The organism is Actinomadura craniellae, from assembly GCF_003289645.1.
GTDB lineage: Bacteria > Actinomycetota > Actinomycetes > Streptosporangiales > Streptosporangiaceae > Actinomadura_D > Actinomadura_D craniellae.
In genome coordinates this window covers 113,035-169,611 of sequence record NZ_QLYX01000015.1, presented here as the reverse complement: position 1 = coordinate 169,611, position 56,577 = coordinate 113,035, and the positions used below count along the sequence as shown (strand labels likewise).

The 56,577-nt window shown below is 71.9% G+C and carries 54 protein-coding genes; 21 read left to right on the top strand and 33 right to left on the bottom strand.

The genetic code is table 11. The features are described 5' to 3' along the window. Positions 1-139 precede the first annotated feature (139 nt). Positions 140-1,567 carry an LVIVD repeat-containing protein gene (locus DPM19_RS27520; RefSeq protein WP_233510793.1) on the top strand — a complete coding sequence of 476 codons (1,428 nt, stop codon included), beginning with the start codon at positions 140-142 and terminating at the stop codon, positions 1,565-1,567. Positions 1,568-1,571: 4 nt separating this feature from the next. On the opposite strand, the gene DPM19_RS27515 is transcribed toward DPM19_RS27520, so the two are convergent. The 5 genes from DPM19_RS27515 to ppdK all read right to left on the bottom strand — a co-directional run bounded on the left by DPM19_RS27515 (position 1,572) and on the right by ppdK (position 8,023). Next, complete coding sequence (locus tag DPM19_RS27515; protein WP_233510791.1) at positions 1,572-2,078, bottom strand: GtrA family protein; 507 nt, start codon at positions 2,076-2,078, stop codon at positions 1,572-1,574. 53 nt (positions 2,079-2,131) lie between these two features. Further along, entirely contained in the window at positions 2,132-3,175 is a 1,044-nt protein-coding gene (locus DPM19_RS27510) for a PQQ-binding-like beta-propeller repeat protein (RefSeq protein WP_158566913.1), read from the bottom strand. Positions 3,176-3,257: 82 nt separating this feature from the next. Further along, the gene (locus DPM19_RS27505) at positions 3,258-4,481 is read right to left on the bottom strand and encodes a deoxyguanosinetriphosphate triphosphohydrolase (RefSeq protein ID WP_111871000.1); all 1,224 of its coding nucleotides are present in this window, start codon (positions 4,479-4,481) and stop codon (positions 3,258-3,260) included. A gap of 61 nt (positions 4,482-4,542) precedes the next feature. Then, on the bottom strand, positions 4,543-5,256 hold the full coding sequence (locus tag DPM19_RS27500; protein ID WP_111870951.1) for a YdcF family protein: 714 nt from the start codon (positions 5,254-5,256) through the stop codon (positions 4,543-4,545). A 103-nt stretch (positions 5,257-5,359) separates the two neighbouring features. After that, positions 5,360-8,023 (bottom strand): pyruvate, phosphate dikinase, encoded by a 2,664-nt coding sequence (gene ppdK / locus DPM19_RS27495; protein WP_111870950.1) that lies wholly within the window; start codon positions 8,021-8,023, stop codon positions 5,360-5,362. 235 nt (positions 8,024-8,258) lie between these two features. Between ppdK and DPM19_RS27490 the strand changes: the two genes are divergently transcribed. The 3 genes from DPM19_RS27490 to DPM19_RS27480 all read left to right on the top strand — a co-directional run bounded on the left by DPM19_RS27490 (position 8,259) and on the right by DPM19_RS27480 (position 12,619). After that, positions 8,259-10,136: a glycoside hydrolase family 15 protein gene (locus DPM19_RS27490; protein ID WP_111870949.1), complete on the top strand. Its 1,878-nt coding sequence runs from the start codon at positions 8,259-8,261 to the stop codon at positions 10,134-10,136. Positions 10,137-10,239: 103 nt separating this feature from the next. After that, positions 10,240-11,430, top strand: a complete 1,191-nt coding sequence (locus DPM19_RS27485; protein ID WP_111870948.1) for a DUF4190 domain-containing protein — start codon at positions 10,240-10,242, stop codon at positions 11,428-11,430. Between the two features lie 79 nt (positions 11,431-11,509). After that, positions 11,510-12,619, top strand: a complete 1,110-nt coding sequence (locus DPM19_RS27480) for a DUF4190 domain-containing protein (protein ID WP_111870947.1) — start codon at positions 11,510-11,512, stop codon at positions 12,617-12,619. A 49-nt stretch (positions 12,620-12,668) separates the two neighbouring features. Here the strand turns inward: DPM19_RS27480 and secD are convergent, their stop codons facing one another. From secD to DPM19_RS27460, 4 genes are all read right to left on the bottom strand, one after another. Beyond that, positions 12,669-14,933, bottom strand: coding sequence for a protein translocase subunit SecD (gene secD / locus DPM19_RS27475; RefSeq protein ID WP_111870946.1), 2,265 nt, complete (start codon positions 14,931-14,933; stop codon positions 12,669-12,671). Positions 14,934-15,020: 87 nt separating this feature from the next. Then, a complete protein-coding gene (locus tag DPM19_RS27470; RefSeq protein ID WP_111870945.1) occupies positions 15,021-15,437 on the bottom strand; it encodes a hypothetical protein in 417 nt (138 codons plus the stop codon). Between the two features lie 143 nt (positions 15,438-15,580). Beyond that, positions 15,581-16,969, bottom strand: coding sequence for a glycine--tRNA ligase (locus tag DPM19_RS27465; RefSeq protein WP_199485310.1), 1,389 nt, complete (start codon positions 16,967-16,969; stop codon positions 15,581-15,583). A gap of 424 nt (positions 16,970-17,393) precedes the next feature. Then, complete coding sequence (locus DPM19_RS27460) at positions 17,394-17,669, bottom strand: antibiotic biosynthesis monooxygenase family protein (protein WP_111870944.1); 276 nt, start codon at positions 17,667-17,669, stop codon at positions 17,394-17,396. A gap of 86 nt (positions 17,670-17,755) precedes the next feature. On the opposite strand from DPM19_RS27460, the gene DPM19_RS27455 reads away from it, so the two are divergent. The 6 genes from DPM19_RS27455 to DPM19_RS27430 are packed head-to-tail and all read left to right on the top strand — an operon-like array spanning position 17,756 to position 21,537. Further along, entirely contained in the window at positions 17,756-18,067 is a 312-nt protein-coding gene (locus DPM19_RS27455) for a DUF6703 family protein (RefSeq protein WP_111870943.1), read from the top strand. Between the two features lie 31 nt (positions 18,068-18,098). Next, complete coding sequence (locus DPM19_RS27450; RefSeq protein WP_233510789.1) at positions 18,099-19,061, top strand: metal ABC transporter substrate-binding protein; 963 nt, start codon at positions 18,099-18,101, stop codon at positions 19,059-19,061. Then, the gene (locus DPM19_RS27445) at positions 19,058-19,837 is read left to right on the top strand and encodes a metal ABC transporter ATP-binding protein (protein ID WP_233510788.1); all 780 of its coding nucleotides are present in this window, start codon (positions 19,058-19,060) and stop codon (positions 19,835-19,837) included. The genes DPM19_RS27450 and DPM19_RS27445 overlap by 4 nt, the downstream gene beginning before the upstream one ends. Next, the gene (locus tag DPM19_RS27440; protein ID WP_111870941.1) at positions 19,834-20,688 is read left to right on the top strand and encodes a metal ABC transporter permease; all 855 of its coding nucleotides are present in this window, start codon (positions 19,834-19,836) and stop codon (positions 20,686-20,688) included. The genes DPM19_RS27445 and DPM19_RS27440 overlap by 4 nt, the downstream gene beginning before the upstream one ends. Then, positions 20,685-21,062: a Fur family transcriptional regulator gene (locus tag DPM19_RS27435; protein ID WP_111870940.1), complete on the top strand. Its 378-nt coding sequence runs from the start codon at positions 20,685-20,687 to the stop codon at positions 21,060-21,062. Before DPM19_RS27440 ends, DPM19_RS27435 begins: the two co-directional genes overlap by 4 nt. Positions 21,063-21,111: 49 nt before the next feature. Further along, complete coding sequence (locus DPM19_RS27430) at positions 21,112-21,537, top strand: OsmC family protein (RefSeq protein WP_111870939.1); 426 nt, start codon at positions 21,112-21,114, stop codon at positions 21,535-21,537. A gap of 40 nt (positions 21,538-21,577) precedes the next feature. Here the strand turns inward: DPM19_RS27430 and DPM19_RS27425 are convergent, their stop codons facing one another. Beyond that, positions 21,578-22,372 (bottom strand): isoprenyl transferase, encoded by a 795-nt coding sequence (locus tag DPM19_RS27425; RefSeq protein WP_233510787.1) that lies wholly within the window; start codon positions 22,370-22,372, stop codon positions 21,578-21,580. After that, positions 22,369-23,169, bottom strand: coding sequence for a DNA repair protein RecO (recO, locus tag DPM19_RS27420; RefSeq protein WP_199485309.1), 801 nt, complete (start codon positions 23,167-23,169; stop codon positions 22,369-22,371). The genes DPM19_RS27425 and recO overlap by 4 nt, the downstream gene beginning before the upstream one ends. Before the next feature lie 98 nt (positions 23,170-23,267). Here recO and DPM19_RS27415 point away from each other — a divergent pair, with 98 nt between their 5' ends. Next, on the top strand, positions 23,268-24,296 hold the full coding sequence (locus DPM19_RS27415) for a M4 family metallopeptidase (protein WP_111870997.1): 1,029 nt from the start codon (positions 23,268-23,270) through the stop codon (positions 24,294-24,296). Between the two features lie 100 nt (positions 24,297-24,396). Here the strand turns inward: DPM19_RS27415 and leuA are convergent, their stop codons facing one another. The 8 genes from leuA to DPM19_RS27375 form a co-directional block, all read right to left on the bottom strand. Next, a complete protein-coding gene (gene leuA / locus DPM19_RS27410; RefSeq protein ID WP_233510786.1) occupies positions 24,397-26,121 on the bottom strand; it encodes a 2-isopropylmalate synthase in 1,725 nt (574 codons plus the stop codon). Positions 26,122-26,332: 211 nt separating this feature from the next. Next, entirely contained in the window at positions 26,333-27,028 is a 696-nt protein-coding gene (urtE, locus tag DPM19_RS27405) for an urea ABC transporter ATP-binding subunit UrtE (RefSeq protein ID WP_111870996.1), read from the bottom strand. Between the two features lie 5 nt (positions 27,029-27,033). Then, positions 27,034-27,780, bottom strand: a complete 747-nt coding sequence (urtD, locus tag DPM19_RS27400; RefSeq protein ID WP_233510785.1) for an urea ABC transporter ATP-binding protein UrtD — start codon at positions 27,778-27,780, stop codon at positions 27,034-27,036. Beyond that, entirely contained in the window at positions 27,777-28,871 is a 1,095-nt protein-coding gene (urtC, locus tag DPM19_RS27395) for an urea ABC transporter permease subunit UrtC (RefSeq protein WP_111870935.1), read from the bottom strand. The genes urtD and urtC overlap by 4 nt, the downstream gene beginning before the upstream one ends. Next, positions 28,868-29,746, bottom strand: coding sequence for an urea ABC transporter permease subunit UrtB (gene urtB / locus DPM19_RS27390; protein WP_111870934.1), 879 nt, complete (start codon positions 29,744-29,746; stop codon positions 28,868-28,870). The genes urtC and urtB overlap by 4 nt, the downstream gene beginning before the upstream one ends. 105 nt (positions 29,747-29,851) lie before the next feature. Next, positions 29,852-31,051 carry an urea ABC transporter substrate-binding protein gene (urtA, locus tag DPM19_RS27385; protein WP_111870933.1) on the bottom strand — a complete coding sequence of 400 codons (1,200 nt, stop codon included), beginning with the start codon at positions 31,049-31,051 and terminating at the stop codon, positions 29,852-29,854. Between the two features lie 185 nt (positions 31,052-31,236). Continuing rightward, positions 31,237-32,001 carry a dimethylargininase gene (gene ddaH / locus DPM19_RS27380; RefSeq protein WP_111870932.1) on the bottom strand — a complete coding sequence of 255 codons (765 nt, stop codon included), beginning with the start codon at positions 31,999-32,001 and terminating at the stop codon, positions 31,237-31,239. Beyond that, positions 31,998-32,609, bottom strand: coding sequence for a zinc-ribbon domain-containing protein (locus DPM19_RS27375; protein ID WP_158566912.1), 612 nt, complete (start codon positions 32,607-32,609; stop codon positions 31,998-32,000). The genes ddaH and DPM19_RS27375 overlap by 4 nt, the downstream gene beginning before the upstream one ends. Before the next feature lie 118 nt (positions 32,610-32,727). On the opposite strand from DPM19_RS27375, the gene DPM19_RS27370 reads away from it, so the two are divergent. Next, positions 32,728-33,327, top strand: coding sequence for a hypothetical protein (locus tag DPM19_RS27370; RefSeq protein ID WP_146779011.1), 600 nt, complete (start codon positions 32,728-32,730; stop codon positions 33,325-33,327). Here the strand turns inward: DPM19_RS27370 and era are convergent. After that, positions 33,318-34,250, bottom strand: coding sequence for a GTPase Era (gene era, locus DPM19_RS27365; RefSeq protein ID WP_111870929.1), 933 nt, complete (start codon positions 34,248-34,250; stop codon positions 33,318-33,320). The genes DPM19_RS27370 and era overlap by 10 nt on opposite strands. An 85-nt stretch (positions 34,251-34,335) precedes the next feature. Here era and DPM19_RS27360 point away from each other — a divergent pair, with 85 nt between their 5' ends. Beyond that, complete coding sequence (locus DPM19_RS27360) at positions 34,336-34,668, top strand: cytidine deaminase (RefSeq protein WP_111870928.1); 333 nt, start codon at positions 34,336-34,338, stop codon at positions 34,666-34,668. Between the two features lie 10 nt (positions 34,669-34,678). Here DPM19_RS27360 and DPM19_RS27355 read toward each other — a convergent pair whose 3' ends face one another. The 4 genes from DPM19_RS27355 to DPM19_RS27340 form a co-directional block, all read right to left on the bottom strand. Further along, complete coding sequence (locus DPM19_RS27355; RefSeq protein WP_111870927.1) at positions 34,679-36,004, bottom strand: hemolysin family protein; 1,326 nt, start codon at positions 36,002-36,004, stop codon at positions 34,679-34,681. Then, positions 36,001-36,480, bottom strand: coding sequence for an rRNA maturation RNase YbeY (gene ybeY / locus DPM19_RS27350; protein WP_111870926.1), 480 nt, complete (start codon positions 36,478-36,480; stop codon positions 36,001-36,003). Before ybeY ends, DPM19_RS27355 begins: the two co-directional genes overlap by 4 nt. A gap of 2 nt (positions 36,481-36,482) precedes the next feature. Further along, positions 36,483-37,553 (bottom strand): PhoH family protein, encoded by a 1,071-nt coding sequence (locus DPM19_RS27345; RefSeq protein ID WP_111870925.1) that lies wholly within the window; start codon positions 37,551-37,553, stop codon positions 36,483-36,485. Positions 37,554-37,645: 92 nt separating this feature from the next. After that, entirely contained in the window at positions 37,646-37,996 is a 351-nt protein-coding gene (locus tag DPM19_RS27340) for a histidine triad nucleotide-binding protein (RefSeq protein ID WP_111870994.1), read from the bottom strand. Between the two features lie 265 nt (positions 37,997-38,261). Here DPM19_RS27340 and DPM19_RS27335 point away from each other — a divergent pair, with 265 nt between their 5' ends. Both DPM19_RS27335 and DPM19_RS27330 read left to right on the top strand, forming a co-directional pair. Further along, positions 38,262-38,849 (top strand): SigE family RNA polymerase sigma factor, encoded by a 588-nt coding sequence (locus tag DPM19_RS27335; RefSeq protein ID WP_111870993.1) that lies wholly within the window; start codon positions 38,262-38,264, stop codon positions 38,847-38,849. Continuing rightward, a complete protein-coding gene (locus DPM19_RS27330) occupies positions 38,846-39,517 on the top strand; it encodes a hypothetical protein (RefSeq protein WP_111870924.1) in 672 nt (223 codons plus the stop codon). Before DPM19_RS27335 ends, DPM19_RS27330 begins: the two co-directional genes overlap by 4 nt. 8 nt (positions 39,518-39,525) lie before the next feature. Here the strand turns inward: DPM19_RS27330 and DPM19_RS27325 are convergent, their stop codons facing one another. The 3 genes from DPM19_RS27325 to hrcA are packed head-to-tail and all read right to left on the bottom strand — an operon-like array spanning position 39,526 to position 42,398. Continuing rightward, positions 39,526-40,257, bottom strand: a complete 732-nt coding sequence (locus tag DPM19_RS27325; protein WP_111870923.1) for a 16S rRNA (uracil(1498)-N(3))-methyltransferase — start codon at positions 40,255-40,257, stop codon at positions 39,526-39,528. Next, complete coding sequence (gene dnaJ / locus DPM19_RS27320) at positions 40,254-41,384, bottom strand: molecular chaperone DnaJ (protein ID WP_111870922.1); 1,131 nt, start codon at positions 41,382-41,384, stop codon at positions 40,254-40,256. The genes DPM19_RS27325 and dnaJ overlap by 4 nt, the downstream gene beginning before the upstream one ends. Beyond that, a complete protein-coding gene (gene hrcA, locus DPM19_RS27315; RefSeq protein WP_111870921.1) occupies positions 41,385-42,398 on the bottom strand; it encodes a heat-inducible transcriptional repressor HrcA in 1,014 nt (337 codons plus the stop codon). Between the two features lie 152 nt (positions 42,399-42,550). Between hrcA and DPM19_RS27310 the strand changes: the two genes are divergently transcribed. Beyond that, positions 42,551-43,378 carry a DUF3097 domain-containing protein gene (locus DPM19_RS27310; RefSeq protein WP_111870920.1) on the top strand — a complete coding sequence of 276 codons (828 nt, stop codon included), beginning with the start codon at positions 42,551-42,553 and terminating at the stop codon, positions 43,376-43,378. A 40-nt stretch (positions 43,379-43,418) separates the two neighbouring features. Then, positions 43,419-43,976: a DUF4870 domain-containing protein gene (locus DPM19_RS27305; RefSeq protein WP_111870919.1), complete on the top strand. Its 558-nt coding sequence runs from the start codon at positions 43,419-43,421 to the stop codon at positions 43,974-43,976. On the opposite strand, the gene hemW is transcribed toward DPM19_RS27305, so the two are convergent. Together hemW and lepA are read right to left on the bottom strand one after the other, a co-directional pair. Further along, a complete protein-coding gene (gene hemW, locus DPM19_RS27300; protein ID WP_111870918.1) occupies positions 43,973-45,193 on the bottom strand; it encodes a radical SAM family heme chaperone HemW in 1,221 nt (406 codons plus the stop codon). The genes DPM19_RS27305 and hemW overlap by 4 nt on opposite strands. Before the next feature lie 56 nt (positions 45,194-45,249). Next, the gene (gene lepA, locus DPM19_RS27295) at positions 45,250-47,094 is read right to left on the bottom strand and encodes a translation elongation factor 4 (RefSeq protein ID WP_111870917.1); all 1,845 of its coding nucleotides are present in this window, start codon (positions 47,092-47,094) and stop codon (positions 45,250-45,252) included. A 440-nt stretch (positions 47,095-47,534) separates the two neighbouring features. Here lepA and rpsT point away from each other — a divergent pair, with 440 nt between their 5' ends. Then, positions 47,535-47,804, top strand: a complete 270-nt coding sequence (gene rpsT, locus DPM19_RS27290; RefSeq protein WP_111870916.1) for a 30S ribosomal protein S20 — start codon at positions 47,535-47,537, stop codon at positions 47,802-47,804. 64 nt (positions 47,805-47,868) lie between these two features. Beyond that, positions 47,869-48,453, top strand: a complete 585-nt coding sequence (locus tag DPM19_RS27285) for an RNA 2'-phosphotransferase (protein WP_111870915.1) — start codon at positions 47,869-47,871, stop codon at positions 48,451-48,453. On the opposite strand, the gene DPM19_RS35870 is transcribed toward DPM19_RS27285, so the two are convergent. Next, the gene (locus DPM19_RS35870) at positions 48,353-48,943 is read right to left on the bottom strand and encodes a hypothetical protein (protein WP_199485308.1); all 591 of its coding nucleotides are present in this window, start codon (positions 48,941-48,943) and stop codon (positions 48,353-48,355) included. The genes DPM19_RS27285 and DPM19_RS35870 overlap by 101 nt on opposite strands. Positions 48,944-49,012: 69 nt before the next feature. On the opposite strand from DPM19_RS35870, the gene DPM19_RS27275 reads away from it, so the two are divergent. Continuing rightward, the gene (locus DPM19_RS27275; protein WP_111870914.1) at positions 49,013-49,894 is read left to right on the top strand and encodes a LysR family transcriptional regulator; all 882 of its coding nucleotides are present in this window, start codon (positions 49,013-49,015) and stop codon (positions 49,892-49,894) included. 40 nt (positions 49,895-49,934) lie between these two features. Here DPM19_RS27275 and holA read toward each other — a convergent pair whose 3' ends face one another. Continuing rightward, positions 49,935-50,882: a DNA polymerase III subunit delta gene (gene holA, locus DPM19_RS27270; RefSeq protein ID WP_111870913.1), complete on the bottom strand. Its 948-nt coding sequence runs from the start codon at positions 50,880-50,882 to the stop codon at positions 49,935-49,937. Between the two features lie 134 nt (positions 50,883-51,016). Between holA and DPM19_RS27265 the strand changes: the two genes are divergently transcribed. Then, complete coding sequence (locus tag DPM19_RS27265; protein ID WP_146779010.1) at positions 51,017-52,975, top strand: WD40 repeat domain-containing serine/threonine protein kinase; 1,959 nt, start codon at positions 51,017-51,019, stop codon at positions 52,973-52,975. Positions 52,976-53,160: 185 nt separating this feature from the next. Here the strand turns inward: DPM19_RS27265 and DPM19_RS27260 are convergent, their stop codons facing one another. Both DPM19_RS27260 and DPM19_RS27255 read right to left on the bottom strand, forming a co-directional pair. Further along, complete coding sequence (locus DPM19_RS27260) at positions 53,161-55,503, bottom strand: ComEC/Rec2 family competence protein (protein WP_233510782.1); 2,343 nt, start codon at positions 55,501-55,503, stop codon at positions 53,161-53,163. Between the two features lie 97 nt (positions 55,504-55,600). Then, positions 55,601-56,473, bottom strand: a complete 873-nt coding sequence (locus tag DPM19_RS27255) for a ComEA family DNA-binding protein (RefSeq protein ID WP_199485307.1) — start codon at positions 56,471-56,473, stop codon at positions 55,601-55,603. Positions 56,474-56,577 lie beyond the last annotated feature (104 nt).

Below are 56,577 nucleotides of genomic sequence, written 5' to 3'. Positions count from 1 at the left end.
CGATTTTGGCTACTGGACGAAAGGGTCTTTTATCTCAAGAGGCTTACAAATCAATGCAGACCTGGCACCTCACCCCGTAACCAGCGATACTCCCGGTGATCACTGTCCCATCACGGGTTAACTGGACAAAGGAGTCAGTGTGGCGCCAGCTCGCACCTACAGAACTCGACGCAGAACACTGCTCGGAACGCTCACCGCCCTGGTCGTGGCCTTCAGCACGATCCTCGCGGCGCCTCCGGCCGCGGCGGACATCCCGCCGGTCGACGGCCAGGTGAGCAGCAACAACATGACCCTGCTGGCCAACATCCCCAAGCAGGGCGACTTCGCCTCGACGGCGGCGCTCAACTCCGACCTGGCGTTCAAGGGCAAGTACGCCTACGCCGGAAACTACAACGGCTTCGTCATCTACGACATCAGCAAGCCCTCGAAGCCGACGATCGTCAGCCAGGTGCTCTGCCCCGGCTCGCAGAACGACATCTCCATCTCGGGGAACCTGCTGTTCCTGTCCACCGACTCCTCCCGCAGCGACAACTCCTGCCAGAGCGTCGCCAAGCCGGTCACCGACCCGACCGCCTGGGAGGGCATCAAGATCTTCGACATCAGCGACCCCGCCAACCCGCAGTACGTCAAGGCCGTCGAGACCGACTGCGGCTCGCACACCCACACCCTGGTGCCGGGCAAGGGCGTGGACCGCAACTCGGTGTACGTGTACGTCTCGTCGTACCTGCTGGGCGACACCTCGGTCGGGGCGGACTGCAAGTACCCCTTCGACCAGATCACGATCATCAAGGTGCCGACCAAGAACCCGACGGGCGCCGCGGTGGTGGCCGAGCCGGTGCTGTTCCCGGACGGTGGCAACCCGGGCGGTGGCTCCACCACCTACCCGACCACCGGCTGCCACGACCTGACGGTCTACCCCGACAAGGACCTGATGGCGGGCGCCTGCATGGGTGACGGCGCGCTGTTCGACGTGTCCAACCCGGCCAAGCCGAAGCTCATCGACGTCGTACGTGACACGGTGAACTTCGCGTTCTGGCACTCGGCCTCGTTCAACAACAAGGCCAACAAGATCGTGTTCACCGACGAGCTCGGCGGCGGCGGCGCGGCCACCTGCAACCCGACGATCGGCCCGAACCGCGGCGCCAACGCGATCTACGACATCGTGGGGCACGGCAAGAAGGCCGAGCTGAAGTTCCGCAGCTACTACAAGATCTCGCGGGCCAACGCCGACACCGAGAACTGCGTGGCGCACAACGGGTCGCTGATCCCGGTCAAGGGCAAGGACATCATGGTCCAGGCCTGGTACCAGGGCGGCATCTCCGTGTGGGACTTCACCAACTCCCGCAAGCCCTACGAGATCGGCTTCTTCGAGCGCGGGCCACTCTCGGACACCCAGATGATCACGGGTGGTTCGTGGTCGGCGTACTACTACAACGGCTACATCTACTCCAACGACATCCAGAAGGGCCTGGACGTCCTGCAGATCCGGGACAAGCGGACCGACCCGGCCCGCTGGATCAAGCTCAAGGAGCTGAACGTCCAGACCCAGCCGAACTACTTCGACTGATCGGCTAGCCGGACTGGCCGCTCACGACCAGGAGCCCCGGATCGCTCGCGGTCCGGGGCTCCGCCCGTTCCGGAACGGGCGGGGTGAACACCCACTTCTTGTACGACCAGTAGCGGAAGCCCGCGCCCAGCCCCAGCCCGGCCAGCAGGGCCAGGTTGTAGGCCAGCGCGCCCTCCAGGCCCAGCGTGTAGTGGGTGAAGGCGGTGCAGCACACCTGGATCGCCATCCCGACGCCGTTCAGCCCGAAGAACACGGCGACCTCGCGGCCGCTGCCCGCGCTGTCGCGGTGCCGGAAGGTCAGATGCCGGTTGGCCAGGTAGGACACCGACGTGGAGATGACGTTCGACAGCAGTGTGGCCAGCACCGGCCCGGCGTCGAACGAGGTGCGCAGCAGGTTGGCGCCCAGGAAGGAAATGAGCGTGCCGATACCGCCGACGAACCCGAACGTCGCGAGTTCCCGGAGGAAGAAGGAGACTGAGGAGCCCGTCGCGGCCCTCGGCAGAGTGCTCACCGCGCCTGACCATACAGGATCATGGGCCCGGATCGTGACATCCTCGGGACATCTCACTGTTCTCCCTGGCCGGTGCGGGCGTCCACCGCCCAAACCCATCCGACGCTCCCGATGATCACTCGGTCGCCCGCCACCGCGACCGGGGCGGGCGGCGCGTCCACCGGGCTCAGCGAGTCCCCGAGCGCCCACTGCGACCGTCCGGCCACGACGTCGTACGCCTCGACCCGGCGCCCGCCGAGCCCCGCGACCAGCAGCGCACCGTGGACGGCGGGCGGGGAGAACCGGGCGTCCGGCCCGGCCAGGCCCACCCGGACGGCGCCCGCACGCCCGTCGAGGAGGGTGAGCCCGTCCGGCCCGCCGAACCAGAGCCCGTCCTGCACCGGCAGGACGGGCGCGTCACCCTCGTCCGGACGTTCCGGCCCGGGGTCGAGTGTGGCGATCGTCACCCAGCGGATCCGCCCCCGCGCGGCGTCGATCCCCGCCACGAAGCCCAGCGGCGGGGTGAGGTGCGGGATGCCGGCCGCGTAAACCGTCCCGTCCACGGCCGCCGCCACCGTCACGGCGCCACCCCGGTCGGGCCAGTCGGGATGCCACTGTTCCGGGTTCACCCGCCAGCGCACCTTGCCGTTGCGCGCCTTGAACGCCAGCAGCGCCCCGTCGGCGAAGCCCACGACCACCAGATCACCGATGGTCGCCGGTGCCGACAGCCGCGACTCCGTCTCGATCCGCCAGCGCTCGGCGCCCGTACGGGCGTCCAGCACCCGCAGCGAGCGGCCCCAGCGGGGGGTGTCGCCGAGCACGCAGACCCGGTCGGCGTCGGCCGCGGGCAGGCTCGGGATCACCCCCGGGCACTGCCAGCGCTCGCCGCCGGTCCGGACGTCCAGCGCCCGCACCCGGCCGCCGCCGGTGACGTAAATGGTGTCGCCGGCCACCCGGAACGGCCCCGGCGTACCGGTGTCGTGGCACCACAGCTGCCGGCCCGACGCCGCGTCCAGCGCGTAGACCGCGGAGCCGCATCCGGCGTACACCGCTCCCCCGGCCACCGCCAGCCGCGCCACCGTGCCGTCCACCTCGGCCCGCCACGGGCTCCGGTCCACGTCCACCACTCTTTTGTTCTCCCGCCCGCCCCGAGAACTTGGACAAGGAGGACACAGACTAGGGCCGTCCCGGCCCGGTGGGCTACCGCCTGGCGCGCAGTCTGCGGTAGCGGGCGGTGGCGGAGGTGTCGGTGAGCGAGGCGATCTGGTCGACCACCGCGCGCAGCCGGCCCGCGTCGTCGGCCGCCGCCTGGTGCGCCGCGCTGAACGCCGGGTCCAACGACCCGGGGGCGCCCGCGATCAGCATGTCGGCCAGTTCCATGATCAGCTCGCGCTGCCGGGCCCGGTTGGCCTCGTGACTGATCCACACATAGTGCGCGGTGACCCCCTTGAGCAGGGAGCACTCCAGCCGCTGCCGCCGCGGCAGCACCAGGTCGGCGGTGTGCCGGGTCAGCGGCCGGTCGCCGTACGCCTGCCGGGTGGCGTCCTCGGCGGCCATGCAGAACCGGCCGATCAGCGTGCTGGTGAGGTTCTTCAGCGCGGCGAGCGAGCGCGGGGTGCCGTCGTAGCCGGTGGGCCAGTAGGGCTCGGCCAGCAGGTCGACGAACCGCTCCTCCAGTTCCGCCAGTTCGGCGTCCGGGCAGTACAGCTTGGCCGCGGTCTCGGCGACCAGGCGGCGCTCCGCCGGGTCGGCCAGCCGGCCGAAGTCGACGTGCCCGGCGACGAGCGCATCCTCCAGGTCGTGCACCGAGTAGGCCACGTCGTCGGCCCAGTCCATTACCTGGGCCTCGAAGCAGGTGCGGCCGGCCGGGGCGCCCTCCCGGACCCACTCGGCCACCGGCAGGTCGTCGTCGTAGATGCCGTACGCGCGGCCCTTGGCCTCGGACCGCCGCCAGGGATACTTCATCACCCCGTCGAGCGTCGCCCGGGTCAGGTTGAGCCCGACGCTGCGGCCGTCGGCCGTGAAGGACTTGGGCTCCAGCCGGGTCAGGATGCGCAGGCTCTGCGCGTTGCCCTCGAAGCCGCCGCAGCCTTCGGCGACGACGTCGAGCGCGGCCTCACCGTTGTGGCCGAACGGCGGGTGTCCGATGTCGTGGGCCAGGCAGGCGGTCTCCACCAGGTCGGGGTCGCAGCCCAGCGACTTGCCCAGTTCCCGGCCGACCTGGGCGCACTCCAGGGAGTGGGTGAGCCGGGTGCGCAGGAAGTCGTCCGCCCACGGATCGGCCACCTGGGTCTTGGCCGCCAGCCGGCGCAGTGCCGCGCTGTGCAGTACCCGGGCGCGGTCGCGCTCGAACGCGGTGCGGTCGCGGCGCTTGGCGGGCTCCGGCGCCCTGCGCTGCCGGTCGTCGTCGGTATATCCGTTCATCGTCTTCGCAGGATAGGCCGCCGCCATGACCTGAGGGTGAGATCTCCATGTCGCCGGAGCGTCACTTGGCCGCCGTCTCTCCCGGTTCGCGCACGCTGCGACCGAGCAGGACGTAGGAGAGGTATCCGCCCGTCTCGCGGATGATGTAGTTGATCTGGGTGTCGCGGGTCTGCACGCTCGGGCCGCTGCGGGTGGGCGAGGCGGCGGCCTCGATCCCGTGGTCGGAGGCCATCTTCTTGGAGCGCAGGCCGTGCCAGGGGTCGGTGACGATCACGGCGGAGTCCCAGCGGAGCTGCGCGAACCGCCGGCCGGCGGCCTGCATGCTCTGCAGCGTGTCGGAGCCCTCGGGCACCGCCACCACCCGGTTGGCGGGCACCCCGGCCTTGATCAGCCAGTTCCGTCCGGCGGCGGCCTCGGTGAAGTTGTCGCCGGGCCGCTTGCCGCCGACCGTGACGATCGCCGGGGCCACGCCCTTGCGGTAGAGGTTCAGCGCGTGTTGCAGCCGCCACCGCAGGATCTCGGAGGGGACGCCGTTGTACTGCGCGGCGCCCAGCACGAGGATCGCATCGGACCTGGGTGTTTCGTTCTGTCGGGCCTGGTACCAGACACGCCAGCCGACGGTCAGGGGGGTCAGCACGGCGATCGCGAGCAGGGCGAGCACCACGCCCATCGTCCAGCCCAGCCAGCGCCGGACCCGTCGCCGCCGGGGGCGTGATTCGGCCCGCTCCGGCTCCTGCGGCCCCTCGGAGTCCGGCAGCTCGATTTCCAAGGTCATTGCACTTCCCACGGTACGTTAGATGTACCGCCGGAGGCGTCCGGTTCGCCGGTTCCCAGCCGGGTTTCGGGGCGCCGGCGGTGACCGCCGGCGCCCCGGAGCGCTACGCGATCGTGGCCCGGCCCGCCTCCAGCCGGGCCACCGGGATGCGGAACGGCGAACAGGAAACGTAGTCCAACCCCACCTCATGACAGAAGTGCACCGAGTCAGGGTCTCCACCGTGCTCACCGCAGATGCCCAGCTTGATGTCCGGCCGGGTGCGGCGGCCCTCGTCCACGGCGATCCGCACCAGCCGGCCGACCCCGTCGCGGTCGAGGGTCTCGAACGGCGACACCCCGAAAACGCCCAGCTCCAGGTAGCGGCTGAAGAAGGACGCCTCCACGTCGTCGCGGGAGAAACCCCACGTCGTCTGGGTGAGGTCGTTGGTGCCGAAGGAGAAGAACTCCGCGGCCTCGGCGATCTGCCCGGCCGTCAGCGCCGCCCGGGGCAGCTCGATCATGGTGCCGATCAGTGCGGGCACATCTACCCCGGTGGCCTCCGCCACCTCGGCGAGCACCCCGGCGGCCTCCTCGCGGATGGCCTCCAGTTCCTGCACGGCGCCCACCAGCGGGATCATGATCTCCGGCCGCGGGTCGCCGCCCGCGGCCCTGCGCTCGGCCGCGGCCTCCGCGATCGCCCGTACCTGCATGGCGAACAGGCCGGGGATGACCAGGCCCAGCCGGACCCCGCGCAGGCCGAGCATGGGGTTCTGCTCGTGCAGCCGGTGCACGGCTTCCAGCAGCCGGCGGTCGGCGGGGTCCGCCGCGTCCCCGGCCAGGGCCACCTTGACCGACAGCTCGGTCAGGTCGGGCAGGAACTCGTGCAGCGGCGGGTCGATCAGGCGGACCGTCACCGGCAGGCCGTCCATCGCGGTGAAGATGCCGACGAAGTCGGCCCGCTGCAGCGGCGCGAGCCCGCCGAGGGCGGTGGCCCGCTCCTCGTCCGTGTCGGCCAGGATCAGCTGCTCCACCAGCCGGCGGCGGTCGCCGAGGAACATGTGCTCGGTGCGGCACAGCCCGATGCCCTGCGCGCCGAACCGGCGGGCCCGTCCCGCGTCCTCGGGGTTGTCGGCGTTGGCGCGGACCGCCATCCGCCGGCGCTCGTCGGCGTGGGCCATGATCCGGTCCACCGCCCGGACGAGTTCGTCGCCGTCGGCGACGGCCAGCCGGCCCTCGAAGTACTGCACCACCGGGGAGTCCATGACCGGGACCTCGCCGAGGTAGATCGCCCCGCTGGTGCCGTCGATGGAGATGACGTCGCCCTCCCGGACCGTCACCCCGCCGGGGGCGGTGAAGACGCGGTTCTTGACGTCGACGTCGAGTTCCTCGGCGCCGCACACGCAGGTCTTACCCATCCCGCGGGCGACCACCGCGGCGTGCGAGGTCTTGCCGCCGCGCGAGGTGAGCACGCCCTGGGCGGCGACCATGCCGGCCAGGTCGTCGGGCGTGGTCTCGCGGCGGACCAGGATCGCCTTCTCGCCCGCGGCGGCGAGCTCGGTGGCCCGCTCGGAGGAGAACACCGCCTGGCCGACGGCCGCGCCGGGCGAGGCGTTCATGCCTTTGGCGATCTGCTCCTTGTCGGCGGAGTCGTCGAAGCGGGGGAACATCAGCTGGGCGAGCTGGTGCCCGGTGACCCGGCGGACGGCCTCGTCAATGGTGATGAGGCCCTGGTCCACGAGCTGGGTGGCGATGCAGAACGCCGCCGCGGCGGTCCGCTTGCCCACCCGGGTCTGGAGCATCCACAGCCGGCCGCGCTCGATGGTGAACTCGATGTCGCACAGGTCGCGGTAGTGGTTCTCCAGCGTCTCCATGATGCCGAGCAACTGGTCGTAGGACGCCTTGTCGATGCGCTCCAGCTCGGTCAGCGGGACGGTGTTGCGGATACCGGCCACCACGTCCTCGCCCTGGGCGTTCTGCAGGTAGTCGCCGTAGATGCCCTGCTGCCCGGAGGCCGGGTCGCGGGTGAACGCCACACCGGTGCCGGAGTCCATGCCCAGGTTGCCGAAGACCATCGAGCAGATGTTGACGGCGGTGCCCACATCGGCCGGGATGCGCTCCTGGCGCCGGTAGAGGATCGCCCGGGGCGCGTTCCAGGACTCGAAGACCGCGCGCACCGCCAGGTCCATCTGCTCCCGCGGGTCGGCGGGGAAGTCCCGGCCGGCCTGCTCGCGGACGATGTCCTTGTAGACCTGGACGAGCTTCTTGAAGTCCGCGGTGTCCAGGTCCAGGTCACTGTCGGTGCCTTTGGTGGCCTTGGCGTCGTCGATGGCCTCCTCGAACAGGTCGCCGTCGATGTCGAGGACGGTCTTGCCGAACATCTGGATGAGACGGCGGTAGGAGTCCCACGCGAAGCGTTCGTCGCCGGCCTGGGCGGCAAGGCCGTGCACGGACTCATCGTTGAGTCCGATATTCAGGACAGTCTCCATCATCCCCGGCATACTGAACTTGGCGCCGGAACGTACGCTGACGAGCAGCGGGTCGTCCGGCTGGCCGAGTCGCTTGCCCATCTGCTTCTCGAGCGCCGCCAGGTGCTCGTCCGTTTCGGCTTGGAGGCCCTCAGGGACACTCCCGTGCTCAAGGTAGTGACGGCAGGCCTCCGCAGTGATCGTGAACCCAGGAGGCACTGGCAGACCGAGATTGGTCATCTCGGCCAGGTTGGCGCCCTTGCCACCCAGCAGATCCTTGAGGTCCTTGTTACCCTCAGTGAAGTCGTAAACGAACTTCGGCACGAGGAGCTCCTTTTCGCTCCGGTATCCACCCTTGTGCCCGGACTGTACCCGCGATGTCGACCTTCGTTTGCCGCCCGTCTACCTACCGCAAGTTTCCGCAGGTCAGCCATGGCATAGTGGTCTATTCCAATAGGGACATTCCAGACAGATTGCAAAATAAACACGAACGATCAAGTGCCATAGAGGGTGTGGTGAAGGGGGAAACATGGACCGGGGAGGTGAGGCCGTGAGGCCAATGGTCGCGGGGAGCCAGGCGGGAGAACCGTTCGCTCCGATTGCCGACTTCGGGTTCCTCTCGGACTGCGAGGCGACCGCGTTGGTCGCCCCGAGCGGCAACATCGAGTGGATGTGCCTGCCGAGGATCGACTCACCCAGCGTCTTCGGATCGATCCTCGACCGGGACGCGGGCTACTTCCGGGTCGGCCCGGCCGGCGTGGAGGTACCGGCGGCACAGCGGTACATCCCGGGCACCATGGTCATGGAGACCACCTGGTGGACCCACGGCGGCTGGCTGGTGGTGACCGACGCCCTGCTGATGGGCCCGTGGCACCACGAAACGGAACGTTCCCACACCCACCGGCGGGCCCCCACCGACTACGACGCCGACCACGTGCTGCTGCGCATGGTGCGCTGCGTCAACGGCCAGGTGCAGGTGCGGCTCGACTGCATGCCCGTGTTCGACTACGGGCGCAAGCCGGCCCACTGGGAGCACACCGGGGCGGGCTATCACGAGGCGGTCGCCCGCGGAAACGGCGTTGACCTGCGGCTGACCACCGACATGAACGTGGGCTTCGAGGGCTCGCTGGCCACCGCCCGCACCCTGCTCAAGCAGGGAGAGACCCGGTTCGCCGCGCTGTCGTGGAGCGAGCACCCCCCGCCGCGCACCTACGAGGCGGCCTACGAGCGGCTGACCTGGACCGTGCACCACTGGCAGCACTGGCTGGACCGGGGCCGCTTCCCCGACCACCCCTGGCGGAGCCACCTGCAGCGCAGCGCCCTCACCCTCAAGGGCCTGACCTACGCGCCGACCGGCGCGGTGGCCGCCGCGGCGACGACCTCGCTGCCCGAATGCCCCAAGGGCGACCGGAACTGGGACTACCGCTACACCTGGATCCGCGACTCGACGATGGCCCTGTGGGCGTTCTACACGCTCGGCTTCGACTGGGAGGCCAACGACTTCTTCTACTTCATCACCGATGTGGCCGAGGCCGCCGACGGGCGGCTGCAGATCATGTACGGGGTGGACGGGCGTGCCGAGCTGCCCGAGCAGACGCTCGACCATCTGACGGGCTATGACGGCGCGCAGCCGGTGCGCGTCGGCAACGAGGCGTACATGCAGGCGCAGCACGACGTGTGGGGCGCGATCATTGGATCGATCTACCTGTTCGTGCGCAAGCGCGACCGGCTCGACGACCGGCTGTGGAAGATCGTGGTCAAGCAGGTCGAGGACGCGCTGGCGAACTGGCGCACCCCCGACTGCGGGATGTGGGAGGTGCGCGGGGCGCCGCAGCACTTCACCTCCTCCAAGGTGTTCTGCTGGGTGGCGGCCGAGCGCGGCGCCCGGCTGGCCCGGATCCGCGGCGACGAGGAGCGGGCGCTGCGCTGGCAGGAGGCCGCCGACGAGATCCACGCCGATGTGCTGGCGAACGCGCTCGACGCCCGCGGCGTCTTCGCCTCGCACTACGGCGCCACCACGCTGGACGCCTCGGCACTGCTCATCGCGCTGCTGGGATTCCTGCCCCCGGACGACAAGCGGGTCCGGGAGACGGTGCTGGCCATCGCCGACGAGCTCACCGAGGACGACCTCGTGCTGCGCTACCGCAACGAGGAGACCGACGACGGCTTCGCCTGCGAGGAGGGCACGTTCACCATCTGCTCGTTCTGGCTGGTGAGCTCGCTCGTCATGATCGGGGAGCTGGACCGCGCCAGGGCGCTGTGCGAGAAGCTGCTGTCCTACGCCAGCGGGCTGCAGCTGTACGCCGAGGAGATCGACCCGCACACGGGACGGCATCTGGGCAACTTCCCGCAGGCGTTCACCCATCTGGCGCTGATCAACGCGGTGATGCAGGTCATCCAGGCCGAGCGCGGCGAGGAGCCCGGCCCGCTGAGCTGACCGCCGGGCACGTGCGGCCGCCCTCCCGCCGGGCGGCCGCACGATGATCACAACTTGGCGGCATGTCCATCTTGTGGCGATATGCGCCCAATATCTTCAGCGCATGACGCAGCCCCCCGACCCGCCGGACCCCGGCTGGGCCCCGCCCGACGGCGCCGCTCCTCCCCCACCGCCCGAGCCGCCCGTCCCGGATCCCTCGCCTCCCGGCGGCGAATCCCCGCCTCCCGGCGACGCGCCCACGGGCATCCCGCCCGCCGGCGACGCACCCGCGGACGGCACGCCCACGGACACCCCGTCCACCGGCACGCCCGCCCCGGCCGACGGGACCGGGCCGTACGGGCCGCCGCTCCCCTCCCCGCAACCCCGGCTGAACGCCACCGCGGTGGTGGCGCTGACCTGCGGGCTCATCGCGCTGGTCCCGGTCGCCGTGGTCCTCGGGATCATGGCGCTCGTCCAGATCAGGCGGCGCGGCGAGCGCGGCCGCGGGCTGGCAATCGGCGGGCTCGTCGCGTCCGCCGTCTGGACGGTGGTCGGCCTGGTCGTCGCGGTCGTGCTCATCGTGACGGTGAACAACTTCACCGGTTCCCTGGGACGCCCGCTCGGCCAGGCCCTGCCCAACCCCGGCGAGTGCTACCTCCAGGAGGGCGACCGGGCGATCGACCTCAAGAACACCGCGTGCGACGCACCGCACCACGGACAGATGATCGTCACCTACCGGCTGCCCGAAGGCCCGTGGCCGGGGGATGACGAGGTCCTCCGGACCGTCGTGGCGGGCTGCACCCAGCGCGTCCGTGCCCTGCTCGGCACCCGTACCCCGGTGGAGAACGGCGTGATCCAGTGGTTCCCGCCCACCTCGCTCGGCTGGCGGGCGGGCGACCGCGAGGCGCGCTGCGCGATCGTCGGCCGCGAGGGCACCGAGCTGACGGCCCCGATCGCGATGCGCGACGTCGGCGTCCGGGAGTGGGCGGAACTCACGACCGGCCAGTGCATCAACTTTCCCCAGCAGATGGAGCAGAGCTTCACGGTGCGGGTCGTCGGCTGCACCACACCGCACGCGGCCCAGGTGACGCTGGCCTTCCCGCTCTCGCGGGGCGGCGGCTGGGCCCGGGAGCAGACCGAGGCCCGCTGCGAGAAGCGGTGGCGGGAGCTCTTCGGGCGGCGGCCGCCGGCCGAAGTCCAGCCGACGTTCCGGTGGTGGTGGGACGAGGACGACCCGACCGAGCAGAAGGCCGTCTGCCTGGCGATCGCCATGGGCGGGCCGGACACGCTGACCCGCTCACTGCTCCCGCGCTGATCCCGCGGGCGGCGTCGTTCATGATCACAAATTGGCGAATTGAGAGGTTTTCCGAGACTTACACCCATATCTTCTGCCGATGAGCCGATCTTCCGAACCACCGGACTCCGGGTGGGCCGCACCCGACCCCGATGTCCCCTCCGACCGCCCTCCCGACGCGCCCGTCCCGCCGCCCGCCGGATTCCCGGCGGGACCGGCGGGCGGGCCACCGCTTCCCCCCGGCCCCGAGGGGGCACCGCCCCGCAACCGGCTCGCGCTGGTCGCCCTGGTCCTCGGGCTGGTCGGCGGCGTGCTGTTCGCGGTCGGGTTCGCGATCGCCGCCCTCGTCCAGATCCGCCGGACCGGCGAGCGCGGCCGGGGCATGGCGGTCGGCGCGCTGCTCGTCTCCGCCGTCTGGCTCGCGGGCTCGGTGACCTTCGCCGTCACGAAGTTCGCCGATCTCAGCGATCTCGGCGATGTCACCGGCACGCCGGAGGTCCGGCGGGCCCTCATGATCTACCCCAAGCCCGGCGAGTGCTTCGACGTCCTCGGGGACGGCACGAACGCGACCAACACCCGGAAGGTCCCCTGCACCGGGCCGCACGACGCCCAGATGATCGTGTCCCTGCAATTCCCGCAGGGTCCCTGGAGCGGTGACACCGAGACCGAGCGGATCGCCGGCCAGGAGTGCGAACAGCGGTTCCGCGCCCTGTTCGGCACCCGCACCCCGGGCGAGAACATCACGATCTACACCATCTATCCGAGGCGGGAACACCTGGAGATGGGCGACCGCACGGTGTCCTGCGCGGCCGCCGCGATCGAGGGCAAACTGACCTCTCCGCTGGAGGTCCGCGACACCGGCGTCCGGGAGTGGTCCGAACTCAGGACCGGCCAGTGCATCGACTACGACACCGACCAGGCCAGCATCACCGTGAAGCTCGCGAACTGCGCCACCCCGCACACCGGTCAGGTGCTGCACACCCTCCGGCTCCCTGGCAGCGCCTGGCCCGGCGAGCGGGTGGTCGGGAAGCGGGCCGAAGCCGCCTGTGACAAGAAGTGGGCGTACTTCGGCGACGACCCCATCGCCGACCGGCTGCTGATGAGCTCGCTCCACCCGACCGAGGACACCTGGGCGCAGGGCGACCGGAGCGTCCAGTGCGTGGTGACCGCGGAGCACGGGAAGCTGCGCCGCTCGGTGATGCGGAGCTGACCCGCCCGTTCCGGCCGGGCCGCGGTGCGACCCGGCCGGAAACCGGTGGTCACACCACGGCGCCGGAGTCGCCGACCGGGCGGTGTTCCGGGCGGCGCTGCTGCCGGCCGGCGGGCGGCGTCCCCGGGCTGCGGCCCTGCAGCAGGATCGCGATCGGGGTCGCGGTGAACACGCTCGACCAGGTGCCGACGATGATTCCGATCAGCAGCGCGATGGCGAAGTCCGTCAGCGAATCGCCGCCGAGCACGGCCAACGCGGCCAGGATGAAGAGCGCACCCATACCGGTGTTGACCGTGCGCGGCACCGTCTGGAGGGCGCCCCGGTTGGCCAGCGCGGCGAACCGTCCCTTGGGATCGGCCTGCCACAGTTCCCGGATCCGGTCGAACACCACCACCGAGTCGTTCACCGAGTAGCCGATGATGGTCAGCAGCGCGGCCAGGAACACCCCGTCGACGGGTTTGCCCAGCCAGGCGAACACGCCGACCACGATGATCACGTCGTGCGCCATGGCCAGCACCGAACCGGCACCGAACGTCCAGCGGAACCTGATCGCCAGGTAGATGAGCTGCGCCAGCAGCGCCACCCCCAGCGCGATCAGCGCCTTGGTGCGGAGCTCGTCGCCCAGGCTGGGGCCGATGAGCTCGTCCCGCTGCTTGGTGACCTGGCCGCCCTCCTTGGCCAGCGCGGTCTGGATGCGCTTCTCCTCGACGTTGGTCAGCTTCTCGGTGCGGACCGTGATGTCGTCATCACCGGAGGACTGCACCACCGCGCGCGGGAAGCCGGCCGCCGAGACCGCCTCGCGGGCGGTGTCGGCGTCAAGGGTCTTGGTGGTGGAGTACTCGACCAGCCGGCCACCGGTGAACTCCACCCCCAGATTGAGGCCCTTGACGAAGACCCCGGCCACCGCGAGGCACACGGCGACACCGGAGACCGCCAGCCAGAGCCGGGACCGCTTCATCAGGTCGGGGTTACGCCGCTCCAGCCAGTCGCGGACCCGGCCGGTGGAGCCCAGCCCGGTCAGCTTCGGCCGGCGGGAGATCGCCCGGCGGCTCAGCGCCCACTCGACCAGGACCCGGGTGACGACCAGCGCGGAGAACAGGGACGCGAGGACACCGATGGTCAGCGTCACACCGAAGCCGCGCACCGGCCCCGAGGCCAGGAAGAACAGCAGCCCGGCCGCCAGCAGGGTGGTGACGTTGGAGTCGGCGATCGCGGTGAAGGCCTTGTCGAACCCGACGGTCAGCGCCCGGCGCACCCCCTTGCCCGGCTGGGCGGCGTACTCCTCCCGGGCACGCTCGAACACCAGGACGTTGGCGTCCACCGCCATACCGATCGCCAGCACGAAACCGGCCAGCCCCGGCAGGGTGAGCGTCGCGCCCAGGGCGACCAGCGCGGCATAGGAGATCAGCCCGTAGCAGGCCAGCGCGACCGTGGCGAGCGCGCCGACCAGCCGGTAGATCCAGATGATGAACAGGCCGGTGAGGGCGATGCCGATGACGGCGGCCTGCCAGCTCGCCTCGATGGCCTCGTCGCCGAGGGTCGGGCCGACCACCCGCTGCTCGATGATCTCCACGGGCACCGGCAGCGACCCGCCCTGGACCAGCGCGGCCAGGTCCTTGGCCTCCTGGGTGGTGAAGTCACCGGTGATCTGGGTCGAGCCGCCCGCGATGCCGATGCCGCAGGCCACCTCCGGGACCACGCCGGGCGAGGAGATCACCTTGCCGTCGAGCACGATCGCGATGCGCCGCTCGTCGCCCTGGGCGCAGGCGGCCTTGGCGGTGACCTGCTGCCAGGCCTTCCCGCCGTTGCCGCGGAAGTCGATGGTGATGAACCAGCCCTGCCCCTGCTGGGTGTCGAAGCCCGCGGTGGCCTTGCCGATGCCCTCACCGGTGAGCGCCGCGGGCCCGATCTTGATCGGCTGGCCGCTCTCGTCGGGGATGATCTGCTGGCCCTTGGCGGCCTTGCCGTCGTTGGCCAGGACGGGATGCGCGGTGAGCTGGGCGGTCTTGCCGATCACCTCGGCCGCCCGGGTGGGGTCCTGGAGGTCGGGCAGCTCGACGATGATGCGCCGCTCGCCCGACCGGGTCATCGAGGGCTCGGACACGCCCAGCGCGTCGACGCGCTTGCGCAGCACCTCCAGGGCCCGGTCGGTCGACTCCCGGTTCGCCTTGGCGTTGGGGGCGTCCTTGGTCTCAAGGACGATCTGGGTTCCGCCGCGCAGGTCGAGGCCGAGGCGGGCGGGTCTGTCGATGACGAAGTAGACGGATAGCGCGATGATCGCGAACGCCAGCAGCGTCCGCACCGTGCGGGACAAGGGAACGACCTCCTGGGAGACCTCGCGACGCCATGCCGGAACGGCGACGCGCCCGCCGGAGGCGGCGGGGACGATGGGGAAAAGACGTCAGGAACCCGGGAGGAACGGCGGGGCCCGACCGCGCACGGTGCCGGGACGCCCGCCCGGCCGGCCACCGGGGACGGCCGCCGCCCGGTCGGGCGCCACGGCCGGAGGCGGCGGCACCGCCGGCTCGGCGGGCAGGCCCGCGACCGAGCCGTGCGCCGGAACACCGGTCCGCTGGTGGGCGGGCGGGGCCAGTTCGGCGCGCTTGACCGGCCGGGTGTGACCGGCGGTGCGGGACCCGCCCTTGCCGCTCAGTGCGGACTTGGCGGAGGCCGCCTCGTGCAGCCCGGCGATGGCCGGCGAGGCGAAGCCGGGCAGCAGGCCGAACCCCAGCACGCCCAGCGCCACGACGACCAGCCGGGCCAGCCGGCCCGGCTCGATGGCGGGATGTCGGCACGGCGGCCGACCAGGATCGCGCACGCGCATCCTTCCGTCGGCGACCGGTGAACGCCACCGTACCGGACCATCGGCCCGGCACGCCGCGCAGCCGTGGCGCGGGCGAAGAACCAGGGCCGCCTCTCCCCACCCTAATCCAGGAAGAAGCGGCCCTTTCCGGTCAGTGCCTACGCGCCGACGAGGTGCGCGGCCAGGAACGACTCGACCTGGGAGATCGCGATGCGCTCCTGGTTCATCGAGTCACGCTCCCGCACCGTCACGGCGTCGTCCTCCAGGCTGTCGAAGTCGACCGTGATGCAGAACGGCGTGCCGATCTCGTCCTGCCGGCGGTAGCGCCGGCCGATCGCGCCGGCGTCGTCGAAGTCGACGTTCCAGTTACGGCGCAGCGCCGCGGCCAGGTCACGGGCCTTGGGCGACAGGTCGGTGTTACGCGACAGCGGCAGCACCGCGGCCTTGACCGGGGCCAGCCGGTGGTCGAGACGCATCACGACCCGCTTCTCCAGCTTGCCCTTGGCGTTGGGCGCCTCGTCCTCGGCGTAGGCGTCCATCATGAAGGTCAGCACGCAGCGGTCGACGCCGGCCGCCGGCTCGATCACGTACGGGACGTACCGCTCGCCGGACTCCTGGTCGAAGAAGGACAGGTCCTGACCCGACGCCTTGGAGTGCGTGGTCAGGTCGTAGTCGGTGCGGTTGGCGATGCCCTCCAGCTCGCCCCACTCGGTGCCGGTGAAGCCGAAGCGGTACTCCACGTCGACGGTGCGCTTGGCGTAGTGCGCCAGCTTCTCCTGCGGGTGCTCGAACAGCCGCAGGTTCTCCTTGCGGATGCCCAGGTCGACGTACCACTGCAGGCGCTGGTCGATCCAGTACTGGTGCCAGTCCTCATCGGTGCCGGGGGTGACGAAGAACTCCATCTCCATCTGCTCGAACTCGCGGGTGCGGAAGATGAAGTTGCCCGGGGTGATCTCGTTACGGAACGACTTGCCGATCTGGCCGATGCCGAACGGGATCTTGCGGCGGGCGGACTGCTGCACGTTGAGGTAGTTGATGAAGATGCCCTGCGCGGTCTCGGGCCGCAGGTAGGCCAGGCCGGACTCGTCCTCGACCGGGCCGAGGTAGGTCTTGAGCAGGCCGTTGAACATCTTCGGCTCGGTGAAGGAGCCCTTGACACCGCAGTTCGGGCAGTTGACGTCGGCCAGGCCGTTCGCCGGGGGGCGGCCGTGCTTCTCGGCGTAGGCCTCTTCGAGATGGTCGGCCCGGAACCGCTTGTGGCACGACTGGCACTCGGTCAGCGGGTCGACGAACGCCTGCACGTGGCCGCTGGCCTCCCAGACCTCGCGGGCGAGGATCACGCTGGAGTCGAGGCCGACCACGTCGTCGCGGCCCTGCACCATCGACCGCCACCACTGGCGCTTGACGTTGTTCTTCAGCTCCACGCCGAGCGGGCCGTAGTCCCACGACGCGCGCAGTCCGCCGTAGATCTCGCTCGACGGGTAGACCAGGCCACGCTTCTTGGCGAGGTTGACGATCGTGTCCATCACGTCGGAACGGCGTGCCATGGAAATGCTCCATCCGGCTGGCGGTCGGCGGGATTGGTCGCGGGCCCGGCGGCGAGGCCGAGCGGTCGGTGATCCCCGTGTGGAGGCACCGGAACGCGTCCCTCGACGGTACGGCCCCGGTGCCGCGAATGGCCACCAAGTTTAGGGCACGCCGGTGACCACGCGGTTCAGCGCGGCGGGCGGCCCGGCCGGGGCCCGCGCGGCGGGCGGCCTGCTTCCGGGTGGGACCGGCACGACCACCGCGGGCGCGGTTCCTCGCGCTCCTCGCCGGGCCTCATCGCACAGATCCATCCCAGGCTGCGCACGGCGCACCCCCGTTCTCCCCGATTGGTACTGCCGCTGTGATCACCGGACGGAGAGCCCGGCAAACGACACTCGATGATCTCTTGTCCCGGACATGCGAACTCGTGACCGCCGCGACCGCTCAGACGATCTCGTACGCGCCGGGCTCGTCGACGGCCAGCGCCGACAGCGGGATGGCCAGTTGCCGGATCTCGGGGACGCCCAGCCCACGCCGGTAGAAACCGGCGCCCTCCCACTCGGTGACCAGGGCCCACAGGGTGGGGTCGTCCACGGTGCGGCCCAGCCGGCCCCAGCGGTGCCCGGGGCACTGCGCCAGCGCGTCGAGGATCAGGCGGGCCCGTTCGGCGAAGGACTCGGCCTCCGTCTCCGGCACCCGGTACCGGGTTATCGCGAGCATCCGTCCATCCTGGCATCGCCGCCGGGTTCGGGGGCGATCGGGCGTAGCGTGGCGTGCACCGGAAGATCTCAGGAGGCGAGGCGACGATGCCGGATTCTCGACAGGCCGGGCCGACGGGCGTCCGCGCGGCGGTGGAGCGGTGGAGTGCCGTTCCCGTGGTGTTCCTGCACCAGCTGCCGCGCTGGGTGCTGCTGGTGGCGATCTTCGCGCTGCTGGTGGTCGCCATGGCCGTCGGCGGCTGGGCGGGAGCGGTCGCGGCGCTGGCGCTGGCCGCGTTCCTGGGCTGGTTCGCCTACCTCAACTGGCCCCGGCTGGACCCGGGCGGGCGGCTGCTGCGCGTCGTCGCGCTGGGGGCGCTTCTCGCTCTTGCCGCAGGTCATGCCACGGGACGATTTTGACAATGGTTTTCATCTTCTGCACACTGGCCCCGTGTTCTCTTCCACATGCTTCCGGCTTTTCGCCCCGTGGACGGCCCTGACCGCCGCGCTCCTGACCACCGCGACCGCCTGCGGCGGCGACACCGGCGGGGCCTCAGGCGACGCGACCGGCACGACGCGGGTCATCGGTTCCTTCTACCCCATGGCCTGGCTGGCCGAACGCGTCGGCGGCGGCGACGTGTCGGTGACCACCCTCACCAAGCCCGGCGCCGAGCCGCACGACCTCGAACTGACCCCGCGCCAAATCGGCGAGATCAGCGACGCCCGGCTGGTGGTCTACATCAAGGGCGTCCAGCCCGCCGTCGACAAGGCCGTCGACCAGCAGGCCCGCGGCAGGGCACTCGACGCGGCGAGCGCCGTCAAGACGCTGCCCCCGCCCGCGGCGGACGCGCACGGCCACGGCGAAGGCGAGCACGACGAGGGCGAGGAGCTGTCCTATGACCCGCACCTCTGGCTCGACCCCAGCCGGCTGGCGACGGTCGCCACCGCGCTCGGCACCCGCCTGGCCGCCGCCGACCCGGGGCGCGCCACCACCTACCGGGCCAACGCCGCGAAACTCGCCAGGGAGCTGAACACGCTCGACGGCGAGTTCAAGGCCGGGCTGGCCCAGTGCCGGCAGAAGACGATCGTGACCGCGCACGCCGCGTTCGGCTACCTCGCCGACCGCTACGGGCTGAAGCAGATCTCGATCGCCGGTGTCGACCCCGGCAACGAGCCCTCCCCCAAGCGGCTGGCGGAGCTCACCCACGAGATCGAGCACACCGGCGCCACCACGATCTTCACCGAGACCCTGGTCAGCCCGAAGGTCGCCGAAGCCCTCGCCCGGGAGGCGAAGGTGCGCACGGCGGTCCTCGACCCCGTCGAGGGTTTGGCCGAGGGAGCCAAGGGCGACTACCTTTCCGTCATGCGCACCAACCTGCGGACACTCCGCGGAGCACTGGGCTGCGGCGGATGACGACCGGCGACCCCTTCACGATGACCGGCGGCCGGGTCCGGCTGGAGGGCCGGGAGGTGCTGCGCGGCATCGACCTGCGCGTCGCCACGGGCGACATGCTGGCCGTGCTGGGTCCCAACGGGTCCGGCAAGTCCACGCTGATCCGGGCGCTGCTCGGGCTGGTGCCCCTGGCGGGCGGCCGCACCGAGATCTACGGGGTCCGGCCCGCCCGGTTCCGCGACTGGCACCGGGTCGGCTACGTGCCCCAGCGGCTCACCGTGGGCGGCGGGGTGCCCGCCACGGTGCGCGAGGTCGTCGCGTCCGGACGGGTCGCCCGGCAATCGCGGTGGCGGCCCTCGTCCAGGGCCGACCGGGCCTGGGTCGACCGGGCGCTGGCCGCGGTGGACCTGACCGACCGGGCGCGCGACCCGGCACAGGAGCTGTCGGGCGGCCAGCAGCAGCGGGTGCTCATCGCCCGGGCCCTGGCCGGCGAACCCGACGTCCTCGTCATGGACGAGCCGACCGCGGGCGTCGACACGGGCAACCAGGAGACGCTGGCCGCGACGCTGGCCGGCCTGGTCGAAGACGGCCGCACGGTGGTGCTCGTGGCGCACGAACTGGGGCCGCTGGAGCCGCTGATCACCCGTTCGGTGGTGCTGGAGCACGGCCGCGTGGTGCACGAGGGCACCCCGCCCCCGCCCGAGGGCGAGTGCGCCAAGCCCGGCCACGACCACGTGCACCCACACGAGGCCGCCGACCCGCCCGCCCCGCTGCGGTCCTGGAGCATCGGCGCATGACCGAGCTGCTGCAACTGGAGTTCATGCGCATCGCCCTGGTCATCGCGGTGCTGATCGGGCTGACCGCGCCGGCGGTCGGCACGTTCATCGTGCAACGCCGGCTGGCCCTGCTCGGCGACGGCATCGGGCATATCGCGCTCACCGGCATCGGGCTCGGCCTGCTGACCGGCACCTCCCCGGTGCTCGGCGCGCTGGTGGTCTCGGCGCTCGGCGCGGTGGTGATCGAGGTGCTGCGCGCCCGCAGCCGGACCGGCGGCGACGTCGCGCTGGCGATCCTGTTCTACGGCGGGCTCGCCGGCGGCGTGCTGCTCACCAACATGCAGGGCGGCGGGACCAGCATGCAGAGCTACCTGTTCGGCTCGATCAGCAGCGTCACGGTGAGTGACCTGTACGTGATCGCCGCGCTGGCGGCCGCGGTGCTGGTGATCGTCCTGCTGTTCGGCCGTGAACTGTTCCTGCTCTGCCAGGACGAGGAGGTGGCCCGGGCCAGCGGTCTGCCGACCCGCTTCCTGAGCCTGCTGATCGCGATCACCGCCGCAGTCACCGTGGTGATCGCGATGCGGGCGATCGGCCTGCTCCTGGTCAGCGCGCTCATGATCGTTCCGGTCGCGGCCGCCCAGCAGCTCACCCGCGGCTTCCGCGCCACGATGCTGCTGGCGATGGTGATCGGTGTACTGTCGGCGGTGTCGGGGTTGGTCGGCTCCTTCGAGTACGACCTCACCCCGGGTCCCTCGATCGTGATGGTCACCCTGGCGGTGTTCGTCCTGGCGGTGGTCGGGGGGGCGTTGACGCGGCGGCGCGCCCACCGCGCGCCGGCCGAAAAGGTCGAGGTGGAGGCGGCACAGGCATGACGACGGCACGCCGGGACGCGGTACGGCGGGTCCTCATCGGCAGCGACGGATTCCGCAGTGCCCAGGACATCTACGCCGACATGCGCGCAGACGGCGCCAAGATCGGGCTGACCACCGTCTACCGGGCGCTCCAGGCGCTCAGCGACTCCGGTGAGATCGACGTGCTGCGCACCGACGACGGCGAGGCCGTCTACCGCGCCTGCCGCACCGACGAGCACCACCACCATCTGGTCTGCCGGACCTGCGGCCGCACCGTCGAGGTCGAGGGGCCCGCCGTCGAGCGCTGGGCCGAGTCGATCGGCGCCGAGCACGGCTTCACCGACGTCACCCACACCGTCGAGGTCTTCGGCACCTGCCCCACCTGCGCCGAGTAGCGCCGCCCGGCTTCGCGTGAAGCCGGGCGGGTGGGGAAGAATCAGCCGCATGGCTACGACACGCACCGCCAACGCGCATTGGGAAGGCCCGCTCACCAGCGGGCGGGGCAATGTCTCGCTGGACTCCTCCAAGGCCGGGACCTTCGAGGTGACCTGGGCGTCGCGCGCCGAGACGCCGAACGGGCGGACCAGCCCCGAGGAACTGATCGCGGCGGCCCACTCCACCTGCTTCTCGATGGCGCTGTCGCACGGGCTCGCCGGGGCCGGCACCCCGCCGGAGACCGTCGACACCCGGGCGGACGTGACCTTCCAGCCGGGCGAGGGCATCACCGGCGTCCACCTGACGGTCCGGGCCAGCGTGCCGGGCATGTCGGCCGCCGACTTCGAGGCCGCGGCCCGCAACGCCAAGGACAACTGCCCGGTCAGCCAGGCCCTGGCCGGCACCAAGATCACCTTGGACGCGGCGCTGGTCTGAGCCTGCTCTGGGCCTGCCCTGGGCTCGTTCCGGGCTCCGGCTACGCGCCGCCCGGGGCGGGCTCGTTGGGGACGGCCCCGCCGTAGCGGCGGTCGCGCGAGGCGTAGAGCTCGCAGGCGTGCCAGAAGTGCCGCCGGTCGAAGTCGGGCCAGAGGGTGTCGAGGAACACCATCTCGGCGTACGCCGACTGCCAGAGCAGGTAGTTGGAGATCCGCTGCTCGCCCGAGGAGCGCAGGAACAGATCGACGTCGGGCATGCCGGGCTCGTCGAGGTAGCGGGCGAACACCCGCTCATTGACCTTGTCGGGGTTGAGCTTGCCCGCCGCCACGTCCCGGGCGATCGCCGCCGCGGCGTCCGCGATCTCGGCCCGGCCGCCGTAGTTCACGCAGAACTGCAGGGTCAGGACGTCGTTGTCACGGGTCAGCCGCTCGGCGTCCTCGAGTTCGGAGATGACGCTGCGCCACAGCCGCGGCCGCCGGCCGGCCCAGCGGACCCGGACGCCCATCTCGTGCAACTGGTCGCGGCGGCGCCGGATCACGTCCCGGTTGAAGCCCATCAGGAAGCGCACCTCCTCGGGGGAGCGCTTCCAGTTCTCGGTGGAGAAGGCGTACGCCGACAGGTTCGGGACGCCGAGTTCGATCGCCCCCATGATGACGTCGAAGAGGGAGTGCTCTCCCCGCCGGTGGCCCTCGGTGCGGGGCAGGCCCCGTTCCTTGGCCCAGCGCCCGTTCCCGTCCATCACGATCGCCACGTGCCGGGGCACGAGGTCCTTCGGAATCGCCGGCGGACGGGCCCCGCCCGCATGTGGTTCCGGCGGCCGGACAGCCCTGCTCAAACCCTCTCCTCGTTCGCTTGGTTCGCCTCGTTCATGATCACTTTCCGGTCCGCCTCGGGCGCGCGCACCGGGTCGCGCTCGACGTGCCGCAGGGAGCGGACGCCGTGCTCCAGGTGCCACTGCAGGTAGGCGGCCACCAGCCCGCTGCATTCCGCCCGGTACCGCAGCTCGCTCCGGTCGGCGTGCTCCCAGTCGCCCCGCAGCAGCGCCACCATCAGCTCGAACGTGGGCTGCGCCGGGGTCGCCGCACCGGCCGGCCGGCAGGCCGCGCACACCCCGCCGCCCATCGCGAGGGCGAAGGCCCGCAGCGGGCGCCGGTCACCGCAGCGGGCGCACGCGTCGAGAGCGGGCGCCCAGCCGGAGACCGACAGCGAGCGCAGCAGGAAGGCGTCCAGCACCAGCCGCGGGTCGTGCTCGCGGGTCACCAGCGTGCGCAGCCCCCCGACGAGCAGCAGGAACTGCCGCAGCGCGGGCTCGCGCTCCTCGGTGAGCTTCTCGGCGGTCTCCAGCATCGCCGTGCCGGCGGTGTACCGCGGGTAGTCGGTGGCCAGCGGCCCGCCGTACGGGCGGAGCGTCTCGGCCTGGGTGATCAGGTCGAGCGAGCGCCGCTCGTAGAGCTGCAGGTCGACGTGGGTGAACGGTTCGAGCCGCGCCCCGAACCGCGACTTGGTCCGGCGCACCCCCTTGGCCGCGGCCCGGATGCGCCCGGTGCGGCGGGTCAGCACCGTCACGATGCGATCGGCCTCACCCAGCTTCTGGGTGCGGAGCACGATGCCCTCGTCGCGGTACAGCGTCACCAGATCATTGTCCCGCATCCGGCAGGCGGCCGGATCCGGCCTCCCCTTTCTCACGGAACGCATGGATTTGATCACGTTCTGCTGCGAACGTGGACGGCATGATATGCACGATCGTCCCTCCGCATCTCCTGGAGCGGCTCGCGCGCGACGCGGCCGACCCCGCGCTGCGTGAAGCCGCGCGGCGTACCTTGATCATCAGCACCGCGCAGCGGATCGAACGCCGGCTGTGCGACACCTCCTCCCCCGCCCCGGTGGAGGACTTCCTGCCCGACCGCACGATCACCGACGCCGAAAACCGGGAGGAACTGCCCGGCCGTAAGGTCCGCGGCGAGGGCGACCCGGCGACCGGCGACACCGGCGCCGACCAGGCCTACGAGTGGCTCGGCGTGACGTTCGACTTCTTCGAGGCCGCCTACCAGCGCAACTCCATCGACGGCGCCGGGCTGGCGATGGTCTCCACCGTGCACTACGGCCGCGACTACGCCAACGCCTTCTGGAACGGCGAGCAGATGGTCTACGGCGACGGTGACGGCGTGCTGTTCAACGCCTTCACCGGCCCCCTCGACGTGACCGGCCACGAACTCGTCCACGGCATCACCCAGTACACCGCGAACCTCGACTACTACGGCCAGTCCGGTGCGCTCAACGAGTCGATATCGGACGTGTTCGGCGCGCTCATCGCGCAGTGGCACCTGGGCCAGACCGCCGACCAGGCCGACTGGCTGATCGGCGCGGGGCTGCTCGCCGACGACGTGGACGGGGTGGCGCTGCGGTCGATGAAGGAGCCCGGCACCGCCTACGACGACCCCCGGCTGGGCAAGGACCCGCAGCCCGGGCACATGGACGACTTCGTGCACACCTACCGCGACAACGGCGGCGTGCACATCAACTCGGGCATCCCCAACCGCGCCTTCTACCTGACCTCGGTGGAGATCGGCGGGCACGCCTGGGAGAAGGCGGGCCGCGTCTGGTACGAGACCCTGACCGGCGACGGCATGTCCTCCGACATGCAGTTCTCGGCGTTCGCCACGGCCACCGTCGCGACCGCCGAGCGGCTGTACGGGGCGGACGCCGACGAGACCAAGGCGGTCCGGGGCGGCTGGGCGGGGGTGGGCCTGCGGGTGTGAACACGGACGGGCCCCGGCCGCGAGGTCTTCGCGGCCGGGGCCCGTACAACGACCACCCGCGGCGGTTCTCGCCCCTGTGATCGAGTCTGGTTACGGCAGGTCAGGCGCGGGCGGCCCGGTTGACCGCCGACAGCACGGCCTTCAGCGAGGCGGTGACGATGTTGGCGTCGATGCCCACGCCCCAGAGCGTCCGGCCGCCGACCTCGCACTCGACGTAGGCGGCGGCCCGGGCGTCACCGCCCGCGCTCAGCGCGTGCTCGGTGTAGTCGAGCACCCGGACCTGCACGCCGACCGGGGCCAGCGCGTCGACGAACGCCGAGATGGGGCCGTTGCCGATGCCCTCGATCTCGCGGATCTCCCCGTCGACGCGGACGTCGCAGTTGAGCAGGTCACGCTCGTCCACCCGGGAGGAGGTGCGGTGTGCGAGCAGGCCGATCCGCGGGCCGTTGGACAGGAACTCGGCCTCGAAGATCTGCCACATCTGCTCGGGGGTGACCTCGCCGCCCTCGGTGTCGGTGTGCTCCTGCACCACCCGGGAGAACTCGATCTGCAGCTTGCGGGGCAGTTCCAGCGCGTGCTCGGTCTTCATGACGTAGGCGACGCCACCCTTGCCGGACTGGCTGTTGACCCGGATCACGGCCTCGTAGGTGCGGCCCACGTCCTTGGGGTCGATCGGCAGGTAGGGGACCTCCCACTGGAAGCCGTCCACCGGGACGCCGGCCGAGGCGGCGTCCCGGTCCAGCCACTCGAAGCCCTTCTTGATGGCGTCCTGGTGGGAGCCGGAGAAGGCGGTGTAGACCAGGTCGCCGCCGTAGGGGTGCCGCTCGTGCACGGGCAGCTGGTTGCAGTACTCGACGGTGCGCCGGATCTCGTCGATGTCAGAGAAGTCGATCATCGGGTCGACGCCCTGGGTGAACAGGTTCAGCCCCAGGGTCACCAGGCACACGTTGCCGGTGCGCTCGCCGTTGCCGAACAGGCAGCCCTCGATCCGGTCGGCGCCCGCCTGGTAGCCCAGCTCGGCGGCGGCCACCGCGGTGCCCCGGTCGTTGTGCGGGTGCAGCGACAGCACGATCGAGTCGCGGTGGGCCAGATGCCGGTTCATCCACTCGATCTGGTCGGCGTACACGTTGGGGGTGGCCATCTCGACGGTGGCCGGCAGGTTGATGATGACCTTGCGGTCGGGGGTGGGCTGCCACACCTCGTTGACCGCGTTGCAGACCTCGACCGCGTACTCCAGCTCGGTGCCGGTGAAGGACTCGGGTGAGTACTCGAAGAAGATCTCGGTGTCACCCATGTCCTCGGCCAGCTTCTTGCACAGCTTGGCGCCCTCGACGGCGATCGCGGTGATGCCCTCGGTGTCCTGCCCGAAGACCACCCGGCGCTGCAGCGTGCTGGTCGAGTTGTACAGGTGGACGATGGCCTGCTTGGCGCCGCGGACGGATTCGAAGGTCCGCTCGATCAGTTCCGGCCGGGCCTGGGTCAGCACCTGGACCACCACGTCGTCCGGGATCCGGCCCTCTTCGATGATCTTCCGGACGAAGTCGAAGTCGGTCTGGCTGGCGGCCGGGAAGCCGACCTCGATCTCCTTGTAGCCCATCCGTACCAGCAGCTCGAACATCGCCAGCTTGCGGGTGGCGTCCATGGGGTCGATCAGGGCCTGGTTCCCGTCGCGCAGGTCCACCGCGCACCATCGCGGCGCCTCGGTGATCACCTTGTCGGGCCAGGTGCGGTCGGTCAGCTTGACCGGCGCGAAGGGGCGGTAACGCTGGAAGGGCATGCCGCTGGAACGCTGCTGGGACGCGTCGTACTGCGAAGAAGAAGACATTGTGCTGCGGGCTCCTGTGCTCGGATCCTGCGGCCGACGGTCACGTCAAAGCCCCGCAGCGAGGGAGCCGACCTGGTTACAGGCCCCCGCTGCGGCCGCTAAGGAGGAGCAGCTCGCGGAACACGCCCGCAAACCTAACAGATACCGAACCGCGAGGAGTAATCCGGCCCACCCGTGTCACGGGTGGGCCGGCGCCGTCCTCAGCCGGCCCTCAGATGGCAAGGAGGCGTTTCACCTTGTCGTCGCGGAGGTCCTCGGCGGTACCGGAGTGCTGGACGGCCCCGCCCTCCAGGATCACGAACGCGTCGGCCAGGCGCAGGGCCAGTTCCAGGTACTGCTCGACGAGCAGCACGGCCAGGCCCTTCTCCCGGTGCAGCCGTTCGATGGCGGCCTCGATCTCCAGGACGATCGACGGCTGGATGCCCTCGGTGGGCTCGTCCAGGATCAGCATGCGCGGCCGGGTGACCAGCGCCCGCGCGATCGCCAGTTGCTGCTGCTGGCCGCCGGACAGGAATCCGGCCCGGCGCTTGAGCATCTCCTTGAGCCGGGGGAAGACGTCCAGCGCCTCGTCCACCGCGGCCCGGTCACGATGCGCGGTCGCCTCCAGCGTGACCTGGAGGTTCTCCCAGACGGTGAGCTGGGGGAACGTCTCGTGGCCCTGCGGGACGTACCCCATGCCCAGCCGGACCCGCTCGTAGGTGGGCAGCTTCGTCACGTCGCGGCCGTCGAAGACGACCTTCCCGGCGGTCGGCGTCAGCACGCCCATGATCGAGTTGAGCAGCGTGGTCTTGCCGACCCCGTTGCGCCCCATCACGCACATCAGCCGGCCGGCGCCCACCGTCACGTCGACGCCGAACAGCACCCGTGCCCGCCCGTAGGCCGCCTCCAGCCCGGTGACCTGCAGCATCTCGCTCACGCGGCGTCCTCTCGGGAACGGCCCAGGTAGACCTCCTGGACCCGGGGGTCGGCCTGCACGGCGGCCACGTCGCCCTCCACCAGCACGGTGCCCTCGTGCAGGACCGTGACCTGGGAGGCGTACCGGCGCAGGAACTCCATGTCGTGCTCGATCACGATCACCGTGTGGTCCTTGGCGATCTCGGTGAGCAGTTCGCCGGTGCGCTCCCGCTCGTCCTTGCTCATGCCGGCCACCGGCTCGTCGAGCAGCAGCAGCTTCGGTCCCTGGGCGATGAGCATGCCGATCTCCAGCCACTGCCGCTGGCCGTGTGAGAGCACGCCCGCCGGGCGCTCGGCCAGGTCGGTCAGCCCGATCGTCTCCAGCGCCGCCCGGACCGTGTCCGAGACGCCCCTGCGCTGCCGCAGCAGCGCGGCCAGCGGCCGGCGGAAGCTCGCCGCCAGGTCCAGGTTCTCGACCACCGACAGTTCCTCGAACACCACGGAGGTCTGGAACGTGCGGCCGATGCCCAGCCGGACGATCTTGTGCTCCTTGTGCCCGACCAGTTCGGTGCCACCGAACCGCACCGACCCGGCGGCGGGCCGGGTCAGCCCGGTGATCACGTCGATGAGCGTGGTCTTGCCGGCCCCGTTGGGGCCGATCAGGAAGCGCAGCTCCCCCTGGTCGACGGTCAGGTCGATCCCGTCGATGGCCCGGAAGCCGTCGAAGACGACCTCCAGCCCGCGGATCTCCAGCAGTGCGCTCACGCCGGCACCTCCTGCTTCTGCGGTACGGGGGCGTCGTCCTCGGCCGCGGGGGGTCTGCGGCGCCGGGCGAGGGCGTCCCGGGCCTGGTGGTAGACGCCGATCGCGCCCTTCGGCGCCAGCGTCATGACCAGGATGAACAGGGCGCCCTGCAGGTAGAGCCAGCCGCCGGCGAACTCCTCGCTGAAGCCGGTCTTGGCGTAGTTCATGATGATCGCGCCGAGGATCGCGCCGGCCAGCGCGTACCGGCCGCCGATCGCCACCGCCACGACCAGTTCCAGCGACGGCACCACGCCGAGCAGGGACGGCGAGATGATGCCGACGACCGGCACGAACAGCGCCCCGGCCAGCCCCGCCATGCCCGCCGAGATCGCAAAGGTGATCGTCTTGACCGTGGCCGGGTTGTAGCCGAGGAACCGCACCCGGTCCTCGCCGTCCCGTACGGCCACCAGCAGCCGGCCGAACCGGCTCTTCACCAGTTGCCGGGCGCCCAGGTAGAGCACCCCGAGCACCAGCGCGGTGACGAAGTACATCGACCGCTGGGTGCTCTCGGCCTCGGGGTCCTGCCCGAAGATGTCGTAGAAGTTGGTGAGCCCGTTGGTGCCGCCGGTCAGGCCCTGCTGCCCGACGAGCAGGATCACGAAGGCGGCGGCCAGCGCCTGGCTGAGGATGGCGAAGTACGCGCCGCGCACCCGCTGCCGGAACACCAGGGTGCCGAGCAGCAGGGCCACCGCGACCGGCACGAGCACCACCGCGGCCAGCGCCACCACCGGGTTGGCGAACGGCTTCCAGAACGCCGGCAGCGTCTCGACCCCGCTCCACTCCATGAAGTCGGGCAGCCCGCCGGGCCCGGCGTCGTGCAGCTTGAGGTACATCCCCATCGCGTAGCCGCCGAGGCCGAAGAAGACGCCCTGGCCGAGGGTCAGCATGCCGCCCTGGCCCCAGGCCAGGCCGATGCCCAGGGCGACGATCGCGAAGCACAGGTACTTGGCCAGCTCGTCCAGCCGGAACGGCGGCAGCACCAGCGGGGCGACCACCAGCAGGAGCAGGGCGACGAGCGCGAACAGGCCGTAGCCGCGGAGTTTTTCGCTCATGTGAGAGCCCTCGATCGAAGGACGAACAGACCCTGCGGCCGGAACTGCAGGAAGGCGATGATCGCGGCGAACACGATCACCTTGGCCAGGCTCGCGTCGGTCCAGAACTCCGCGTAGGAGTTGAGCAGGCCGAGCGCGACCGCGGCGATCACGGCGCCGCGCAGCTGCCCGAGCCCGCCGGCCACGACCACCAGGAAGGCGTCGACGATGTAGTAGGTGCCGAGGTTGGGGCCGACCGGGCCGATCAGCGTCAGCGCCACACCCGCGACCCCGGCCAGCCCGGAGCCGATGAAGAACGTGAGCTGGTCGACGCGCTCGGTGTCGACCCCGCTGCATCCGGCCAGTTCGCGGTTCTGCATGACCGCGCGCATCCTGCGGCCCTGCCGGGAACGGTTCATGTACGCCCAGATCGCGATCACGCAGATGATCGCCAGCGCCATGATGAACAGCCGGGCGTAGGGCAGGTTGGAGCCGAACATCTCCACCCCGCCCGACAGCCACGAGGGCGCGACGACCTGGACGTTGGGGGCGCCGAAGATGTCGCGCGCCGCCTGCTGGAGCACCAGGCTCACCCCCCAGGTGAGCAGCAGGGTGTCCAGCGGCCGGCCGTAGAAGTGCCGGATCGCCAGCCGTTCCAGCAGCCAGCCCATGGCGCCCGCGACGACGAACGCCACGGGCAGGGCCACCGCGACCGCCTGGGTGCCGGTCAGGTCCTGAAGCATGTAGGCCGTGTACGCACCGGCCATGATGAACTCGCCGTGGGCCATGTTGATCACGCCCATCTGGCCGAACGTGAAGGTGAGGCCCAGCGCGATCAGCAGGAGCACCGCGGCGATGCTCAGGCCGATCGGCAATTGGTTGAACAGGGATTCCACTGCCGCCTCCGGGGCTTCGCGGCCTTCTCGGCCGCCGGTGATACGCCGTGGCACGGCCCGCGCGCCCCGTCGCGCGCGGACCGTGCACCCACAGTCAGGACAGGGTCAGGACAGGCCGGTGGCCCAGGGGTAGGTCTTGAGGTACGGGTCCGGCTTGATCGGCTTGCCGGAGTTCCAGACCTCCTTGATCAGGCCGTCCGGCTGGATGACGCCGATCCGGGCGGTCTTGTACATGTGCTGGTTGCTGCCGTCGATGGTGACCAGGCCCTCGGGACGTTCCAGCGCGATCCCGCCGGCGGCCTTCTTCACCGCCGCGACGTCGGTGCTGCCGGCCTTCTTGACGGCCTCGGCCCACAGGTAGACGGCGTTGTAACCGGCCTCCATCGGGTCGGAGGTGACCTTCTTGGCGCCGTACTTGGCCTTGAAGGCCTTGACGAACTTCTCGTTGGCCGCGCCCGGGGTGGTCTGGTAGTAGTTCCAGGCCACCGGGTGGCCGACGATGTTGTCGATGCCGATCCCGCCGACTTCCTCCTCGGCGACGCTCACCGACATGACGGGCATCTGGGCGGCCGTGATGCCGGCGCTCTTCAATTGCTTGAAGAAGGCCACATTGCTGTCACCGTTGAGGGTGTTGAACACCGCGTCCGGCTTTGCTTGGGCGATCTTATTGACGAGCGTGCTGTATTCGGTGTGCCCCAGCGGGGTGTACTCCTCGCCCAGAATCTCCATTCCGTTGGCCTTTGCGTAGGCCTTGATGATTTTGTTCGCGGTGCGCGGGAAGACGTAGTCGCTGCCGACCAGGAAGACCTTCTTCTTGCCCTTTTCCTTGAGGTAGTCGAGGCCCGGGACGATCTGCTGGTTGGTGGTCGCCCCGGTGTAGAAGATGTACGGCGAGCTCTCCAGCCCCTCGTACTGGACCGGGTACCACAGCAGCGCCTTGTTGCGTTCGAAGACCGGGAGCATGGCCTTGCGGCTGGCCGAGGTCCAGCCGCCGAACACCGTCGCGACCTTGTCCTTCCTGATGAGCTTCTGGGCCTTCTGCGCGAAGGTGGGCCAGTCGGACGCCCCGTCCTCCACGACGGGCTGGAGCTTCTTGCCGAGGACGCCGCCGGCGGCGTTGATCTCCTCGATGGCGAGCAGCTCGGCGTCCCGGACGGTGACCTCACTGATCGCCATCGTGCCGCTGAGCGAGTGCAGCAGTCCGACCTTGATGGTGTTTCCGTCCGCTCCCCCGGACGCATTTTCTCCTGATTCTCCACCGCAGGCGGTGAGTAGCATCGACGGCAAAATCGCCAATGCTGCCATACGACGCAGGAATGCTTTCCGCAACTGTTCACTCCTCACAGAGAGGCCCCCGCCGCCTTCGTTTTCTGTGAACAAGTTCGCGGAATGATATTTCCGCCAATCATCCGATATGTGAACAGTGCTTTACCAAACCCTCACCGCGCATATCGTCGCCGGTGAGCGGTTGGAACGGTCGAGAAACGGTGTCAGCGGCCGGGCACGAGAACCGACAGGCAGGTGACGCAACCGTCCAGGGCCTCGAATTCGCTGATGTCGACCGTGGTGACCTGGTAGCCGTCCGAGCGCAGCAGCGCGGCGGTGCGGGGCGCGGAGGCCGCCAGCAGCGCGTGGTCGTCGCCCAGCACCACCACGTGCGCGCCGGTGGGCTCGGGAACCACCTGAAGATACGGCAGGACGGTGGTGTCGACCAGGTCTGGCAGCCCGATCAGCGACCCGTCGGGCAGCGCGGTCATCGCGCTCTTGAGGTGCAGGCACCCGCGCACGTCCACGGCGACCACCCGGCGGTTCAGCAGCGCGCCGAGCTGGCAGATCGCGTCGTGGTCGGTACGCGCCGAACGCCCCACGTACACCGTGTCGCCGACCTGGAGCACGTCGCCGCCCTCCAGCGTGCCGGGCGGCTCGACCCGGCACACGTCCAGACCCAGGTCGCGGACGGCCTTCTCCGTTCCGGCCACCTCGGGGACGCGGGATTCGACGCCCGGCCGGGCCAGCACCGCGAGATCGCCGCAGACCACCACCGTGTCCTCAACGAAGGGCGCGTCAGGCAGGTCGTCGGCCGCGTCCACCGGGTGGATCCGCCAGCCGGCCGCCGCAAGCGCCGCGATGTACGCGTCGTGCTGACGATACGCCAGCACGGCATCGACCGGCCGGCGTTCGACGTGGGTCACGATGCCCTCGGCCACCCGCGGTCCGGGCCGCCGCACCAGGGCCGTGCCGGGACGCCCGGTCACCGTGCCGCGCCCTCGGTCGTCACGATCACGCCCAGCGCGTGCGCCGGGGAGAGGCCCAGGTCGCCGGCCACCCGGTGCAGCGCCTGCCGCTCCGCGTCGCTCAGCCCGCCGTCGGCCAGGGCGACGCGGACCACCTGGGCCAGGAACCACTCCCGGGCCTCGACGGTGAGCTGGCCGCCGGCCCGCGTCACCTCCTCGTCGAGGAACTCCTCCCGCAGCCGCAGGTCGGCCTCGACGGCGGAGTCGTCGTAGTTGTGCTCGCCGTACCCGCGGACGGCCTCGACGGCCCGGCGCCGGGTCGCCGGGTCGGTCGGGTCGCCCGCGCGGAGCACCAGCCCCACCGCGGCCCGCATCCCGGCCGGCAGGGCGGCGGCCATCTCGTGCGCGGTCGGCAGCCGCAGCACCGAGGCCTGGAACCGGGCCCGGCAGGTGCGGCACTCGATCACCTCGCCGACCCGGCCGAGCGGAATCACCGGCAGGAAGAACAGGGTGAACCAGCGGCGGCCGGCCCGCCGGCGGTACGCGCGGTCACCGCCGCACCGGTGGCAGTGGAAGGTGCCTTCGTCGATGGTGCGGAAGAACACCGACAGCCCGAAAATCAGCAACACCGAAGTCTCCCCCCAAACATGCCTTAAACCAACGTACCGAGCCCTGAAGATCGCCATGACCGATTCTGCCGGGCGGGCGGTCCGGATCCTGCCCGCCACCACCTCTTAAAGTGGCCGCATGAGCCAGCATGGTGATCTGGATCACGGCCCACCGGAGCGGCCGCGCTTCCTCCCGCCGGAGTACGCGCCCGCGCCGGCTCCCGTGACACCCGTACCGACCGCGCCCGCACCGGCCGGGCGCAGCCCGCTGCACTACGCGATGGTCGCCGCCGCCGGCGTGCTGCTGGTCTCGGGCTTCCTGCCCTGGATCCGCGCCGAGGTGATGTTCCGGCTGTACAGCTACAGCCGTGCGGGCGTCGAGGCGGACGGCACCGGGCAGCTCATCCCCGTCATCGCCCTGCTCGTCATCGCCCTGGCGATCTGGGGGCTGGCCGTCTCCGACCCGCGGATCTGCCTGTACGCCGCGGCGCCGGCCGGGCTGGGCCCGGTCTGCTGCGGGATCTTCCTGCTCCGGCTGAACGGCCTGCGGGACGGTCTCAGCGCCGGGAGCAGCTATGGCTTCGAACTCTCGCTCGGCTACGGCTGGTGGACGTCCCTGGCCACGTCACTGCTGGTCGTCGGCCTCGGCCTGGCCGGCGCCATGACCCACCGATCCCCCGAGCAGCCCGCCCGGCCGGACCAGCCGCCGACCGAGCCACCTCGGCCGGCTCAGTCGTAGAACCCCAGGCGGCGGAGTTGCTTGGGGTCGCGCTGCCAGTCCTTGGCGACCGACACCCGCAGGTCCAGGAAGACCTTGGTGCCCAGCAGCGCCTCGATCTGCCGGCGGGCGCGGGTGCCCACCTCACGCAGCCGGCTCCCCTTGGTCCCGATCACGATCGCCTTCTGGCTGGGCCGCTCCACGAAGACGTGCGCGTAGATGTCCACCAGATCGGGGCGGTCCTGGCGCGGCAGCATCTCGTCGACGACCACGGCGATCGAGTGCGGAAGCTCGTCGCGCACGCCCTCCAGCGCCGCCTCCCTGATCAGCTCGGCCACCAGCAACTGCTCGGGCTCGTCGGTGAGATCACCCTCGGGGTACAGCGGCATCCCCTCGGGCAGGTGCGAGACCAGCAGGTCGCCCACCAGGTCCACCTGGTAGCCGTCCACCGCCGAAACCGGAACGATGTCGACGAACTCCCCCAGCTCGCCGACCCGTAGCAGTTGCTCGGCCACCTGTTCCTTGGTGGCCAGGTCGGTCTTGGTGACGATCGCGAGAGTCGGGGTCCGGCGGACCTGGGCCAGTTCCCGGGCGATGAACCGGTCGCCGGGGCCGATCGGCTGGTCGGCCGGCACGCAGAACCCGATCGCGTCGACCTCGGTCAGCGTGGAGCGGACCAGGCTGTCGAGCCGCTCGCCGAGCAGTGTGCGCGGCTTGTGCAGGCCTGGGGTGTCGACCACGATCAGTTGTGCGTCCGCGCGGTGCACGATGCCGCGGATGGCCCGCCGGGTGGTCTGCGGCCGGCTGCTGGTGATCGCCACCTTCGAGCCCACCAGGGCGTTCATGAGTGTGGACTTGCCCACGTTGGGCCGCCCGATGAAACAGGCGAACCCGGCGCGGAAGCCCTCGACCGGTCGTTGGGGCGTCGTCTGCGGCGATGTCACTCCCTGATTGTCGCCTACTCGCGGGATCGGACGGTCCAGCGGCCGGCCAGGGCACCGGCGGGCGGGGCGGCACTAGGCTGGGGCCGTGAGCGAGATCATTGCCGAGGACGCCAAGATCATCACCCTGGCCCGGGCGGCGCGGGCGCGCACCGGCGCGCTCGAGGGGGCGGCGGTGCGCGACACCATGGGGCGGACCTACTCCGCCACGACCGTCGATCTGCCGTCGCTGAAGCTGTCGGCACTGCGACTGGCGGTGGCCGTGGCGGCGGCGAGCGGCGCGGAGGGCCTGGAGGCCGCCGCCCTGGTGACCACCACGGGCACCGCCGCCGAGATCGACGTCGCCGCGGTTCACGACCTCGGCGGCCAGGCCCCCATCCTGGTCGCCGCCCCCGACGGCACCCTGCGCGCCACCCTCTGACCCGCGCGGGTCAGGAATCCCGGAAATCCTCGGCGACGGACCCGGCGGCCGGCCGCTCCGGCTCCGTTGCGGTGACGGGCCGGGTGACGAGGACCGTGCCGATCCGGTTGCGGCGGCCGGCGATGGTCTCGGCGGTCAGCACCAGCCCCGACACGGTCGCCGTGGAGCCCTCGATCGGGACCCGGCCGAGGGCGTAGGCCAGCAGCCCGCCGATGGTCTCGACCTCCGGCACGTCGATCTCCACGTCGAACAGTTCCGCGAGGTCCTCGGTGGGCAGCCGGGCCGTCACCCGGGCCGACCCGTCCGCCAGCCACTCGACCCGCGGTGGCTCCACGTCGTACTCGTCGGTGATCTCGCCGACGATCTCTTCGAGGATGTCCTCGATCGTGACCAGCCCGGCCGTGCCGCCGTACTCGTCTATCACGACGGCCAGGTGGATCTGGCGGGCCTGCATCTCGCGGAGCAGTTCGTCGATGGGCTTGCTGTCGGGCACGTACGTCGCCGGGCGCATGACGGACTCCACCCGCTCCACCGACTCGCCGTCGCGGTATTCGTGGGCACGCCGGGCGACGTCCTTGAGGTAGGCGATGCCCACCACGTCGTCCTCGTTCTCGCCGACCACCGGGATCCGGGAGAAGCCGCTGCGCAACGCCAGCGAGAGCGCCTGCCGCAGCGTCTTGCCGCGCTCGATGAACACGATGTCGGTCCGCGGCACCATGACCTCGCGGACCAGCGTGTCACCCAGCTCGAAGACCGAGTGGATCATCTCCCGCTCGTCAGGCTCGATCAGGCTGCGCTGCTCGGCCAGGTCGACCAGGTCGCGCAGCTCCGCCTCGGAGGCGAAGGGCCCCTCCCGGAAGCCCTTGCCGGGGGTGAGCGCGTTGCCCAGCAGGATCAGCAGCCGGGGCAGCGGCCCGAACACCCGGGTCACCGGAAGCATGACCGCCGAGCCGGCCAGCGCGATGTGGTCGGCGTGCTGGCGGCCGAGGGTGCGCGGCGCGACGCCGACCGCCACGTAACTCACCAGGATCATCACCACGGCGGCCGTCAGGTACGCCCGCCAGGTCTCGTCCAGCCACGAGATGAACAGGTCGGCCACGATGACGGTGGCGCCCAGCTCACACCCGGTGCGCAGCAACAGGGCCAGGTTGACGTAGCGGGCCGGGTCGGCGACCACCTCGGCCAGCCGCTCGGCCCCACGCCGGCCCTCCTTGACCAGCGCCTCGGCCCGGACCCGGGACACCCGGGTCAGCGCCGCCTCGAAACTGGCCAGCAGACCGGCCAGCACGACCAGCCCGGCCGAGACGGCCACCGCCCAACCCTGTCCGGACGTCATCGCGGGGGGCGTTTCTCCTGCCAGGACTCCAGCAGCCGGCCCTGCAGCCCGAACATCTCGGCGTGCTCGGCCGGTTCCGCGTGGTCGTAACCGAGCAGGTGCAGGATGCCGTGGGTGCACAGCAGTTCGAGCTCGGCGGCGGTGCCGTGCCCGGCCTCGGCACCCTGCCGCTCGGCGACCGACGGGCAGAGCACCACATCGCCCAGCAGCCCGGGATCGGGCGTCCCCGCATCGTCCGCGCCGCCCGACATGTGGCCGGGACGCAACTCGTCCATGGGGAAGGCCAGCACGTCGGTCGGCCCGGGCTCGCCCATCCACTTCTCGTGCAGCGCGCTCATCGCCGCCTCGTCCACCAACAGCACGGACAGTTCGGCCAGCGGATGGACCCGCATGCCGTCCAGCACGTGCCGGGCGAGGGTGGCCAGCGCCTCCTCGTCGACCGCCGCGCCGGACTCGTTCAGCACCTCGATGCTCATCGTCAGCCGCCCTGGCGCCCGCGCTTGCGCGTCCCACGCCCCGTGGCCGCGCCCTGCTGGGGGTCGCCCGCCGCGCGCCGGTCCTCGTCGTAGCGGCTGTAGGCGTCGACGATGTCGGTGACCAGCTTGTGCCGGACGACGTCCTGGCTGTCGAGCCGGCAGAAGTGGATGTCCCGGATACCGTCGAGGATGTCCTGCACCACCCGGAGCCCGCTCTGCTGCCCGGACGGCAGGTCGACCTGGGTGACGTCGCCGGTCACCACGACCTTCGAGCCGAAGCCGAGCCGGGTCAGGAACATCTTCATCTGCTCGGGCGAGGTGTTCTGCGCCTCGTCCAGGATGATGAAGGAGTCGTTGAGCGTCCGGCCACGCATGTAGGCCAGCGGCGCGACCTCGATCGTGCCGGCCGCCATCAGCCGGGGGATCGAGTCGGGGTCGACCATGTCGTGCAGCGCGTCGTACAGCGGGCGCAGATACGGGTCGATCTTCTCGTAGAGCGTTCCCGGCAGGAAGCCCAGCCGCTCGCCGGCCTCGACCGCCGGACGGGTCAGGATGATGCGGTTAACCTTCTTGTCCTGGAGCGCCTTGACCGCCTTGGCCATGGCCAGGTAGGTCTTGCCGGTGCCCGCCGGGCCGATGCCGAACACCACGGTGTGCTTGTCGATCGCGTCGACGTAGCGCTTCTGGTTCAGCGTCTTGGGCCGGATCGTGCGGCCCCGGCTGGAGAGCACGTCGAGCGTCAGCACCTCGGCCGGGCGCTCCCCGTGCCGGCCCCGGAGCATGGCCAGGCTGCGCTCGACCGCGTCGGGGGTGAGTTCGGTGCCGCCCTTGAGCAACTCGACCAGTTCGGAGAAGAGGCGGGTCGCGAGTTCGGTCTCGGCGTCCGGGCCGGTCACGGTGATCTCGTTGCCGCGGACATGGATGTCGCTGTGGAAGGCGCGTTCGATGACGTGGAGCAGTTCGTCCCGGGAGCCTAGAAGACTGACCATGGAATGGTCGTCCGGCACCACGATCTTGACTTGGGAGCGTACGGGCGCCTGCTCCTTGCGCGCCGAGCGTGTTGATTCGACCATCAGCCGGCCTTACGGCCTTTCAGTCCTGCCTGTTCGGTGCCTGTGACTGTCGCTCCCCATGTTACTGGGCGGGTACGACGGCGCGCCCTCGATTATCCCGGGGGCCAGCCCAGGCCCCGGCCGCCCAGCACGTGCGCGTGGACGTGGAACACGGTCTGGCCGGCCTGCGCGCCGGTGTTGAACACCACGCGGTAGCCCGTCTCGGCGATGCCCTCGTCCACCGCGACCTCGTGCGCCTCGCCCAGCACGGCGGCGAGCAGTTCGGGGTCGGCCGCGGCCAGCGCGCCCACGTGCACGTGGTGCTCCCGGGGAATCACCAGGACGTGGGTGGGGGCCTGCGGGTTGATGTCGCGGAAGGCCACCGTGCGCGCGGTCTCGCGCACGACCTTCGCCGGCACCTCACCGGAGACGATCTTGCAGAACAGGCAGGCCGGCTCGGACACGAGCACCTCTCACACCGTCGTCGAACGGACTCTGGAATCCTATCCGGACCGTCCCCGCGGCCCGCTCCGGACATCGCGGATCCCCCGGCTCCGTGGGCGCGCAGGGCCCCGCTGCGGTTAAGGTTGCAGCGCAGTGCGCACCCCCGGTTCCCCCCGGAACGCCGCACTGGGTCCCACGTACGCCACCGGCCGGGTCGCACCCGTCCGCGTCGTACCGAGAAGACGGCCGGGGGACGGCGAACAGGTGACCGAGGCAAGGCTGAAGATGCCCTTTGGTAAACCCGACAGTGACGGAGCGCGTCCCACTGACGTGACAGAGACCCTCGTGGCCAGTGCCACGGCGGGCGCCGTAGCCGTCGCCTGGGACGCGGACCAGGCCGTGACCGCCCTGTACGCGGCCAACTACCGCTCCCTCGTCAGGCTCGCCGCCCTGCTGGTACGCGACGTCGCGACCGCCGAGGAGGTGGTGCAGGACGCCTTCGTCGCCATGCACGGCGGCTGGCGGCGGCTGCGCGACCCCGACAAGGCGCTGTCCTACCTGCGCCAGTCGGTGGTGAACAAGTCCCGGTCCGTGCTGCGGCACCGCGCGGTGGTCGAGAAGTACGCGCCCAAGGGCCTGCCCGACGCACCCAGCGCCGAGAACGGCGCCATCGTCGAGCTTGAGCGCAGCGCGGTCGTCCAGGCCCTGAGCGGGCTGCCCACCCGGCAGCGGGAGGCTCTCGTCCTGCGGTACTACGCAGATCTGTCCGAAGCCGAGATCGCCCGCACCATGGGCATCAGCCGCGGCGCCGTGAAGAGCCATACGGCCCGCGGGATGGCCGCCCTCCGCAACGTCCTGGAGCAGTTTTCATGACCACCGACCCTCACGACGAGTACGGCGACCTCCTGCGCCGTGCCCTGCACGCGGAGGCGGACGAGGTCGTGCCGGCTCCCGACGGACTCGAACGGATACGCGCCCGGATCGCGGCCGGCCACGATCGCCTTCCGCTGTCGAGCCGGCTGGCGCTTCCCCGCCTGCCCGACTGGACCTGGTTCGCCCAGTCCTGGGTGCGGCCGGTGCTGGCGGGCGCCGCGGTGGTGCTCGCCGCGCTCGTCGTGCTGTCCGCCCCCGCCACCATCGGTCAGATCACCTCGGCAGGGCACAACGACCCGTCCAACGACGATCATCCCCGGGGGGCCGACACCTCGCAGGGGACCGGCACGGGCGGCGCTCCGTGGCCGGGCGGCCCGCAGCAGCCGGGCGACGGCCCCTCGGTGCCCCCCACCGGCTCCCCGACCGCGCCCCCCACCGGATCGGCCACCGGCGCCCCGTTCTGTCCCCCGCAGGGAAGTGCCGGAACGGGCTCGCCCTCGCCCGTGCCCTCCGCCACGCCGCAGGGCCCCTGCGCGCCCGCGCCCAGCGACCCGGTCACACCGGACCCGGGTGCCCCGACCTCCCCCACGCCGGAGCCCGACCCGTCAGCCGAACCCGACCCGGGCACTCAGGGCACCGCCCCCTCCCCGGCGGCCAACGCCTCCTGAAACACGGGTCACCAGCGGCCGGTGGCGCCCAGCAGCAGGGCCGCCGCGGCGACACCGGCGGTGGAGGTGCGCAGCACGGTGGGGCCGAGCCTGAACGGCCGGCCACCCGCCGCGGCGAAGGCTTCGAGCTCCTCGGGGGTGATCCCGCCCTCGGGGCCGACCACCACCACCAACTCGCCGGCGGTGGGCGGGCACAGGCCTGACAGGGGCTCGGTCGCCTCCTCGTGCAGCACCGCCCCGGCCGCCGCGCCCGCCAGCCGGTCGGCGACCCGGGCGGTGTCGGCCAGGTCGGCCACCTCGGGCAGCCAGGACCGGCGGGCCTGCTTGGCCGCCTCGCGGGCGGTGGCACGCCACCGCCCGAGCGCCTTCTCCCGGCGCTCCGGCCGCCACCGTGTCACGCAGCGGTCCGCCGCCCAGGGCACGATCTCGTCGACGCCGACCTCGGTCATCAGCTCGACGGCGAGCTCGCCCCGGTCGCCCTTGGGCAGCGCCTGGACGACCACCAGCCGGGGCTCGGGACGCTCGGTCCGGTGCCGGGCCAGCACCTCCAGGGTCAGCGCGTCGCGCCCGGCCGCGGTGACGATGCACTCGGCCAGCAGACCGGCCCCGTCGGTCAGGTCGACCCGTTCCCCGGGGCGCAGCCGCCGCACGGTCGCGGCGTGCCGCCCCTCGGGGCCGTCCAGGACCACCTGATCGGCGGTGAGCCGGCCCGGTTCGGCGAGGAAGACCGGCGGGCTCATCCCTGGGTGAAGACGTCCCGGAGCCGGGAGAAGAAGCCCTGCTGGCCCGGGGCGAACTTACCGGGCGGGCGCTCCTCGCCGCGCAGTTGCGACAGCCGCCGCAGCAGTTCCTCCTGCTCCTCGTCGAGCCTGATCGGCGTCTCCACGTTGACGTGGATCATCAGGTCGCCGCGGCCGGTTTCGTTGAGGTGCTTGACGCCCTTCGCGTACAGGGGGATCACCTGCCCGGACTGGGTGCCGGGCTTGATGTCGACCTCCTCGGGACCGTCGAGGGTCTCGATCGTGACCTTGGTGCCGAGGGCCGCCGCGGTCATCGGGATCTGCACGGTGCAGTGCAGGTCGTCGCCGTCCCGTTCGAAGATCGCGTGGGGACGCTCGACGATCTCCAGGAACAGGTCGCCCGCCGGGCCGCCGCCCGGGCCGACCTCGCCCTCGCCCGCGAGCTGGATGTGGGTGCCGTTCTCCACTCCGGCCGGGATGCGGACCTTGATCGTCCGGCGGGTGCGGACCCGGCCGTCCCCGGAGCACTCGGGGCACGGGTGGCGGATGACGCTGCCGAAGCCACCGCACTGGGGGCACGGCCGCGAGGTCATCACCTGGCCGAGGAACGACCGCTGCACCTGCTGGATCTCGCCCCGGCCGTGGCACATGTCGCAGTTCTCGGGGTGGGTGCCGGAAGCGGCCCCGGAGCCCGTGCAGGTGGAACAGACGATCGCGGTGTCGATCGCCAGCTCACGGGTGGTGCCGAACGCCGTCTCGGCCAGCTCCAGCTCGACCCGCAGCGTGGCGTTGCGGCCGCGCCGGGCCCGGCTGCGCGGGCCGCGCGCCGCGGCCGTGCCGAAGAAGGCGTCCATGATGTCGCTGAACGGGAAGCCCGCGCCGCCGAAGCCGGCCCCGGCGCCCGCGCCCGCGGCGAACGGGTCGGCGCCCAGGTCGTACATCTCGCGCTTCTTGGGGTCGGAGAGCACCTCGTAGGCCTGGGTGATCTCCTTGAACCGCTCCTGGGTCTCCGGATCCGGATTGACATCCGGGTGGAGCTCGCGGGCGAGCCGGCGGTAGGCCTTCTTGATCTCATCCGCGCCGGCGTCGCGACGAACGCCGAGGGTCGCGTAGTAGTCGTTGGACACTTACGACCCCGCCAGGATCTGTCCGACATAACGTGCCACTGCCCGTACTGCTCCCATCGTGCCGGGGTAATCCATGCGCGTCGGGCCCAGCACTCCCAGCCGGGCCAGGGCCTGATCTCCGACGCCGTAGCCGGCGGCGACCACGGAGGTCGACCGCAGGCCCTCGTGCGGATTCTCGGTGCCGATCCGCACCGTCAGGGTAGAGGAGTCTCCGGTCTCACCGAGCAACCGCATCAAGACCACTTGCTCCTCGAGCGCCTCCAGAACGTCCCGGAAGCTCTGCGCGAAGTCGACGGCGGCCAGGTTCGCGGCGCCCGCGAACACCACCTTCTCGTCGTGCTTCTCGACCAGCGTCTCCAGCAGCACCGAGAGCACCGCCGCCGCCACCGGCCGGTCGTCGACCGCCACCCGGTCGGGGAGGTCGGCCACCGCGGTGGGCGCCTCGGCGAGCCGGCAGCCGTCCAGGCAGGTGTTCAGCAGCGCCCGTAGCTGCGTGATCGTGTCTTCGGTGACCGGGGACTGCGTCTCGATCACCCGCTGCTCGACCCGGCCGGTGTTGGTGATCAGCACCAGCAGCAGCCGCTGGTCGGCGACCGGCACCAGCTCGACGTGGCGCACCGACGACCGGGTCAGCGAGGGGTACTGCACCACGGCGACCTGGCGGGTCAGCTGGGCGAGCAGCCGCACCGTCCGGCGCACCACGTCGTCGAGGTCGTAGGCGCCGTTCAGGAAGGTCTCGATCGCCCGCCGCTCGGCCTTGGACAGCGGCTTGACCGTCGACAGCCGGTCGACGAACAGCCGGTAACCCTTGTCGGTCGGCACCCGGCCCGCGCTGGTGTGCGGCTGGGCGATGTAGCCCTGCTCCTCGAGCACCGCCATGTCGTTGCGGATCGTCGCGGGCGAGACTCCGAGGTTGTGCCGGTCCACCAGCCCCTTCGAGCCGACCGGCTCGTTGGTGGAGACGTAGTCCTCGACGATGGCGCGAAGCACCGCCAGCTTGCGGTCATCGAGCACGTGATCACCTCCCGCCACTGGCACTCCCTACCTCTGAGTGCCAAGTGTACGGCTCCGCGGCGCGGATGGGGGCGGCCTGCGGCTTCGATCCGCCACGCCGGCGGACCAAGGGCGACGCCCGGTTCGCCCCGCTCCGGCGTTAGGGTGCCGCCGTGCGCAGCAAGGACTACGGCGACGACGTGCTGGCGGGCGACTGGCGGCGCCCGCGCAAGGGGCAGATACCGCAGGTGCCCGCCGAACGCGATCTGGTCGTGGAGGACCCCGACAGCGGGTTCTGTGGCGCGGTGGTGGCCTGCGACAAGCAGGGGGTGACGCTGGAGGACCGGTTCGGCCGGCGCCGCCTGTTCCCCCTCGCCCCGGCCGGCTTCCTGCTGGACGGCCGCCCGGTCACCCTCGTCCGGCCCACCCCCGGTCCCGCCGCGCCCGCCCGGTCCGCCTCCGGTTCGATCGCGGTGCGCGGGCTGCGAGCCCAGGTCGCCCGGGAGAGCCGGATCTACGTGGAGGGCCGGCACGACGCGGAGCTGGTGGAGAAGGTCTGGGGCCACGACCTGCGCGTCGAGGGCGTCGTCGTGGAGTACCTGGAGGGCGTGGACGACCTGCCCGCCGTCGTGGCGGAGTTCGGCCCGGAGCCGGGGCGCCGGCTCGGGGTGCTCGTCGACCACCTGGTCCCCGGTTCCAAGGAGAGCCGGATCGCCGCCGCGATCACCTCGCCGCACGTGCTCGTCACCGGGCACCCCTTCGTGGACGTCTGGCAGGGGGTCAAGCCCGCCGCCGTGCGGATCCCCGGCTGGCCGGACGTGCCCCCGGGGGTGCCCTGGAAGGAGGGCGTGCTGACCGCGCTCGGCTGGCGGATGGAGACAGGCGAGGCGTGGCGGCGCATCCTCGGCGCGGTGAACTCCTATACCGACCTGGAACCGGCGCTCCTCGGGCGCGTCGAAGAACTCATAGACTTCGTTACCGCACCGGAGCCGTCGGGCTGAACGGCCGCCACGGGCCGGGTGCACGTGAAAGGAGCAGGCCATGCCGGACCGGCGGCGCAGGGGATCCCACGGCCAGCAGCCAGGGTACGGCCAGCAGCCCGGGTACGGCGGGGGCTACGGTCCCCCGCAGCCCGGATACGGCCCCCCACAGCCCGGATACGGCCCCCAGCCCGGCTACGGCCCCGGTCCCGGCCCGGGGTACGGCGGCCCGCCGCCCCAGCAGCCCTACGGCGGGTACTCCTCCTACGGCCCCGACCAGGTGACCGACGTCGACACGAGCTGGGCGCTGATGGCCTATCTCGGCCAGTTCCTGGTCGGCGCGATCGCCCCGGCGATCGTGTACGTGGTGAAGAAGCGCAGCTCCCGGTTCCTGGCCTTCCACGCCACCCAGGCGCTCAACGTCGCCGTGGCCGCGATGATCGTCGCCGTGCCCTTCTTCCTGCTGGGCGCGTTCGTGTCCGACATGTTCTTCGCACCCTGGCTGGCGTACGTGGCCGTGGTGATGTTCTTCCTGGTCAAAGCCGGTCAGGCGGTCACCCGAGCCGAGCGTTACACCATCCCGACGTTCGTCGCCTGGCCGCTGCTCAAACTCCGCTAGCCCTCCGGCCAGAGCAGATCGCGGACCACCGCGTCCGCGAGCAGGCGGCCGCGCAGGGTGAGCACCGCGCGGCCGTTCTCGTAGGCCCCCGGCTCCAGCAGCCCGCCGGCGACCGCCCGGCGGGCGGCCGGCCCGTCCACCAGGGCGAGGGGGCAGCCGGTGGCCAGCCGCAACTCCAGCATCACGCGCTCGACCCGCCGGTCGTCCTCGGTCAGCACCTCCCGGGCGTGCGCGGGGCTGCGGCCCTCGGCCAGCCGGGTCGCGTAGGCGGCGGGGTGCTTGACGTTCCACCAGCGGGTGCCGCCGACGTGGCCGTGCGCGCCAGGCCCGACCCCCCACCAGTCGGCGCCGGTCCAGTAGAGCAGGTTGTGCCGGCAGCGGGCGTCCGGGGCGGCGGCCCAGTTGGAGATCTCGTACCAGTGCAGGCCGTGCGCCGCCAGCAGTTCCTCGGCCAGCAGGTAGCGGTCGGCCATCGCGTCGTCGTCGGGCGGGGCCAGTTCACCGCGGCGGACCCGGGCGGCCAGCCGGGTGCCCTCCTCGACGATCAGCGCGTAGGCCGAGACGTGGTCGGGCCCGGCGGCCAGCGCGGCCTCCAGGGAGGCCCGCCAGTCGTCCTCGTCCTCCCCCGGCGTGCCGTAGATCAGGTCGAGGTTGACGTGCTCGAAGCCGGCCGCCCGCGTCCACTCGACCACCTGCGGCACCCGGCCGGGGGTGTGCGTGCGGTCGAGCGTCGCCAGGACGTGCTCGCGGGCGCTCTGCATACCGTAGGAGATCCGGGTGAGCCCGGCCGCGCGCAGGCCGTCCAGATACCGCCGGTCCACCGACTCGGGGTTGGCCTCGGTGGTGACCTCGGCGCCCGGGGCGAGGCCGAACTCCGCCTCGATGGCGGCCAGGATGCGGCCCAGGTCGCCGGGGGGCAGCAGGGTCGGGGTGCCACCGCCGAAGAACACCGTCCGCACCGGGAGTTCGGCGTCGCCGAGCACCCGGCGGGCCAGCCGGACCTCCTCGATCGCGGTGTCGGCGTACTCGGCCCGGGAGGCTCCGGGGCCCAGTTCGGCGGCGGTGTAGGTGTTGAAGTCGCAGTAGCCGCACCGGGTCACGCAGAACGGGACGTGGACGTAGAAGGCGAACGGGCGGGTGCCGAGCCCGACCAGGGCCGCGCCGGGAAGCGCGCCGTCGTCGGGTACGGGGTCACCGTCGGGCAGGATCGCGGGCACCCCCCAAGTCTGCCGCCCCGCGGCAGGTGTTCCGGCCCGCGCCGAAGGCCCGGCGGCTACTTCTTGCCCTTCTCTCCCGGTGTGCCCGTCGTCGACAGCGCCGCCACGAACGCCTCCTGGGGGACGTCGACGCGGCCGATGGTCTTCATCCGCTTCTTGCCCTCCTTCTGCTTCTCCAGCAGCTTGCGCTTGCGGGAGATGTCGCCGCCGTAGCACTTGGCGAGGACGTCCTTGCGGATGGCGCGGATGTTCTCCCGGGCGATGATGCGCGAGCCGATGGCGGCCTGGATGGGCACTTCGAACTGCTGCCGCGGGATGAGCTCCTTGAGCTTGGCCGTCATCATCAGGCCGTACTCGCGGGACTTGTCGGCGTGGACGATCTGGCTGAACGCGTCGACCGACTCGCCCTGGAGCAGGATGTCGACCTTGACCAGGTCGGACTCCTGCTCCCCGCTGGGCTCGTAGTCGAGCGAGGCGTAGCCGCGGGTGCGGGACTTGAGCTGGTCGAAGAAGTCGAAGATGATCTCGGCCAGCGGCAGGGTGTAGCGGATCTCCACCCGGTCCTCGGACAGGTAGTCCATGCCGAGCAGGACGCCGCGCCGCCCCTGGCAGAGCTCCATGATCGCGCCGATGTGGTCGCTCGGGGAGAGGATCGTCGCCTTGACGATCGGCTCGTAGACCTTGGCGATCTTGCCCAGGGGGAACTCGCTGGGGTTGGTGACGACGTGCTCGGTGCCGTCCTCCATGATCACCCGGTAGACCACGTTGGGCGCGGTGGAGATCAGCGTGAGGTTGAACTCGCGCTCCAGCCGCTCCCGGACGATCTCCATGTGCAGCAGGCCGAGGAAGCCGCAGCGGAAACCGAAGCCCAGCGCCAGCGAGGTCTCGGGCTCGTAGACCAGCGCGGCGTCGTTCAGCCGGAGCTTGTCGAGCGCGTCGCGCAGCTCGGGATACTCGTCGCCGTCCACCGGGTAGAGGCCGGAGAACACCATCGGCTTGGGGTCCTGGTAACCGCCCAGCGCCTCCGGGGCGGGCCGGGAGGCGATGGTGACGGTGTCACCGACGCGGGCCTGCCGGACGTCCTTGACGCCGGTGATGAGGTAGCCGACCTCGCCGACTCCCAGCCCGCCCACCGGCTTGGGCTCGGGCGAGATGACCCCGACCTCCAGCGTCTCGTGCGCCGCGCCGGTCGACATCATCAGGCTCTTCTCCCGGCGGGAGAGGTGACCGTCGACGATCCGCACGTAGGTGACGACACCCCGGTAGGTGTCGTACACCGAGTCGAAGATCAGCGCGCGGGCCGGCCCGTCGGGGTCGCCGGTCGGCGCCGGGACCACCTCGACGATGCGGTTCAGCAGGTCGGTCACGCCCGCACCGGTCTTGCCGGAAACCCGCAGCACCTCGGCGGGGTCGCAGCCGATGATGCCGGACAGTTCCTCGGCGTACTTGTCGGGCTGGGCAGCGGGCAGGTCGATCTTGTTGAGGACCGGGATGATGTCCAGGTCGGCCTCGAGCGCCAGGTAGAGGTTGGCCAGCGTCTGCGCCTCGATCCCCTGGGCGGCGTCGACGAGCAGCACCGCCCCCTCGCACGCGGCCAGCGACCGCGACACCTCGTAGGAGAAGTCGACGTGGCCGGGGGTGTCGATCAGGTTGAGGACGTAGGGGACGCCATCCGGGCCGGTCCAGGGCAGCCGCACCGCCTGGCTCTTGATCGTGATGCCGCGCTCGCGCTCGATGTCCATCCGGTCGAGGTACTGCGCACGCATCTGGCGCTCCTCGACCACCCCGGTGAGCTGCAGCATGCGGTCGGCCAGGGTGGACTTCCCATGGTCGATGTGCGCGATGATGCAGAAGTTCCGGATGATCGCGGGATCCGTCTGGTTGGGCTCAGGCGTGGGCACGGCGTCCGTTTCGCAAACTCATCAGCGGGCTCGACAGGGCCCGAGGGCGTGATCGGCAGGGGCATGGCAGATCCTGCCGCATCCCATGTTCCCATGCCGGGCGCGATGCTCCGCGCGGAGGATCACCGGCCGCCGCCATCCCGCCGCCGACGGGACCCCCGTCCCGAGCGGCCGGGATCGCACCTCTTCTAGAGTGGTGCATGCCCCGGCGGCCGGAACGCCGCCCGGATCGGCCGGGGCCGGCGGGGAGCGGTACGGTCGCGCCGCTCCCCGCCTCCGGTTGAGGGTCGGCCGGTGGCATTGGTAGGCTGTGCGACTGCATCTTGCGTTGCGCCGGGCCGAACAGGCAGTACGGCCGTCCTCTGCACCGGAACCCACATGTAGGCCCGTGGGACGCAGCGCATCCGATACCCGACGACTCAGTACCGAGGCTCTTCCACGTGGCTAACATCAAGTCCCAGATCAAGCGGAACCGGCAGAACGAGAAGGCCCGGCTGCGCAACAAGGCGGTCAAGTCCGAGCTGAAGACGGCGATCCGCCGCTTCCGCGAGGCCGCCGAGTCGGGCAACGTCGACGACACGACCGCCGCCCTGCAGGTCGCCGCGCGCAAGCTCGACAAGGCCGCCAGCAAGGGCGTCATCCACAAGAACCAGGCGGCGAACCGCAAGTCGGCGATCGCCCGCCGGGCCGCCGAGCTCCAGGCCAAGTAAGGCCCTGGCGTTCCAACGCCGTGCCCCCCTGGGGGCACGGCGTTGTCGTGCTGGAGAAGGGAAGATGGACGAGCGCCGGCAGGTGACGATCTCCAAGTACCTTGCCCGGCACCTGCGGCACCGGCCCGAGCGCATCGGCATCACGCTGGACGAGGCCGGCTGGACGAGCGTCGGCGAGTTGCTGTCCGCCTGCGCCCGGGCGGGCTTCCCGGTCACCCGGGCCGAGCTGGAACACGTCGTCGCCGCCGACGCCAAGGGCCGGTACGCGCTCGACTCCGCCGGCCACCGGATCAGGGCCAATCAGGGGCACTCCGTGCCGATCCGGCTCGGCCTGCCGGCGGTGGTGCCGCCGGACGAGCTCTTCCACGGCACGGTCGAGCGGGCGCTCCCCCGGATCCGGCGGGAGGGGCTGCGGCCGATGGGCCGCCATGACGTGCACCTGTCCATCGACGTCGAGACCGCCCGCCGGGTCGGTGCCCGCCGCGGACGGCCGGTGATCCTGGGGGTGGACGCCGCGGCGGCGCACGCCGCCGGGCACGAGTTCCGGGTTACCGCGAACGGTGTCTGGCTGGTCGCGGCCGTGCCGCCCGAGCACCTGCGCGGGCCGTTTCCGGAGCCGGCGAGCCCGCCGGTGGAAGGTCCGCGGTGACGGCCTCGGCCACCTCGGCCCAGTTCTCGGTGTGCCGTACCCAGGTGGGCGGCGGCTGCTCCTGCCAGCCGAACAGGTAGAGGTGCGGGACCAGGTCACGCAGCGCCTGGTGGACACCGAGCCGGTCGTCGATCATGTGGGTGATGCCGAGGTCGGCGCAGTGGATCGCCTTGTCCGCGCGCCGGCGGCAGAACCGCAGGTTGCCGACCGGAATGCCGGTGCGGGCGTAGAAGTCGTGGTGGTCCAGCCACCGGCGGGTGCGCTGCTCGACCCGCTCGCCGCACTTGGAGATGATCCAGACTTGTCCGCCGAAGCGTTCCACCAGGGCGGGCAGCACTTCGTACACCCCCTCGGTGGCGGGCGAAGCCAGCGCCTCCTCCAGGGTGCCCTGCAGGAACGCCGTATCGGCCTGGCCGCCGAGGTCGAGCGAGGCGCCATGGATCACCCGGCCGAAGTCGACGCCCAGCCGGGGTCGGGAGATGTCGTTCATGGATCCAGGGTGATGCCAACCCAGCTGTTCCAGAACTATGGATCAGCCGCGTCACTATAGTTTCAGACTATGGATCTGGGCCGGTTGTCCACCGACTCGCTGGTCTCCTTCGCGGCCTTCGCCGATCACCTCAACTTCACCCGGGCGGCCGAGGAACTGCACATCTCCCAGCCCGCCCTGCATGTCAAGATCCGGCGGCTGGCCGAGACCCTGGGGCACCCGCTGTACCGCCGGGCGGGCCGCACCCTGACGCTCACCCCCGAGGGCGAGGCGGTGGCCCGGTTCGCCCGCGAACTCGACGGCCGGATGGCCGCGTTCCTGGCCGAGCTGGGCGGGCCCGCCGTCCACCGGCCGACCGTCCTGGCGGCGGGTGAGGGGGCCTTCCTCTACCTGCTCGGCGACGTCGTCCGCGAGGCACTGCTGGGGTCCGCACCCCGGCTGCGCCTGATCAACGGGAACCGGCCGCGGATGCTGGCCGCCGTGCGCGCCGGGCGGGCCGACCTGGGCGTGGGAGTGCTGGACGTCCTGCCGGACGACCTGGCCGCGGTGCCGCTGGCGGCCTACCCGCAGGCGCTGGCCGTACCCGCCGGCCACCCGCTGGCCGCCCGGGAGCGGCTCGTACCAGCCGACCTCGCGGGCACGGCGCTGGTGGTGCCGCCGCCGGACCGGCCGCACCGGATCGCACTGGAGCGCGCGCTGCGGGCCGGCGACGTGCCCTGGACGGTGGCGGTCGAGGCCGAGGGCTGGCCGCTCATGCTGCACTTCGTCACGCTCGGCGTGGGCCTGGCGGTGGTCAACGGCTGCGCGCGCCCGCCCGCCGGGGTCGTGCTGCGCGAGATCGCCGGCCTGCCCGCCGTGACCTACCACGCCGTCCACCTGCCCGGCCGTCGCGACGACCCCCGCGTCACCGCGCTCCTGGACACCATCCGCACCCACCTGCCCGCTCCTTGATCACAAGGGCCGGCGGGCGGGACCCCGATCCCGGCACGGCTCAGGCCAGGGAACGCGCCCCCACGATGTCGGCGACGGCCTTCTCCAGGGCGTACGCCGGATCGGCCGCACCGCCCTTCACCCCGGCGTCCGCCTCGGCGACCGCGCCCAGCGCACGGGCCACCCCGGCAGGGGACCAGCCGCGCAGTTGCCGCTGTAGCCGCTCGATCTTCCAGGGGGGCATGCCGAGTTCCTTGGCCAGCGCGGCGCCGCGCGCTCCGCGGGGCGCGCCACCGACCTTGGCCAGCCCCCGGACACCCTGGGCCAGGGCGCTGACGATGAGCACCGGGGCCACGCCCGTGGCCAGTGCCCAGCGCAGCTGCTCCAGAGCCTCGGCCAGCCTGCCCTCGACGGCGTGGTCGGCGACGTTGAAGCCGCTCACCTCGGCCCGGCCCCGGTGGTAGCGGGCGACGGCGGCGTCGTCGATCCGGCCGCCCGGGGTGTCGGACACCAGTTGCCCGCAGACCCCGGCCAGCTCGCGCAGGTCGTTGCCGACCGCCTCGATCAGGGACCGCGCGGCGTCCTCGGTGACGCTGCCGCCGGCCCGGCGGACCTCGGCGCGGACGAACGCGACCCGCTCCCCCGCCTTGGTCATCTTCGGGCAGGCGACCTTGCGGGCCCCGGCCTTGGCCAGGCCGTCGACCAGCGCCTTGCCCTTCGCCCCCCCGTGATGGACCGCGACCAGGGCGACGTCGTCGGCCGGATGGGCGGCGTACCTGAGGACCTCGGCGGTCAGGTCCTTGCCCAGATCCTGGGCGGCCCGCAGCACGAGGACCTTGCCCCCGCCGAACAGCGACGGCGAGGTCAACTCGGCCAGCCGGCCGGGCTCCAGACCGCCCGGCGCCAGCTCGACGACCTCCGTGTCCGGGTCGCCGGCCCGGACCGCGGCCACCACCTCGGCAATGGCCCGCTCCACCAGCAGTTCCTCGTCCCCGACCACTACGGTCATCGCATCCGCGCCCACCCCAGCAGCATGCCACGTCCCGGTACCTCGCCCGAGCTCGTCCGCCGGGGCGGATGGGGAAACCGTGACGGCAGAGGCGAATGATCTTTAATGTCCGGCTTTGACGCTAGATTGCCGGTGTGGTCGATGATTCGGGGCGGTTGGTCGCCGGACGGTACCGGCTGGTCGGGTTGCTGGGGCGGGGCGGGATGGGCTCGGTGTGGCGGGCCCATGACGAAGCGCTGGACCGCGAGGTCGCGATCAAACAGCTCACGCTGCCCGAGCATCTGGGGAGCGAGAAGCGTGCCAGGTTAATCGCGCGGGTGCGGCGTGAGGCGCGGGCCGCCGCCAAACTCAAGCACCCCGGGATCATCACCGTCCACGACCAGTTCACCGACGCCGACGGGCACCCCTGGATCGTGATGGAGGTCGTCGACGGCCGCTCCCTGGACGACCTGCTCAAGGACGAGGGCCGGCTGCCCGTCGGCGAGGTCGCGCGGATCGGGATGCAGATGCTGGACGCGCTCGGCGCCGCGCACGCCGCCGGGATCACCCACCGCGACATCAAACCCGCCAACGTCCTGCTGGAAGGCGACCGGGTCGTCCTCACCGACTTCGGCATCGCCGCGATCGACGGCGACCCTTCCATCACCGCCACCGGGGCGATCATGGGTACCCCGGCGTACATGCCTCCCGAACAGCTCGACGGGCGGCCCGCCACCCCCGCCTCCGACCTGTGGTCGCTGGGCGCCACCCTCTACACCGCCGCCGAGGGCCGCCGCCCCTTCGACGCCGACAACCTCGCGGCGCTCTACGCGGGGATCCTCACCAGGCCGCCGGCCCCGCCGGTCCACGCCGGTCCGCTGACCCCGGTACTGGGCGGGCTGCTCGACAAGGACCCCACCACGCGCGCCACCGCCGGCCGGACCACCATGCGCCGGCTTGCCGAGATCGCCACCGCCCCGCCGTCCGCTCTCGGCGCCGGTCCGGTCCTCCGGCCAGGTCCGCCCAGACCGCGGACGGACCCGGCCGCCTGGCCCGGCCCGGCCGCCACGGCTCCTGGCGGCCTCCCGCCCCGCCGCTCCCGGGGCGGCCTGGTCGTCGCGCTCCTCGCGCTCCTCGCCGTCGCCGCCGTCGTACTCTCCGCCATCGGGATCCACCGGCTCTGGCTCGCCCAGGATCCCCGCCACATCGCCCGGCTCGGCGGCCACACCGGCTCGGTCACCACGGCCGCCTTCAGCCCGGACGGCACCACCCTCGCCACCGCCGGTGAGGGCGAGGGCACCGTGCGGCTGTGGGACGTCCGCACCCGCAAGCAACTCGGTGCCCCCCTCCCAGGCCGCGGTACGGTCCGCGCGATCGCCTTCAGCCCGGACGGCGCCACCCTCGCCACCGGCGACGACGAGGGGGTGCGGCTGTGGAACGCCCGCACCCGCGAACCGGTCGGCGGCCCCCTCCGCCACGGCGAGAGGATCCGCGCCGCCGCGTTCAGCCCGGACGGGACGGTGCTCGCCACCGGCGACCGGGCCGGCGGCGTGCGGCTGTGGGACGCCCGCACCCGGAGGCCGGCCGGTGACCCCCTTCCCGGCGACGAGGAGGGCGGCAGCGGGGACATGCGGCTCGCCTTCGACCCCGGCGGCGCCACCCTCGTCATCGTCGAGACCAGGCGGACCCGGCGGCTGGACGTCCGGACCCGGCAGCTGCTCGGCGCGCCGCTCACCGCCCACGACGGCGACGACCCCACCCTCGCCATGGCCCTCAACCGGCGCGGCGAGGTCTTCGCCACCGGCGGCCCGCACGGCGCGGACCTGTGGGACCCCGTGGCCGGAAAACGCGTCGGCGGGCCCACCCGCGGTCACGACGGCCCGGTCCTGGCGATCGCCTTCAGCCATGACGGCAAGGTCTTCGCCACCGGCGGCGACGAGCACCAGGTGCGGCTGTGGGACGTCCGGACCCGGCGGGCGATCGGCGAACCGCTCGCCGACCACGTCTACGACGTCCACGCGCTCGCCTTCAGCCCCGACGGCAGGATCCTGGCCGTCGGCGAAGGCTCCAATGGCGAGAACGCCGCCTCCATCCGGCTGTGGAGCATCTCGTGACCTGTCCGCGGCGTCCTGCGCCCCGGACCCCTGGATGAGGGCCAGGTCCGTCCGGCTCCCGTGATCCGGCGGGCGGACATATCAGCTCATATCGCCCCGCGGCGGAAACCGGGTCCACCGATCCGACCGCTCGGGCCGGCCCGACCACGAACGGCCCGATCAGGCCCGATGACCGCGGGCGGGGTTCAGGGACGGCGGGTGACCACCACGAGACGGGCTCCGTCGCGGAGGACGGCGATGTCGCCGTGGTGGTCGGTGCGGTAGGAGCGCATGCCCAGGCCGCGCAGCAGGGCGAGGGTCGCCGGGGCCGGGTGGCCGTAGTCGTTGGCGCGGCCGACCGAGGTGACGGCGATCGCGGCACGGGAGGCGGCGAAGAAGCCGGGATGGAACCTGTTCGACCCGTGGTGCGGGACCTTGAACACGTCAACCGCGGGGACGTGCGGGGCCAGCGAGCGCTGGACCTCGGTCTCGACATCTCCGGTCAGCAGGGCGCTCAGTCCGGGGAGGCGGGCGACCAGGATGAGGCTGGCGTTGTTGACCGTGGTCCCGTCCGCCCGGGCCGGGACCCGCGGGCCCGTGCTCGCCGGGCCCAGCACCGACAGTTCCAGCGGGCCGACGGACCAGCGCTGGCCGGGGCCGGCCGGGCGCGCGGCCAGGCCCGGGGCCGCCCGCGCCTCGGGGCCGCCGGTCAGCGGGCTCGTCATCACGACGCCGACCGGGCGGCCCCGGCGGACCCCGGCCACGCCGCCGATGTGGTCCGCGTGCGGGTGAGTGAGGATCAACAGCGGCACGGCGTGTACGCCCAGGTCGTCGAGGCAGCGGTCCACCGCCGCCGGTTCGGGCCCGGTGTCGACCACCACCGCCCGGCCCGGCCCCGCCGCCAGCGCGACAGCGTCGCCCTGGCCGACGTCGCAGGCCACCAGGGACCAGCCGCGCGGCGGCCAGCCTGGGGCGAGCGCCCGCTGGGCGAGCACCGCCACCAGCACTCCCGCGACGGCAGCCGCGGCGATCCGGCGCGCCGGCCGGTACCGCAGGATCGCCACGGCCACGGCGCCGGCACCCAGCAGCAGGACCGCACCGGCCGCCCCGTCCCGCCAGGGGATCGTGGCGTACGGGATCGCGGCGGTCGTGCGGGCGACGGCCGCGATCCAGCCGACGGCGAGCCCGGCCGGCCACACCAGGAGCTGGGCGGGCCGCAGCGCGAAGGGTGCGACCGCCGCGGCGAGGGCGCCGAGCAGGGTGGCCGGTGCGACGGCCGGGGCCACGACGAGGTTGGCCGCCACCGCCGCCAGCCCCACCTCACCCGAGAGCATCACCGCCACGGGGGCGCAGGCCACCTGTGCCGCGGCGGCGAGGGCCAGCACCTCGGCCACGGGCGCGGGCAGCCCACGGCGCAGCAGCCGGGCGCGCCAGCCGGGCGCCAGCACCAGCAGCCCGCCGGTGGCCAGCACGGACAGCGCGAACCCGTAGGAGCGGGCCAGCCCGGGATCGGCGAGCACCAGGACCAGCACGGCGGCACCGAGTGCGGAAAGGCCATGCCGCTCCCGCCCGGTGGCCAGCGCGAGCAGGCCGATCAGGCCCATGACGGTAGCGCGCAGCACGCTCGGTTCCGGGCGGGCCACCAGCACGAACACCGGAACCGCCAGCACGGCGACCAGCGGCGCCCGGCGGCCGAGCCCGCACCACCGGCACAGGCCGAGCAGCGCCCCGACGATGATCGCCAGGTTGGCTCCGGAGACCACCAGCAGATGCGACAGGCCCGCGGTCCTGAAGTCCTCGGCCAGCCCGGGGTCGAGCCCTGAGGTGTCGCCGACGACCATGCCGGGCAGCACGCCGCGCTGGTCGGCGGGCAGCACCTCGGCCGCCTCCCGTAGCCGGGCCCGCACGGTCGCGGCCGCCCGCTGCGGTGCCGACGGCTCCCCCGCGGTGCGGGGCGGACCCCGGACGAAGACCACCGCCGCCAGCAGTTCCCGCCGCTGCGGCAGCGCCAGCCGCCCCTCGAATCGCACCCGCCGGCTCGGCACCAGCTCCCGCCATTCCGGCCCGGTGGAGATGGCCGAGCCCGAGTGGGCGGTGGCGAGAACGAGGACGGGAACGCGGACGGCCTGGGCGCGGCCCCGGTGCCGGACGGTCTCGGCCCTGACCCGGACGACCGTCAGATCGCCTCGCGGTGTCGAACGCACCAGGGGATCGGCGGTCACCACCGCCTCGATGCGGACCCGCGCCCCGTTCCCGGCCAGCTCGCGCACCGGTCCCGACTCGACGGACGCGACCCGAGCCCCCGTCCCGAACGCCGCGGCCGACGCGCACACCAGCGCCGCGGCCACCGCCGCCGCCCACGTACCGCCCCGGGCTCCTCCCCTGGCGGAACGAACACCAGGGAGAAAACGAACGCCGTGGAGAAGGGGAGCCGCGAGCAGCGGCAGCGCGACGGCCAGGAAGAGCGCGGCGACCGTGGAGGCGACCAGCGGGGACGCACCGAGCAGCACACCCGCGGTCAGCCAGCAGGCCAGGGCCGGTACGACCAACCTCAGGTCGTACCGCGAGGGCGGGCGCGGGGATCTCCGGCCGTCGCCGCCGGGCCCGGCACCGCCGTGTCCGGAGCCGCCGGCCGTCCGGAGCGGTTCACACCCGGACGCGTTCGCGGAGTTCGGCATAGCGCCGTTCCCCGATCCCCGACACTTCGCGCAGCTCCTCGACCGAGCGGAACCCGCCGCTACGGGTCCGGTGGTCGACGATGCGCTGGGCGAGCACCGGGCCGACCCCGGGCAGTTCCTGGAGTTGCCCGGCGGTCGCGGAGTTGAGGTCGAGCACCGCGCCGGGCGGACTCGCCCCGCCGGGCGGTGCCGCGCCCGCCGGGGCGGGCGGCGCCATCCCGCGGGCGCCGACCACGATCTGCTCGCCGTCGACGACCCGGCGGGCCAGGTTGAGCGTGTCGAGGGACGCCCCCGGCCGGGGACCGCCGGCCGCGGTGACGGCCTCGCTCACCCTGGCCCCGGCCCGGAGGGTGACGATGCCGGGCCGGCGCACCTTGCCTGCGACGTGGACCACCACCCGGGTGCCGGAACCCGGATCCGGCCCTGCCGCTCCCGCCGGTCCGGGAGGTGACGGTACGGCCGCCCCCACCGCCGCCGGGGACGGCCGTACCGTCACCTCCTGGACCGGCTGGGGCCGGGGCCGCGAGGACCACAGGAGGCATCCGGCGGCCAGCGCCGCCAGGACCGCTACCACGGCCAGGGCCCGGGCGCCCCGCGCCCCCGGATCGAGCCGCCAGGCCCGCCGCTCCCCCGTTTCCGGGGCGACCGGCGACACCCGCCACCCCGCTGCCGGCGGTGGCGGAGCGTCGGCGACCGGCGGCGGGTCTCCGTCGGGCGGCGGAGAGCCCGCGGCGGTCTCCTCCCGCCGAAGGCGAGACGTGGCGAGGGCCGGGCGGGTCAGGATCGAGGCCAGGCGGGCCGGGGCCGCGGGAGCCTCGCGACGGGATCTCGGGGATCTCATGGTGTTCGACGCTAGGTTCCCCCGCGCCGTCCCGGTACCGCCGGCCGTGAATGTGGACAACCGTACGAGCGCGCACACCCTGGCGGCGCGGTGACGGCCCATGC

Bases quoted from the DNA above. Each gene is read 5' to 3' on its own strand.
- DPM19_RS27505 (WP_111871000.1), bottom strand. From the start codon at position 4,481: ATGAACGGATATACCGACGACGACCGGCAGCGCAGGGCGCCGGAGCCC.
- DPM19_RS27500 (WP_111870951.1), bottom strand. From the start codon at position 5,256: ATGACCTTGGAAATCGAGCTGCCGGACTCCGAGGGGCCGCAGGAGCCG.
- DPM19_RS27490 (WP_111870949.1), top strand. From the start codon at position 8,259: ATGGTCGCGGGGAGCCAGGCGGGAGAACCGTTCGCTCCGATTGCCGAC.
- DPM19_RS27485 (WP_111870948.1), top strand. From the start codon at position 10,240: ATGACGCAGCCCCCCGACCCGCCGGACCCCGGCTGGGCCCCGCCCGAC.
- DPM19_RS27480 (WP_111870947.1), top strand. From the start codon at position 11,510: ATGAGCCGATCTTCCGAACCACCGGACTCCGGGTGGGCCGCACCCGAC.
- DPM19_RS27465 (WP_199485310.1), bottom strand. From the start codon at position 16,969: ATGGCACGCCGTTCCGACGTGATGGACACGATCGTCAACCTCGCCAAG.
- DPM19_RS27460 (WP_111870944.1), bottom strand. From the start codon at position 17,669: ATGCTCGCGATAACCCGGTACCGGGTGCCGGAGACGGAGGCCGAGTCC.
- DPM19_RS27455 (WP_111870943.1), top strand. From the start codon at position 17,756: ATGCCGGATTCTCGACAGGCCGGGCCGACGGGCGTCCGCGCGGCGGTG.
- DPM19_RS27445 (WP_233510788.1), top strand. From the start codon at position 19,058: ATGACGACCGGCGACCCCTTCACGATGACCGGCGGCCGGGTCCGGCTG.
- DPM19_RS27440 (WP_111870941.1), top strand. From the start codon at position 19,834: ATGACCGAGCTGCTGCAACTGGAGTTCATGCGCATCGCCCTGGTCATC.
- DPM19_RS27435 (WP_111870940.1), top strand. From the start codon at position 20,685: ATGACGACGGCACGCCGGGACGCGGTACGGCGGGTCCTCATCGGCAGC.
- DPM19_RS27430 (WP_111870939.1), top strand. From the start codon at position 21,112: ATGGCTACGACACGCACCGCCAACGCGCATTGGGAAGGCCCGCTCACC.
- DPM19_RS27415 (WP_111870997.1), top strand. From the start codon at position 23,268: ATGATATGCACGATCGTCCCTCCGCATCTCCTGGAGCGGCTCGCGCGC.
- leuA (WP_233510786.1), bottom strand. From the start codon at position 26,121: ATGTCTTCTTCTTCGCAGTACGACGCGTCCCAGCAGCGTTCCAGCGGC.
- urtE (WP_111870996.1), bottom strand. From the start codon at position 27,028: ATGCTGCAGGTCACCGGGCTGGAGGCGGCCTACGGGCGGGCACGGGTG.
- urtC (WP_111870935.1), bottom strand. From the start codon at position 28,871: ATGAGCGAAAAACTCCGCGGCTACGGCCTGTTCGCGCTCGTCGCCCTG.
- urtA (WP_111870933.1), bottom strand. From the start codon at position 31,051: ATGGCAGCATTGGCGATTTTGCCGTCGATGCTACTCACCGCCTGCGGT.
- DPM19_RS27370 (WP_146779011.1), top strand. From the start codon at position 32,728: ATGAGCCAGCATGGTGATCTGGATCACGGCCCACCGGAGCGGCCGCGC.
- DPM19_RS27355 (WP_111870927.1), bottom strand. From the start codon at position 36,004: ATGACGTCCGGACAGGGTTGGGCGGTGGCCGTCTCGGCCGGGCTGGTC.
- ybeY (WP_111870926.1), bottom strand. From the start codon at position 36,480: ATGAGCATCGAGGTGCTGAACGAGTCCGGCGCGGCGGTCGACGAGGAG.
- DPM19_RS27345 (WP_111870925.1), bottom strand. From the start codon at position 37,553: ATGGTCGAATCAACACGCTCGGCGCGCAAGGAGCAGGCGCCCGTACGC.
- DPM19_RS27335 (WP_111870993.1), top strand. From the start codon at position 38,262: ATGCCCTTTGGTAAACCCGACAGTGACGGAGCGCGTCCCACTGACGTG.
- DPM19_RS27330 (WP_111870924.1), top strand. From the start codon at position 38,846: ATGACCACCGACCCTCACGACGAGTACGGCGACCTCCTGCGCCGTGCC.
- DPM19_RS27325 (WP_111870923.1), bottom strand. From the start codon at position 40,257: ATGAGCCCGCCGGTCTTCCTCGCCGAACCGGGCCGGCTCACCGCCGAT.
- DPM19_RS27305 (WP_111870919.1), top strand. From the start codon at position 43,419: ATGCCGGACCGGCGGCGCAGGGGATCCCACGGCCAGCAGCCAGGGTAC.
- DPM19_RS27285 (WP_111870915.1), top strand. From the start codon at position 47,869: ATGGACGAGCGCCGGCAGGTGACGATCTCCAAGTACCTTGCCCGGCAC.
- DPM19_RS35870 (WP_199485308.1), bottom strand. From the start codon at position 48,943: ATGAACGACATCTCCCGACCCCGGCTGGGCGTCGACTTCGGCCGGGTG.
- DPM19_RS27275 (WP_111870914.1), top strand. From the start codon at position 49,013: ATGGATCTGGGCCGGTTGTCCACCGACTCGCTGGTCTCCTTCGCGGCC.
- holA (WP_111870913.1), bottom strand. From the start codon at position 50,882: ATGACCGTAGTGGTCGGGGACGAGGAACTGCTGGTGGAGCGGGCCATT.
- DPM19_RS27255 (WP_199485307.1), bottom strand. From the start codon at position 56,473: ATGAGATCCCCGAGATCCCGTCGCGAGGCTCCCGCGGCCCCGGCCCGC.